54 protein-coding genes and 1 pseudogene (1 of these 55 running past the window's edge) are annotated in these 55,301 nt (G+C 62.9%); 28 read left to right on the plus strand and 27 right to left on the minus strand.

From position 1 onward, the window contains the following. Positions 1-216: 216 nt before the first annotated feature. Both pbpG and N5D53_RS10310 read right to left on the minus strand, forming a co-directional pair. On the minus strand, positions 217-1,143 hold the full coding sequence (gene pbpG / locus N5D53_RS10305; protein WP_104961394.1) for a D-alanyl-D-alanine endopeptidase: 927 nt from the start codon (positions 1,141-1,143) through the stop codon (positions 217-219). Between the two features lie 193 nt (positions 1,144-1,336). Continuing rightward, positions 1,337-1,669: a tyrosine-type recombinase/integrase gene (locus tag N5D53_RS10310; RefSeq protein ID WP_081273289.1), complete on the minus strand. Its 333-nt coding sequence runs from the start codon at positions 1,667-1,669 to the stop codon at positions 1,337-1,339. 20 nt (positions 1,670-1,689) lie between these two features. Between N5D53_RS10310 and N5D53_RS10315 the strand changes: the two are divergent. Continuing rightward, a pseudogene (locus N5D53_RS10315) lies at positions 1,690-1,824 on the plus strand (DNA polymerase V subunit UmuC); the annotation flags it as partial. Between the two features lie 159 nt (positions 1,825-1,983). Here N5D53_RS10315 and N5D53_RS10320 read toward each other — a convergent pair. Both N5D53_RS10320 and N5D53_RS10325 read right to left on the minus strand, forming a co-directional pair. Next, complete coding sequence (locus N5D53_RS10320) at positions 1,984-2,457, minus strand: isoprenylcysteine carboxylmethyltransferase family protein (protein WP_129933642.1); 474 nt, start codon at positions 2,455-2,457, stop codon at positions 1,984-1,986. A gap of 21 nt (positions 2,458-2,478) precedes the next feature. Next, positions 2,479-3,372: an NAD(P)/FAD-dependent oxidoreductase gene (locus N5D53_RS10325; RefSeq protein ID WP_129933641.1), complete on the minus strand. Its 894-nt coding sequence runs from the start codon at positions 3,370-3,372 to the stop codon at positions 2,479-2,481. A gap of 111 nt (positions 3,373-3,483) precedes the next feature. On the opposite strand from N5D53_RS10325, the gene N5D53_RS10330 reads away from it, so the two are divergent. Then, positions 3,484-4,134 carry a TetR/AcrR family transcriptional regulator gene (locus N5D53_RS10330; RefSeq protein ID WP_129933640.1) on the plus strand — a complete coding sequence of 217 codons (651 nt, stop codon included), beginning with the start codon at positions 3,484-3,486 and terminating at the stop codon, positions 4,132-4,134. Between the two features lie 993 nt (positions 4,135-5,127). Here N5D53_RS10330 and N5D53_RS10335 read toward each other — a convergent pair. Then, positions 5,128-5,802: a polysaccharide lyase family 7 protein gene (locus N5D53_RS10335; protein WP_010954604.1), complete on the minus strand. Its 675-nt coding sequence runs from the start codon at positions 5,800-5,802 to the stop codon at positions 5,128-5,130. 234 nt (positions 5,803-6,036) lie between these two features. On the opposite strand from N5D53_RS10335, the gene N5D53_RS10340 reads away from it, so the two are divergent. Continuing rightward, positions 6,037-6,360: a DUF1654 domain-containing protein gene (locus N5D53_RS10340; protein WP_049586565.1), complete on the plus strand. Its 324-nt coding sequence runs from the start codon at positions 6,037-6,039 to the stop codon at positions 6,358-6,360. Between the two features lie 38 nt (positions 6,361-6,398). Here N5D53_RS10340 and N5D53_RS10345 read toward each other — a convergent pair whose 3' ends face one another. Next, positions 6,399-7,223: a S24 family peptidase gene (locus N5D53_RS10345; RefSeq protein WP_104961397.1), complete on the minus strand. Its 825-nt coding sequence runs from the start codon at positions 7,221-7,223 to the stop codon at positions 6,399-6,401. Between the two features lie 164 nt (positions 7,224-7,387). Between N5D53_RS10345 and N5D53_RS10350 the strand changes: the two genes are divergently transcribed. Then, positions 7,388-7,702, plus strand: coding sequence for a hypothetical protein (locus N5D53_RS10350; protein WP_014590512.1), 315 nt, complete (start codon positions 7,388-7,390; stop codon positions 7,700-7,702). A gap of 90 nt (positions 7,703-7,792) precedes the next feature. On the opposite strand, the gene N5D53_RS10355 is transcribed toward N5D53_RS10350, so the two are convergent. Next, entirely contained in the window at positions 7,793-7,975 is a 183-nt protein-coding gene (locus N5D53_RS10355; protein WP_010954600.1) for a hypothetical protein, read from the minus strand. A 94-nt stretch (positions 7,976-8,069) separates the two neighbouring features. Next, on the minus strand, positions 8,070-8,423 hold the full coding sequence (locus N5D53_RS10360; RefSeq protein WP_003256193.1) for a hypothetical protein: 354 nt from the start codon (positions 8,421-8,423) through the stop codon (positions 8,070-8,072). A gap of 161 nt (positions 8,424-8,584) precedes the next feature. Here N5D53_RS10360 and N5D53_RS10365 point away from each other — a divergent pair, with 161 nt between their 5' ends. Further along, a complete protein-coding gene (locus N5D53_RS10365) occupies positions 8,585-9,406 on the plus strand; it encodes a shikimate 5-dehydrogenase (protein WP_064493030.1) in 822 nt (273 codons plus the stop codon). Between the two features lie 62 nt (positions 9,407-9,468). Here N5D53_RS10365 and N5D53_RS10370 read toward each other — a convergent pair whose 3' ends face one another. The 3 genes from N5D53_RS10370 to N5D53_RS10380 all read right to left on the minus strand — a co-directional run bounded on the left by N5D53_RS10370 (position 9,469) and on the right by N5D53_RS10380 (position 10,920). Next, a complete protein-coding gene (locus N5D53_RS10370; protein WP_003256190.1) occupies positions 9,469-9,711 on the minus strand; it encodes a hypothetical protein in 243 nt (80 codons plus the stop codon). A gap of 97 nt (positions 9,712-9,808) precedes the next feature. Then, on the minus strand, positions 9,809-10,336 hold the full coding sequence (gene gloA / locus N5D53_RS10375) for a lactoylglutathione lyase (RefSeq protein ID WP_129933636.1): 528 nt from the start codon (positions 10,334-10,336) through the stop codon (positions 9,809-9,811). A gap of 224 nt (positions 10,337-10,560) precedes the next feature. Further along, on the minus strand, positions 10,561-10,920 hold the full coding sequence (locus N5D53_RS10380; protein WP_010954596.1) for a histone-like nucleoid-structuring protein, MvaT/MvaU family: 360 nt from the start codon (positions 10,918-10,920) through the stop codon (positions 10,561-10,563). 360 nt (positions 10,921-11,280) lie between these two features. Between N5D53_RS10380 and N5D53_RS10385 the strand changes: the two genes are divergently transcribed. Together N5D53_RS10385 and cobF are read left to right on the plus strand one after the other, a co-directional pair. Beyond that, entirely contained in the window at positions 11,281-12,570 is a 1,290-nt protein-coding gene (locus tag N5D53_RS10385; protein ID WP_190869471.1) for an OprD family porin, read from the plus strand. Between the two features lie 67 nt (positions 12,571-12,637). After that, on the plus strand, positions 12,638-13,387 hold the full coding sequence (gene cobF / locus N5D53_RS10390; protein ID WP_190869470.1) for a precorrin-6A synthase (deacetylating): 750 nt from the start codon (positions 12,638-12,640) through the stop codon (positions 13,385-13,387). A 69-nt stretch (positions 13,388-13,456) separates the two neighbouring features. Here cobF and N5D53_RS10395 read toward each other — a convergent pair whose 3' ends face one another. Then, the gene (locus N5D53_RS10395; protein ID WP_010954593.1) at positions 13,457-13,807 is read right to left on the minus strand and encodes a response regulator; all 351 of its coding nucleotides are present in this window, start codon (positions 13,805-13,807) and stop codon (positions 13,457-13,459) included. Positions 13,808-14,054: 247 nt separating this feature from the next. Between N5D53_RS10395 and N5D53_RS10400 the strand changes: the two genes are divergently transcribed. The 5 genes from N5D53_RS10400 to N5D53_RS10420 are packed head-to-tail and all read left to right on the plus strand — an operon-like array spanning position 14,055 to position 20,554. Next, positions 14,055-17,522 (plus strand): response regulator, encoded by a 3,468-nt coding sequence (locus tag N5D53_RS10400; RefSeq protein ID WP_190869469.1) that lies wholly within the window; start codon positions 14,055-14,057, stop codon positions 17,520-17,522. Continuing rightward, a complete protein-coding gene (locus tag N5D53_RS10405; RefSeq protein ID WP_010954591.1) occupies positions 17,519-18,340 on the plus strand; it encodes a protein-glutamate O-methyltransferase CheR in 822 nt (273 codons plus the stop codon). Before N5D53_RS10400 ends, N5D53_RS10405 begins: the two co-directional genes overlap by 4 nt. Continuing rightward, on the plus strand, positions 18,337-18,912 hold the full coding sequence (locus N5D53_RS10410; protein WP_019751057.1) for a chemotaxis protein CheB: 576 nt from the start codon (positions 18,337-18,339) through the stop codon (positions 18,910-18,912). Before N5D53_RS10405 ends, N5D53_RS10410 begins: the two co-directional genes overlap by 4 nt. Then, entirely contained in the window at positions 18,906-20,132 is a 1,227-nt protein-coding gene (locus N5D53_RS10415) for a hybrid sensor histidine kinase/response regulator (protein ID WP_190869468.1), read from the plus strand. Before N5D53_RS10410 ends, N5D53_RS10415 begins: the two co-directional genes overlap by 7 nt. 44 nt (positions 20,133-20,176) lie before the next feature. Then, on the plus strand, positions 20,177-20,554 hold the full coding sequence (locus tag N5D53_RS10420; RefSeq protein ID WP_003256176.1) for a response regulator: 378 nt from the start codon (positions 20,177-20,179) through the stop codon (positions 20,552-20,554). Between the two features lie 48 nt (positions 20,555-20,602). Here the strand turns inward: N5D53_RS10420 and N5D53_RS10425 are convergent, their stop codons facing one another. The 3 genes from N5D53_RS10425 to N5D53_RS10435 are packed head-to-tail and all read right to left on the minus strand — an operon-like array spanning position 20,603 to position 23,243. After that, complete coding sequence (locus N5D53_RS10425; RefSeq protein ID WP_010954588.1) at positions 20,603-21,184, minus strand: TetR/AcrR family transcriptional regulator; 582 nt, start codon at positions 21,182-21,184, stop codon at positions 20,603-20,605. A gap of 12 nt (positions 21,185-21,196) precedes the next feature. After that, positions 21,197-22,045 carry a 3-hydroxybutyryl-CoA dehydrogenase gene (locus tag N5D53_RS10430; protein ID WP_104886205.1) on the minus strand — a complete coding sequence of 283 codons (849 nt, stop codon included), beginning with the start codon at positions 22,043-22,045 and terminating at the stop codon, positions 21,197-21,199. A gap of 13 nt (positions 22,046-22,058) precedes the next feature. Next, positions 22,059-23,243, minus strand: coding sequence for an acetyl-CoA C-acyltransferase family protein (locus N5D53_RS10435; protein WP_003256172.1), 1,185 nt, complete (start codon positions 23,241-23,243; stop codon positions 22,059-22,061). A 168-nt stretch (positions 23,244-23,411) separates the two neighbouring features. Here N5D53_RS10435 and N5D53_RS10440 point away from each other — a divergent pair, with 168 nt between their 5' ends. Next, entirely contained in the window at positions 23,412-24,500 is a 1,089-nt protein-coding gene (locus N5D53_RS10440) for an AraC family transcriptional regulator (RefSeq protein WP_279840260.1), read from the plus strand. Positions 24,501-24,876: 376 nt separating this feature from the next. Here the strand turns inward: N5D53_RS10440 and N5D53_RS10445 are convergent, their stop codons facing one another. Beyond that, complete coding sequence (locus N5D53_RS10445) at positions 24,877-25,314, minus strand: carboxymuconolactone decarboxylase family protein (RefSeq protein WP_064493037.1); 438 nt, start codon at positions 25,312-25,314, stop codon at positions 24,877-24,879. A gap of 200 nt (positions 25,315-25,514) precedes the next feature. On the opposite strand from N5D53_RS10445, the gene N5D53_RS10450 reads away from it, so the two are divergent. Next, positions 25,515-26,711 carry a CynX/NimT family MFS transporter gene (locus N5D53_RS10450; protein ID WP_104961411.1) on the plus strand — a complete coding sequence of 399 codons (1,197 nt, stop codon included), beginning with the start codon at positions 25,515-25,517 and terminating at the stop codon, positions 26,709-26,711. On the opposite strand, the gene N5D53_RS10455 is transcribed toward N5D53_RS10450, so the two are convergent. The 6 genes from N5D53_RS10455 to glcD form a co-directional block, all read right to left on the minus strand. Further along, the gene (locus N5D53_RS10455) at positions 26,704-28,137 is read right to left on the minus strand and encodes a PLP-dependent aminotransferase family protein (RefSeq protein WP_104961412.1); all 1,434 of its coding nucleotides are present in this window, start codon (positions 28,135-28,137) and stop codon (positions 26,704-26,706) included. The genes N5D53_RS10450 and N5D53_RS10455 overlap by 8 nt on opposite strands. 91 nt (positions 28,138-28,228) lie before the next feature. Then, a complete protein-coding gene (locus N5D53_RS10460; RefSeq protein ID WP_012051955.1) occupies positions 28,229-28,567 on the minus strand; it encodes a hypothetical protein in 339 nt (112 codons plus the stop codon). Between the two features lie 139 nt (positions 28,568-28,706). Continuing rightward, positions 28,707-29,105 carry a heme-binding protein gene (locus N5D53_RS10465; protein ID WP_003256164.1) on the minus strand — a complete coding sequence of 133 codons (399 nt, stop codon included), beginning with the start codon at positions 29,103-29,105 and terminating at the stop codon, positions 28,707-28,709. Next, a complete protein-coding gene (gene glcF, locus N5D53_RS10470) occupies positions 29,098-30,333 on the minus strand; it encodes a glycolate oxidase subunit GlcF (protein ID WP_279840261.1) in 1,236 nt (411 codons plus the stop codon). The genes N5D53_RS10465 and glcF overlap by 8 nt, the downstream gene beginning before the upstream one ends. Positions 30,334-30,342: 9 nt before the next feature. Continuing rightward, positions 30,343-31,395 carry a glycolate oxidase subunit GlcE gene (gene glcE / locus N5D53_RS10475; protein ID WP_279840262.1) on the minus strand — a complete coding sequence of 351 codons (1,053 nt, stop codon included), beginning with the start codon at positions 31,393-31,395 and terminating at the stop codon, positions 30,343-30,345. Next, entirely contained in the window at positions 31,395-32,894 is a 1,500-nt protein-coding gene (glcD, locus tag N5D53_RS10480; RefSeq protein ID WP_279840263.1) for a glycolate oxidase subunit GlcD, read from the minus strand. The genes glcE and glcD overlap by 1 nt, the downstream gene beginning before the upstream one ends. Positions 32,895-33,088: 194 nt before the next feature. On the opposite strand from glcD, the gene glcC reads away from it, so the two are divergent. Continuing rightward, on the plus strand, positions 33,089-33,853 hold the full coding sequence (gene glcC, locus N5D53_RS10485; RefSeq protein ID WP_020192876.1) for a transcriptional regulator GlcC: 765 nt from the start codon (positions 33,089-33,091) through the stop codon (positions 33,851-33,853). Between the two features lie 60 nt (positions 33,854-33,913). Here the strand turns inward: glcC and N5D53_RS10490 are convergent, their stop codons facing one another. Further along, positions 33,914-34,231: a DUF2388 domain-containing protein gene (locus N5D53_RS10490; RefSeq protein WP_003256154.1), complete on the minus strand. Its 318-nt coding sequence runs from the start codon at positions 34,229-34,231 to the stop codon at positions 33,914-33,916. A 281-nt stretch (positions 34,232-34,512) separates the two neighbouring features. Between N5D53_RS10490 and N5D53_RS10495 the strand changes: the two genes are divergently transcribed. Beyond that, positions 34,513-35,139: a glutathione S-transferase gene (locus N5D53_RS10495; RefSeq protein ID WP_104961417.1), complete on the plus strand. Its 627-nt coding sequence runs from the start codon at positions 34,513-34,515 to the stop codon at positions 35,137-35,139. 42 nt (positions 35,140-35,181) lie between these two features. Here N5D53_RS10495 and mrdA read toward each other — a convergent pair whose 3' ends face one another. After that, positions 35,182-37,077 (minus strand): penicillin-binding protein 2, encoded by a 1,896-nt coding sequence (gene mrdA / locus N5D53_RS10500; RefSeq protein ID WP_064493046.1) that lies wholly within the window; start codon positions 37,075-37,077, stop codon positions 35,182-35,184. 560 nt (positions 37,078-37,637) lie between these two features. On the opposite strand from mrdA, the gene N5D53_RS10505 reads away from it, so the two are divergent. The 3 genes from N5D53_RS10505 to N5D53_RS10515 all read left to right on the plus strand — a co-directional run bounded on the left by N5D53_RS10505 (position 37,638) and on the right by N5D53_RS10515 (position 41,465). Beyond that, the gene (locus N5D53_RS10505) at positions 37,638-38,978 is read left to right on the plus strand and encodes an MFS transporter (RefSeq protein WP_104961418.1); all 1,341 of its coding nucleotides are present in this window, start codon (positions 37,638-37,640) and stop codon (positions 38,976-38,978) included. Positions 38,979-39,080: 102 nt separating this feature from the next. After that, complete coding sequence (locus N5D53_RS10510) at positions 39,081-40,334, plus strand: OprD family porin (protein ID WP_104961419.1); 1,254 nt, start codon at positions 39,081-39,083, stop codon at positions 40,332-40,334. Positions 40,335-40,751: 417 nt separating this feature from the next. Then, positions 40,752-41,465: a GntR family transcriptional regulator gene (locus tag N5D53_RS10515; protein ID WP_003256147.1), complete on the plus strand. Its 714-nt coding sequence runs from the start codon at positions 40,752-40,754 to the stop codon at positions 41,463-41,465. 6 nt (positions 41,466-41,471) lie between these two features. On the opposite strand, the gene N5D53_RS10520 is transcribed toward N5D53_RS10515, so the two are convergent. Beyond that, complete coding sequence (locus N5D53_RS10520; RefSeq protein WP_020192346.1) at positions 41,472-42,422, minus strand: PDR/VanB family oxidoreductase; 951 nt, start codon at positions 42,420-42,422, stop codon at positions 41,472-41,474. Between the two features lie 12 nt (positions 42,423-42,434). Further along, positions 42,435-43,502, minus strand: coding sequence for an aromatic ring-hydroxylating dioxygenase subunit alpha (locus tag N5D53_RS10525; RefSeq protein WP_266023826.1), 1,068 nt, complete (start codon positions 43,500-43,502; stop codon positions 42,435-42,437). 281 nt (positions 43,503-43,783) lie between these two features. On the opposite strand from N5D53_RS10525, the gene N5D53_RS10530 reads away from it, so the two are divergent. The 3 genes from N5D53_RS10530 to N5D53_RS10540 are packed head-to-tail and all read left to right on the plus strand — an operon-like array spanning position 43,784 to position 47,956. Further along, a complete protein-coding gene (locus N5D53_RS10530; protein WP_010954570.1) occupies positions 43,784-44,449 on the plus strand; it encodes an ABC transporter ATP-binding protein in 666 nt (221 codons plus the stop codon). Then, complete coding sequence (locus N5D53_RS10535; protein ID WP_266023829.1) at positions 44,449-46,908, plus strand: ABC transporter permease; 2,460 nt, start codon at positions 44,449-44,451, stop codon at positions 46,906-46,908. The genes N5D53_RS10530 and N5D53_RS10535 overlap by 1 nt, the downstream gene beginning before the upstream one ends. Further along, a complete protein-coding gene (locus tag N5D53_RS10540; RefSeq protein WP_266023831.1) occupies positions 46,898-47,956 on the plus strand; it encodes a lipocalin-like domain-containing protein in 1,059 nt (352 codons plus the stop codon). The genes N5D53_RS10535 and N5D53_RS10540 overlap by 11 nt, the downstream gene beginning before the upstream one ends. 53 nt (positions 47,957-48,009) lie before the next feature. Here N5D53_RS10540 and N5D53_RS10545 read toward each other — a convergent pair whose 3' ends face one another. After that, a complete protein-coding gene (locus tag N5D53_RS10545; RefSeq protein WP_129932067.1) occupies positions 48,010-48,756 on the minus strand; it encodes an enoyl-CoA hydratase-related protein in 747 nt (248 codons plus the stop codon). 115 nt (positions 48,757-48,871) lie between these two features. On the opposite strand from N5D53_RS10545, the gene N5D53_RS10550 reads away from it, so the two are divergent. From N5D53_RS10550 to N5D53_RS10575, 6 genes are all read left to right on the plus strand, one after another. After that, positions 48,872-49,516: a TetR family transcriptional regulator C-terminal domain-containing protein gene (locus tag N5D53_RS10550; RefSeq protein WP_010954566.1), complete on the plus strand. Its 645-nt coding sequence runs from the start codon at positions 48,872-48,874 to the stop codon at positions 49,514-49,516. Between the two features lie 73 nt (positions 49,517-49,589). Next, complete coding sequence (locus N5D53_RS10555; protein WP_010954565.1) at positions 49,590-50,306, plus strand: response regulator; 717 nt, start codon at positions 49,590-49,592, stop codon at positions 50,304-50,306. Continuing rightward, a complete protein-coding gene (locus N5D53_RS10560) occupies positions 50,303-51,085 on the plus strand; it encodes a transporter substrate-binding domain-containing protein (RefSeq protein WP_070095782.1) in 783 nt (260 codons plus the stop codon). The genes N5D53_RS10555 and N5D53_RS10560 overlap by 4 nt, the downstream gene beginning before the upstream one ends. After that, positions 51,082-53,334: an ATP-binding protein gene (locus tag N5D53_RS10565; protein ID WP_190869462.1), complete on the plus strand. Its 2,253-nt coding sequence runs from the start codon at positions 51,082-51,084 to the stop codon at positions 53,332-53,334. Before N5D53_RS10560 ends, N5D53_RS10565 begins: the two co-directional genes overlap by 4 nt. A 196-nt stretch (positions 53,335-53,530) precedes the next feature. Continuing rightward, positions 53,531-54,937, plus strand: coding sequence for an amino acid permease (locus N5D53_RS10570; RefSeq protein ID WP_003256132.1), 1,407 nt, complete (start codon positions 53,531-53,533; stop codon positions 54,935-54,937). A 239-nt stretch (positions 54,938-55,176) separates the two neighbouring features. Next, positions 55,177-55,301, plus strand: the beginning of a protein-coding gene (locus tag N5D53_RS10575) for an enoyl-CoA hydratase-related protein (RefSeq protein ID WP_104961424.1). The gene runs 670 nt beyond the window's last position; the window shows 125 of its 795 coding nt (coding positions 1-125); the start codon lies at positions 55,177-55,179; its stop codon lies beyond the right edge, outside the window.

Genomic DNA, 55,301 nt, shown 5'->3' on the forward strand with positions numbered 1-55,301 from the left:
GCCCTGCTGGCCAATTTCCCCCCGCCGTTCACCGTTGCCGCCGCGACCGTATTCGCGGGTAAACCCGCTCCTACACCTGATTGGGGGTGGATACACATTGGTGATTGGGCGCAGGCCGTCGTAGGCGCGGGTTTCCTCGCGAACACGGGCGAAGCCCGTGCTATCCACCGCGTTGTCTGTTTCGCCAACAAGCCCGCACGTTTCAGGATATGGCGGTCATTCGGCCGCCAACCGCCCCTTGTTCTGCCGGTCGGCCTTGTATTGCATGGCCACCGCCGGTGCCGGCTTGGCGCTACCGGTTTCCAGCCATTGACGCATGCGGCTGGCATCGGCGAAGTGGGTGTACTTGCCAAAGGCATCGAGAATGACCATGGCCACCGGGCGGTTGTCCATGCGGGTCAGCAGTACCAGGCAGTGCCCGGCCTCGTTGGTAAAGCCGGTCTTGGTCAGCTTGATATCCCAGTTGCTTTTGTTCACCAGGTGGTCGGTGTTACGGAAGCCCAGGGTGTAGTTGGGCTTGCGGAAGGCGACGGTCTTTTCGCGGGTGGTCGACAGCTCGCTCAGCATGGGGTACTTGCGCGAGGCCATCAGCAGCTTGGCCAGGTCGCGGGCAGTGGATACGTTCTGCGTCGACAGGCCGGTCGGCTCAACATAGCGGGTATGGGCCATTCCCAGGCTGCGGGCTTTGGCATTCATTGCCTTGATGAACGCCGGATAGCCGCCGGGGTAGGCGTTGGCCAGGCTGTTGGCCGCACGGTTTTCCGACGACATCAGGGTAATCAGCAGGGTTTCGCGGCGGTCTAGTTGGCTGCCCAGGCGCACGCGCGAGTACACGCCTTTCATTTCCGGGTTGTTGGCAATGGTCATGGTGAGCATTTCATCCATGGGCAGCTTGGCATCCAGCACCACCATCGCCGTCATCAGTTTGGTCACCGAAGCAATCGGCACCACGCGGTCGGCATGGCTTGAATACAGCTCCTTGTTGCTGTTCAGGTCGATCAGCAGAGCGCTGCCTGAAGCCAGATGCAGTTTGGATGGGTCACGTTGAACCTGGGCCGGGGGTTGTGCAGCAGCAGTCGACGGAAGGGTCGCGGTACCTGTGAGCAACAGCAGCAGGCTGAGGATAGACAGGGAAGTTTTCACGTTGAGGCTCACTAAAAGTTGGTATGTCGTTGGCTGTGCAAGGGTTTTCCCCCTAAAACCGTTGCATTTTGGAGTATGGCTGAATTGCTGTCGAATGCCTTATGACTAAAGGGCGCAAGGTGAACGATATTTAATCCTGTACCCATTACGTTCTTTTCCAGCTTCGCCAGTTCCGTCCAATCGTTGGCAGAATTCAACCACTTGGCGTAGGTCGAGAGAAGCACCTGCACCGAGCGCCCAAGCTGCCCAGCAATGAACGCTGGATTCGTGGTGACGAGCCAGAAGGTTGGAAGATGAATGGCGACTCCGTCGAGACGCGGCGCTTCTGCTTCGAGCGGTATTGCGCGATCTCTCTGGCCCTTGCCAGTGCGCCAAGAGCCCGGCTGTTCAACATTACGGTGCGGGTGTATTTCGTCTTGGTCCGCTCGACTGCCTGCTTTTCAACCACGATCCGGCAGATGTGAGCCGTCTTTTTCTCGACGTCGACCTCATCCCAGCGCAGCGACATAATCTCGCCTGTGCGCATACCCACCCTGCGACACGCTGCTGATGACCCGATTTGCCTCAGAGGCGGTCGACCGTATCTTCAGGCCCGGTTTTCGGTACAGCAAGGCAGAGGTGCTGCTGATGGACTTGCGGCAACCCGGTGAGTTGGCAGAGGACTTGTTTGCGCTCAAGCAATGAGTGGCTGCATTCGACCTACATCTGCCTTTAAAAAAGGACAGCTAACGGCCAAAAGTGGCCCTTGATTATCTACGAAATCAGGGCCCATTCAGTAGCCGTGGAAAGAAAGTCGGTGTTGGTTATCAGAAAATCCCGCAGGCAGCAGTTGCGGAATAGTCAGAGCCAGCGGCGAACCTCGGCCTTGTAGCGGCGGTAGTCGTCGCCGAACTTGGATTCGAGATAGCGCTCCTCGCGGGCGATTACCTGTTTCTGGATCACAATCAGCACCAATGGAAGCAAAGCCAAGGCGATTGCTCCGTCGAAGCCGACCGCAATGCCGGCATAGACAAGCGCCATGCCGAGATACATGGGATTGCGGGTCCACCGATAAGGGCCGGTCGTTGCGATGAGGGTCGTTGGTCGCGACGGCGGAATGTTGGTGCCCAGACGCCGGAACAGCCCCGCCGCCGCAAGCATCATCACCGCGCCGGCAGCGAACAGCAGCGCGCCCGTCGCGACCAGCAACCACCGGTCGATGCCGAAGTAGCTCAGGGCGACGAGCCGATCCGCCGCCAGCCCCAACAGCAACGCTCCTAGATAGATGAAGGGCGGAGGTAAGCGCACCCCCGCGCTGTCCGGTTCGACGGCCATGTTCATTTCCTCTCTAAGCGCTCAAGCCAGCATCGACTGCTGGGCAAAAATACCCGCCATCGCGCCCTGCGATGATGCCTGGGTGACCGAGGGCAATATGGGCGTGGTGAGATCGCCGGCGGCGTAGATGCCGGGTGTGCTGGTTTGGCGGCGTTCGTCGACCTTGAGGACGACGCCGGTTGGCGTATCCATCGTGGCGAGGCCCAGCGATTCATGCAGGTTTGCGGATGGCTTGTTGCGCGGATGAGCAAACAGGATGTCGACCGCAACAGTGGAGCCAGTGTCGAGATTGACAGTAGCGATATGCCCTTGGTGATGGGCGATCTCGACGATCCGCCCGTCGATGACAGATATGTTGCGGTGAGCCAGATCGGCCTGGATATCAGGCGCAATGTCGTGACCATCGGCAAAGACAGTCAACCTGTCGGTCCAATCGAGGAACAGCCTGACCTGGTTGTGAGATTGCGGGCCGGACCACACGAGGCCCCAATGTTGCCCGGCGACTTCAAAGCCGTCGCAATAGGGGCAGGGGACGATGGACGTGCCCCAGCTCTCGGCAAAGCCTGGAACATCAGGCATCTGATCTGCGACGCCATAGCTTAGGATTACGCGGCGGGCCTTGAGGCTTTCGTGATCGTCAGTGACAACGCAGAAATCGTCGATTACGCCAGAAATTTTCTCCGCCCGGGCATTGACCAGCCTGACCGTTGGATAGCGCGCTAACTGCTGCCGCGCCGCGGCCAAGATTTCCAGCGGCGGTGTGTGATCGTGACCAAGCAGACCATGTGAATGGCCGGCAAAACGGTTACGCGGGCAGCCGGTATCGAGAACCATGACCTTGCGACGGGCACGGCCGAGCTGTAAAGCGGCGGCGAGACCGGCAAAACTTCCGCCGATGATGATGACGTCATTCATGGTGATGGGCTCCGCTGGAGGGCAGGTTGAAACCTAGCCTTTGAATTGCAAATTTAAGATACCGAATGGTATCGTATACCTTAAATAAAGATACTGCAAAGTACTAATATCATGTCTGAGACCATACAGGGCCGGCGCGGCCGGCCCACCAACGAGGCGCTTGCCCAAACGATACTCAACGCCGCGAGCGAACTTTTTGTGGAATTGGGTTTTCAAGCGACGACGTTGGACAAGGTCGCCCAGCGGGCGAAGATATCCAAGCTCAGCATCTATAGGCGCTTCGAGAACAAGGAGGCGCTGTTCAGCGCAGCCATCACGGCTGGTTGCCAGCAGTCGTTTGCACCACAGGCCCTGCTTGAAGGTGCCGAAGGTTCCGTCGAAGACCAGCTTATGACGGTGGGAACATCACTGCTGCGCACGCTGTTGAGACCAGACGTCAGAAGTATCGAAGCCATGGTCATGGCCGATAAAACGAGTCAAAGCGCCTTGAGCAAGCGTCACTACGAAGCCGGCGCCGCTCATGTCATCGCCGACATCGAGACCCTTTTGCGCCAACTTCACGCGAAGGCGCTTCTCAACGTGCCCGATCCTCTCCAAGCCGCCCGCTTGTTTGCCGCGCTCTTCAAAGGGTCCGATCTACTGATGATCGCCCGCTTCGATCAGGCGAGAGCAGAGGACGAAAACGAAATTGAATCCTACTGCCGGTCGGCCGTCGCCATGTTCATAGCCGCGCACGGTCGCAGCGACCGCGCAAGTGGATAAGCATTTAATTGCCCCAGGGCAGCTTGGCCTTGGCTTGGTTTTGCGCTTCAGGGTTCGCAGCGGAATCACAGGCTGCGTCCGATAACTACGCAGTACTGACGCAAGTGCTCAGCATCGCAGCCTGAATCGACCATAGACTCGGAGACTCCTTCAAGCTGCTGGCTGCTATTGACCGTTTGCTGTCCTTAGCGAGAGACCGCTTTGGGTCGACAGCGGACTGTGGGAGGTGGCTGTAGCTGACGACCCAGGATGGATCTTGGTTGGCTGAGCGCCTGGATGGGGGAATAAAGCTGTCTAAAACCGCCCGAAAGCGTCTCGGTTTTATTGGGCCAAAGTCGCTGAAACTGGCTGAACCCTATTAGACAGGCCAGATGCTCAGGCCGCTTGCGGTGCGGTCTGAGGCTAGATTCCCACGCTACTGCTGCATTGCCGGGATGTGCTGGATGGACGTACAGCCGGCGCGTACCAATTTTTGTACCAATGGCTATGTCTTTGAGTGGGATGCAGTTCAGCGAAAGGTCTCGGTATTGAGGTTCTCGCCCGTGTCCGGTGATCTGATATAAAACCTTTCTGGACAGGGTAAGCGCACACTTGATGTAGCTCAGAGCTTCTGAGCATTGAGAGGTGCGTATGACCATAGATAGGGATGGAATGGATTGTGATCAGCAGGCTATCAGGCCGGCTGAAAACAATGGTCCGCCAGGCAGTCAAGACTCGGAAGGTAAAAGGGAGCAGCCCGGGGATCGCGACGATTCCGCACATAATCGGCCCTTTCGAGGCAGGCAGAGACCAGGCCCGCCGGACCCATCGCGGGCATCCAATGCCGAGCGTTATAGTTATCACAAGCGCCCACTGGAGTAACTGCCAGTACAGTGTGTAAAGGCTGGCGGAAGTACTGTTCAGCCCAGCTGATAGAAGCCCAGCCCCGCGCTGGGCTTTTTGCATTCATGAGACGCCATGAGGGCTTGTGATAGCAGGGCTGGGCATCGACGTTCAGCGATGGATGAGCGAGAGCTCGCTGATGATGCAGATCGAGCCGTCCTCGGCGGGCGTTGCGTCGGTGTAGTCGACCTGGTTGTAGACCCCGCCGTGGAACTCGAACAGGCGTGAAGCCCAGGTACTGTCGAGCTGCAAATCGCCCGACGAAGCGGATACCCCGTTGCATTCGGCCGTCACGGTTACCACGCCTTCAGACGTGGTGTGAATGCTGATGTTGAACGTCGCACCCAGTGGCACCCCCTTCAGGACTGTGGAATTCACCGGGTCGGTCTGGTTGAAGGTGCGCCGAAACCCCAGGGTAATGTTGCCCTTGTTCCAGAACACCTTTACCGGCGGGCCGTCGTCCCCGCGTACGTGCATCTGGGCGATGACTACCTTCTGCGCCGAGTTGACCTTGGTCAGCGTCATTGTCTGGCGATTCCAGTGATCCTGGGCGCTGGCCAGCGTCCAGTCTTGCGTTTCCGTCCATTCGCAGCGTGTCCTGTGGGTGCTTTTGCTCGAAGCCCCTTTGGTTGGGGCTGAGAACTGGATCGAGCCATCGCTGAGCACCGTCACGATGCTGGGAAAGCGGGCAATCGCTTCAGCACCGTTCAGCTCCAGAGCAACGGGGTTGGTTGAGGAGACGGCTACCGGCGTGGCGATGGTGAGGTGGCTGATATCTACGGCCATGGGGAACTCCTGGCGAAAAGGTTTGAGTGGCATAGCCGCCGTACAAGCGACGGCTGAACACAAAATTAGCCTCAAGCTAAATCATGGTCAATAGCTTGTGGCTAAATTAATTTCGCTTCACGGGAAATTACCTACTGGCGAAATTTTCCTCAGTGGGGGGCTTTACGCAGGATTTGGCGGTGAGATAAGCTTTTGCTGAGCACTGTACGAATATACAGCTATCAGGATGAGAATATGGCAAGCCACATGAAGTCGGAACCCCATCAGCGCCAGGAAATGACCGGAATAGAGCGGCTTAGCCTGCGGGTATCGTCAATGATCAACCACCCGCTCGCACAGACGCAGCGCTGGGTAGTGGTGCACCGTCTGGATAGCGACGGTGAAGCGGAATGGGAGGAGGTGATGGGCCAGCTGCTGGAAATGCCCGAGTTGCAGCTGACGTTCAATGATGACGCTAGCGTGACGGTGCGATGGGCGCGCAGTAGCGTGGAAGAGCGTGATGATTTTATCGTCGAGCGCGACTGCGAGGCTCAGGTCGAGGAGGCTGCACCGTTCTGAGCTTCAGCAAAAGCCCGCTGGTAAGGGCGGGCTTCGGTTTATACAAGGTGGGCATTCCACACCAGCAGGACCCTGGCCTGTATGTAGGTCTCTTCCCGACGAATCATGCGGTCTTTGTGCCGCGAGTTGTCGGAGATCATCTCGAAGTGGTCCTCGTCCGCGATCTGTAGCCGCTTGATGTAGATGTGGTCGCCCCAGGAAAAGAAGTAGATACCATCGCCGACGAATTCGCGGATGCTGACGTCGACGATCAGCGGGTCGCGGTGCCTGATGGTCGGCTCCATCGACTGGCCCCAGCCGGTCACCATCTTCAGGTGATGGTGCTCGCTGAACGTTACGCCCAGTTCGCGCAGGTGGCTGGGGCTGACGCGAACGTCCTTGAACATCTCGGGGTAGTCGTGGGGGATCTGGCCGCCGCCCATGGCTGCCCGCACGTCATAGTGGGCGATCCACACTTCGTCACCGACCAGGCCGGGGCGAAGCGGCTCGGCTTCCAGCAGCGTGGCATCTGCAGGCTCTTGCGCCGCTGCCAGCAGCCTTTGCCGGGTTTCTTCGGAGATACCTTTGCCGCTTCGGGCAAGCATCTGTTTGACCAGGTCGGCTGCAGAGAGCTTGTTGTCACCTGGCTCGACAGCCGCTTGCATGTTTTCGCCTGGCGACAGCGCGTCGAACCAGCCCCGTGGCAAGCCTTCGATGCCCTCGATGCGACGGGCCACGTCATCGCCCAGGTTTTTCACGGTCTTGTCGGAAAGGATCTGGCTCAGGTGGGCAGGCGCCATCCCCCAGCGCTCTGCGCAGGTCCCCTTTCTCTGGCTGCCGATCAGTTTCACCAGGTTGTGCTTGCGAATTTGGTAGATGTCCATGGGGTGAAGCATGCCAGTGTTTAGCTTGCTGCTAAATGTGCGCATGGCTAAATCTGCTCTTGTCGTGTTGTTAGCTGTAGGCTAAATTAAGCGCGCAAACAAGGAAAGCCGACGAGACATTTTTCTTCAGGGCTGATCACATCATCATCTGTAATGAGGTTCACATGGATCCGACCGACCTCGGCCCGGGTACCGTCACTTGGCTGGGCGGTACGGGGACTGTATTGCTGGGTGCGTTTCTGTGGCTGCGTAAATGGTTGTCGAGGGATGCAGTCGACCGTGCGATGGACACCGCAGAAATTGCCGTCATCCGCCACCTGACAGAGCTGCTGGACATCGAACGGGATGCTCGAAGGGAGGCGCAGGCAAAAGCTGATCTGCTCACCAAGGAGCGAAACGAGCTGGTGATGACCGTAGGCCGGCTGCAAGGCAAGGTCATGGTGCTGACCAGTAAGCTGGGCAGTAGCGGGCAAACATGAGGTGGCAGCCCGGGCAATCCGTGAAGAAAAAAAAGCCCGCCAAATTGGCGGGCAACAAGGGCGTAGGGAGCAACGCACAACAAATTCGGTTCAGGCAACCAAAGTGCCTGGTTGCAACTGTTCGGCCAGTGCCTGGGCTGAGGCGCGGGTCGGCATCGGGCCGCTCACGGCTTCGCCGTTGCGAACCAGGTACCAGCACGCCAGCAGGCCCTGCTCACGCAGTGAGGCGGGAACGGCGCTACCGACAACGGACATGATCTGGATAGTGGCCATGGGGACCTCCTTTAAAACATGGCTCTACCATACGCAGCAGCCGGATCTGTTTGAAATCAACTTCCTCGATAGTGATCATTGGTCCTGTCAACCTTTACCAGCGCGGTGGCCCGTAATACACCGGTGGCGGCCCATAATAGGTGCGGTAGCCCGGTGGCGGCGGGGGAGGCGCGTAGTAGGGCTGGTAGTACACCGGCTGTGGAGGCGGTTGTACGTACACCGGCGGCGGCGCGTAATAGACCGGCTGGCGCTCGACATACACCGTACGGTCATGGCCGCCATAAACCGTCGCCCCCACCACGGCGCCGACCACTGCCGCACCCAGCAGGGGCCCCGGCCCATACCAACCACCGTGCCCATGGCCGCCATAGCCGCCGTGAGCTGCTGCAGGCCCGCTGATGGCCAGGGCACCGACCAGCAGGACGATTCCGGGAATGAGACGGTTCATAAAACAACCTCGCAGGAAAACCCCACGTCCGGGGCCCTGTTACTATGACTCCGGTCTCTGTCAGCTGAGCACAGGGGAACGGTAAAGGTTGTGTAAGGGACGACCAGTGGCTGACTCTGTTACGCTGAATAAACGTTTCAGTCATGACCAAGGAGCCTGTTATGCCGACAACTCCCAGCCGGGACACCGTGCTTTGCATCTCTCTGGCCGGTCGCCCCGGCACGTTCGGCGTGCGCTTTCACAACCACCTGTACCAGCAGTTGGGCCTGGACTTCTACTACAAGGCCATGCGCACCGATGACCTGCCGGCGGCGGTGGCAGGGATCCGCGCCTTGGGTATTCGCGGCTGCGGGGTGTCGATGCCGTACAAGGAAGCCTGCATGGCCTTGGTCGACGAAATCGATCCCTCGGCGGCGGCCATCGAGTCGGTCAATACCCTTGTCAATTGCAATGGCCACCTCAAGGCTTACAACACCGATTACCTTGCCGTGCGCCAATTGCTGGCTCAGCATCAGGTCGATCCGGGCACGGCCTTTGCCCTGCGAGGCAGCGGGGGCATGGCCAAGGCCGTGGCCAGCGCCTTGCGCGATGCCGGGTTTGCCGAAGGCATCATCGTTGCACGCAACGAGCAGGCCGGGCGTCAGTTGGCGGATGTCTGTGGTTATCGCTGGGTGCCTGAGACAGGTGACATCTGCCCCCCCATGCTGGTGAACGTCACGCCGATCGGTATGGCAGGCGGGCTGGAGGCAGAAGAGCTGGCGTTTCCCGAGCACGCCATCGCGGCGGCGGAACGGGTGTTCGATGTGGTGGCGATGCCGGTGCAGACGCCGTTGATTCGCCGGGCTCAGGCGTTGGGCAAGCCAGTGATCACTGGGCTGGAGGTCATTGCGCTGCAGGCGCTGGAACAGTTCGTGTTGTACACCGGGGTAAGGCCGACGCAGGAGCAGGTGGATGCGGCGGTGGCATACGCGCGAGCTACCTAGTTAATACTACCCCCCTTCGCAGCTCCGGCGGCGAAGGGGGGTACAGGCGAAAACCGGATTGATCAGAACACCTCGTGCCCGTTATCCAGCTGTTTGTCGACCAGTGCGCGGCCATGGGCCAGCGACACACGCTGCGCATTTTCAAGGTCGGAGAAGAATTGCATGGGCATCGACATACGCTTGCTGGTGTGCCCGTCAGGTGCCGTGATCAGGCAGCCGGCGGCATAGGGCAGGGGTGAGTCGGGATGGGGCATCACGCTGGCAGTGATGGTGTGCTCGCGGTATTCACAGTGAAGAGATTGCATCGTCCTTACCTCGCTGTGGTATGTGAAGCAGTTACCTTCATATACCACAGCAAGAGGCCGGGAGTTCCCGGCCTGACGAGCGCGCCGCGACGAACGCTTAGCCTTCGAGCTCGGTTGGCTGGATCACTTCGATCCAATAACCGTCCGGGTCCTTGACGAAGGCCAGATGGTTCATGCGGCCGTCCTGCAGGCGTTTCTGGAACGGCACTTCCAGTTCCTCGAAGCGCGCGCAAGCGGCGCGGACGTCGGGTACCGAAATGCAGATGTGGCCAAAGCCGCGTGGGTCGGTGTTGCCATTGTGGTAGGCGAAATCGGCATCGTTTTCGGTGCCATGGTTGTGGGTCAGCTCCAGCACGCCAGGGATCGACTTCATCCACTGGTGGCGGGCGTTGTCATCAGCGGGGATCTGGGCAGGGTCGACCAGGGCCAGGAAGTACAGGCTGAAAGCGGCTTCAGGGAAGTCACGCTTGTCCACCAGGCGGAAGCCCAGCACGCGGGTGTAGAAGTCCAGCGACTTCTCGATGTCCTTGACCCGCAGCATGGTGTGGTTGAAGACGAACTGGGCGGTGGCGGCGTCAGGTTGCGCGGTGACGCCAGGCAGGGTTTGCAGATCGTGCAGGCTCATGGGAACTCCTGAGACGGGGCCGGGCGCAGGGCGCCGGCAAAACAGACAGGCTGGCCATGATACGGCAGTGCGCCGATTGCGCAAATGAAAGCGCCCTGCAAAGGCAGGGCGCTGAAATTAGAGGCCCGCATGTGCGGGCGCGTGATGGGGTCGCTAGTCCTTTAGCTGTTTCGATACTGAGCCAGTCCTTGTGAAAAAAGTGTGAAGCCTATGTGGGCATTTCATCAGCGTACCCAGCTTTCTACCGTGGCGGCCCCATACTGTTCTTTCCAGGCCTTGAGGCCACGGTGGTTGCCGCCTTTGGTCTCGATGCGTTCGCCGGTGTGCGGGTTCTGATAGACCTTGACCACCCGCGGGCGGCGTTGTTGCTTGGGGGGTGTGCTGGACGCGCGGGCCACAGCCTTCGGGTCGAGGATGGCGATGATATCGCGCAGGCTCTTGTCATAGCTTTTCATCAGGCCGACTAGTTTCTGCTCGAATTCGATTTCGCGTTTGAGGCCGGCATCCTTTTTCAACGCTTCCAGTTGTGCCATCTGTTCCTGGAGCGCTTTTTCGGCAGCACGAAACTCTGCAAGTCTGGACACTGTAATCACTCCTGTACGTCGGTCGTGGCAGGTCGTGACGAACATTGAAGACGCGTAAAAACGCCGGCCACGCAGTTGGGTTTCACTGTTCGCTGATATCGAGTGTAGTCATTCATGGCTACTGGGTAAACTGCTAACTTTTTGCAAGTAAGGCGGGAACTTTCCTAGTTTTGCGCACGGTATTTTGCGTTTTTCTGCGGTTGCACGACAGGGGGCCTAGACCATGGTCCAATGGCCCGCGCCAGAGACTTTGCGCGATCATTTCAGATGATGGCCGACTCATGTTCGGACCTGCCGCAGTACCCTGGCCAACACGTGCCACAGGTTGTTAACTCGTCTTCATTCTGGATGTTTCCTCGCATGTTTTCCCCTTTTCCCCTCGCCCCTGGGCGCCGTGTTACCGGCCTGTTTCTATTGTGTGCCGGTGTCAACGCCCAGGCTGCCGGGTTTCTTGAAGACGCCAGTGCCAAGATCGAAGCACGCAATGTCTATTTCAACCGCGACTTCCGGGACGGTTACAGCAGTTCCAGCCAGGGCGCATCCAAGCGCGAAGAGTGGGCACAAGGCTTTATCCTCAATGTGCAATCGGGTTATACGCAAGGCCCGGTAGGTGTTGGTGTGGATGCCCTGGGCATGTTCGGCTTCAAACTGGATTCCAGCCCGGCTGACAGCAACAGTGGATTGCTGCCCTCGTCTGGCCACGACCCCCGGCACTCGGCCGACCAGTATGCGAAGATGGGCCTGGCGGCCAAGGTCAAGGTGTCCAATACCGTGCTCAAGTACGGTTCGATGATGCCGGATGTGCCGTTGCTCAAGTACAACGATGGCCGTCTGCTGCCGACTCTGTTCCATGGGGCCATGCTCACCTCTGAAGAACTGCACGACCTGAAGTTCACCCTGGCTCGCCTGGACAAATACACCGCTCGGGATTCCACCGACCGCCAGGACATCCGCGTGCACTGCAAGAACAAGCGTTATGCCTGCGATACAGAAGCCGACCACTTCGACCTGGCCGGTGTCGACTACCGTTTCAACGAGCGTTTCAGCGCGCAGTACCAAGTGGCCAAGCTGGAGAATATCTACCGCCAGCACTTCCTCGGCCTGATGGCCAGTCAGCCGCTGTCGGTGGGCAGCCTGTCGGCTGACATGCGCCTGATCAAGAGTGATGACATCGGCAATGCCCGTGCGGGCGATATCGACCATCGCGCCTTCAGCGGCATGCTTGGCTACAGCCTCGGTGGCCACAAGCTCAGCGCCGGCTGGCAGCGCATGTATGGCAACAGTACCATGCCGTACCTGGATGGCAGCAACCCGTACTTGGTCAACTACGCCCAGGTCAATGATTTTGCCGCTGCACAGGAGCGCTCATGGCAAGTGCGCTATGACTACGACTTCAAGGCGCTGGGTGTACCCGGCCTGACCTTCTTCACCCGTTATATCAACGGCGACAATATCAAGGTGCCGGGTAGCAGTGTCGAAGGCAAGGAGTGGGAACGCGACACCGAGTTTAAATACCAGGTGCAAAGTGGCACCTTCAAGGATGTCAGCGTACGCCTGCGTAATTCCACTTACCGCAGCAACTATGAACGGTGGGCGCGTGACATGGATGAGACGCGGGTCATTGTCAGCTACAACTTCTCGATCTTCTAAGCAGCTGCTTTGCCAAATACCGGTAACCGCCTGACAATGGTGGCGGGTTCCCGCAAAGGGCAGGGCAATGAAAGACCTGTTGTTGATCGGTATCGGCGCGGGTGACCCGCGCCAGGTCACCTATGAAGCGGTCGATGCGCTGCGCAGTGCCAGCGTGTTCTTCGTGCTCGACAAGGGCGACGACAAAGATGAACTGGTGCGCCTGCGCAAGGCCATTCTGCAGCGCTATCGCCCCGAAGGTGGTTATCGCCTGGTGCCGGTGGTCGACCCGTTGCGCGATGCGCAGGCGCAAGACTACCTGGGCGCGGTGCAGAACTGGCACCGGCAGCGTGCTGCGCTGTATGCGCGCCTGATCGAGGAGGAAATTGGCGACGGTGAAACAGGTGCCTTCCTGCTGTGGGGCGAGCCCACCCTCTACGACAGCACCCTGCGCATACTTGACCTGGTCCGCGAACAAGGTGTGAGGCTGCGCTTGCAGGTCATCCCTGGCATCAGCAGTGTGCAGGCGCTGGCGGCGCGGCACCAGGTGCCGCTCAACCGCATCGGCGAGCCCCTGACCGTGCTGCCGGGGCGACGCCTGGCCGAGCAGGGGGCTGTCGACAATGTGGTGGTGATGCTCGACGGGCAGTGCGCCTTTGCCGGGCTCGATGACCCGGCGTTGACCATCTACTGGGGCGCGTACCTGGGGACCGAGGATGAAGTGCTGATTGCCGGGCCGTTGCAGGCGGTGAAGGCGCAGATACTGGAAGTGCGCGAGCGGGAGCGGGCGCGCAAGGGGTGGATCATGGATACCTATCTGCTGCGCAGAGAGCTGTGAGGCGGGTTGCCTGTGTCGGCCTCTTCGCGGGCAAGCCCGCGCCTACGAGCGAAACAGGCGCCGCCGTGCTCAAGGGGTACCCAGAATACCCACCACCGTGTCCCGCAACTGGTCGATGCTGAACGGCTTGCCGATCAGGTGCATGCCCTCCGGCACATTGAAACTGTCGGCGTAGCCGCTGGCGAACAGCACCGGTAACAGTGGCCGCAGTTCGCGCGCTTTTCCCGCCAGCTCCTCACCTCGCATGTCCGGTAGGCCCACGTCGGTCATCATCAGTGCCAGTGCCTGGCTGGGGTCTTCAAGTACACGCAGGGCGGCTGTGGCGTCTTCTGCCTCGATGACCTTGTAGCCCAAGTCGTCGAGCACTTCGACCATCAGCATGCGTACGATGTCGTCGTCTTCGACTACCAGAAGGTGCATGGTTCAAATCCTGTACAAATGAGTGTCTTTAATCTGTGTACCGCGCGGCATCAGAAGTTCCCGAGGATACCGCTCCATGCAAATAGATGGAACGATTGCCGAACGCTACCTTCAAATACTGGCTCAATGCCCTGCCAGACCCGTCAAAGCTGGTTAGACTCGCATATCAGGACAGGCAGTGGCAGATAACAACAACGACGGATCGGCCACTCTTTTCAATGGACTTTTCTAGCTCGGGCGTTTTCTCATGATTCAAGCAGCCTCGATGGACCAGCGAAGCTTTCGCAAGCTGTTGAGCCGCAACATCGGCCTCCCCCTGGGGGTTGGCCTGCTGGGGGCCGTGGCCTTCGTTGCGGTGATCAATTACCTGCTTTCGGCCATGCAGTGGGTCGAGCACACCGATCGGGTGATCGGCAATGCCAACGAAGCGGTCAAGCTGTCGATCGACATGGAAACGGGCATGCGCGGCTTCCTGATCACGGGCGACGAGCGCTTCCTCGACCCCTACGAGGTGGCCAAGCCACGTATTCTCGGCAGCCTGCAAAGCCTGCGCAGCATGGTCGAGGACAACCCGCAGCAGGTTGACCGTATTGACCGGCTGATGGCCTTGCAGCAGGCCTGGAACGACTTCGGTAACGAGATGATCAGCCTGCGCCGCAGCCAGGGCGATTACCAGGCCTCGATCGGCAATGGCCGGGGCAAGCGCATCACCGATGAAATCCGCAAGGAGTTCGATGACCTGATCATTACCGAACAACAATTGCGCATGGCCCGTAACGAAAAAGTCAGTACCGTCACCGTGACGGCGATTTCGGCGTTCGTGCTGTTCATTGTCGGCCTCAGTGCATTGCTGGCCTACCTGGGCCGTCGTGACCTGCTGGCACTTTCGGCCAACTACGCTGAAAACCTGCAAGCCCAGCAACGCTCGGCACAGCGCCTGGAGCACCAGGCCTGGCTACGCAACGGCCAGACCCAGCTGGCGCAGCAGGTGCTCGGGCAGCTGACCTTGCCCATGCTTGGCGAGAACATCCTGCGCTTCTTTGCCTCTTATCTGGGCAGCGTGGTGGGCGCCGTGTACGTGCGCGACGAGCATGGCCGGCTGGTGCGCGTGGCCTGTTATGGCCTGAGTACCGAAGAGCAGGCCCGCGAGCAGATCGAGTCGGACCACCATGGCCTGTTGGCCCAGGCGGTCCGCGAAGGCCGCTTGCTGCGCCTGGAGGAACTGCCCGAAGATTTCTATCGCCTCAGTTCCGGCCTGGGCAGCGGCTTGCCGCGCAGCGCACTGCTGATGCCGGCGACTGAAGACGGGCAGATCAACGGGGTGATCGAGCTGGGTTTCCTGCGCCCCTTGCAAGAACGGGATGAAGAGCTGCTGGAGCGGGTCGGCGGCAACCTGGGTATGTCCATCGAGAGTGCACGTTATCGTCAGCGCCTGCAGGAAGTGCTGGCCGAAACCCAGCAACTCAATGAAGAGCTGCAGGTGCAGCAGGAAGAGCTCAAGACTGCCAACGAAGAGCTCGAAGAGCAGTCACGGGTGCTCAAGGAGTCTCAGGCCCATCTGGAAACCCAGCAGGCCGAACTCGAGCAGACCAATGAGCAGTTGTCGGAACGCACCGAAGCGCTGGACCGCAAGAACGATGAGCTGAGCCAGGCGCAGCTGGAGCTGCAGGCCCGTGCCGACGACCTGCAGCGATCGAGCAAGTACAAGTCCGAATTCCTCGCCAACATGTCCCATGAGCTGCGCACGCCGCTCAACAGCTCGCTGATTCTGGCCAAGCTGTTGGCAGAAAACGCTGAAGGCAACCTCAGCGAGGAGCAGGTCAAGTTCGCCGAATCCATCTACTCGGCCGGCAACGATCTGCTCAACCTGATCAACGACATTCTCGATATCGCCAAGGTCGAGGCCGGCAAGCTTGAAGTACGGCCCGAAACCACCCAGGTCGAGCGCCTGGTCGAAGGCTTGCGCGGCATGTTCCAGCCGCTTGCCGGTCACAAGGGGCTGGCCTTCGAGGTCAAGGTCGAGCCGCAGGTACCGGTCACGCTGTTCACCGACCGTCAGCGCCTGGAGCAGATCCTCAAGAACCTGTTGTCCAACGCCATCAAGTTCACCGAGCGTGGCCAGGTCAGCATGAACGTCAGCTTCCAGGCTGACAGCGGTATCGTGTTCGCAGTCGGTGACACCGGCATCGGCATTGCGGCCGATCAGCAGCAGGCGATCTTCGGCGCCTTCCACCAGGTCGATGGCACCAGCAATCGCCGTTATGGTGGCACTGGCCTGGGTCTGTCGATCTCCCGTGACCTGGCGCATTTGCTCGGAGGCCAGATCAATGTCGACAGCAGCCCCGGGCAAGGCAGCGTGTTCAGCCTGATTCTGCCGGAGCGCTATGCCGCCGAGGCCGAAGACGTCGAACCGCAAAGCCTGCGCCCGGCCGTCGATGCGTTGCCGCCTGCACCGCAAGCGCCGCTGGCCGCCGCTGTCACGCGCCCGGCGCCGGCCTTTGCCGACGACCGCGAGCGGGCCCCTTTCGATACCCGCTGCATTCTGGTGATCGAAGACGAGCCCAACTTTGCCCGCATCCTCTTCGACCTGGCCCATGAGCTGGGCTATAGCTGCCTGGTGGCCCATGGCGCCGACGAAGGCTTCGAGCTGGCAGCCCAGTACATTCCGGATGCGATCCTGCTGGACATGCGCCTGCCCGACCACTCGGGCCTGACCGTCCTGCAGCGCCTCAAGGAGCAGGCCAGCACCCGCCATATCCCGGTGCACATCATTTCGGTGGAAGACCGCGTCGAGGCGGCCATGCACATGGGGGCGGTGGGGTATGCGGTCAAACCCACCAGCCGCGAGGAGCTCAAGGAGGTGTTCGCTCGCCTGGAAGCCAAGCTCACGCAAAAGCTCAAGCACATCCTGCTGGTGGAAGACGACGACCTGCAGCGCGAGAGCATCGCCCGGCTGATCGGCGACGACGATGTCGAGATCACGGCCGTCGCCATGGCCCAGGATGCACTGGCGCTGTTGCGCCAGAACATCTACGACTGCATGATCATCGACCTCAAGCTGCCAGACATGCTCGGCAACGAGCTGCTCAAGCGCATGACCGCCGAGGATATCCGCGCCTTCCCGCCGGTGATCGTGTATACCGGCCGCAACCTCACCCGCGAGGAAGAAGCTGACCTGCTCAAGTACTCACGCTCGATCATCATCAAGGGCGCACGATCGCCGGAGCGCCTGCTGGACGAAGTGACGCTGTTCCTGCACAAGGTCGAATCGCAGCTGTCCAACGAGCGTCAGCGCATGCTCAAGACCGCGCGCAGCCGCGACAAGGTGTTCGAGGGCCGCAAGGTGCTGCTGGTGGACGACGATGTGCGTAATATCTTCGCCCTGACCAGCGCCCTGGAGCACAAGGGCGCCATTGTCGAAATCGGCCGCAACGGGCGCGAAGCCATCGAGCGCCTGGAGCAGCACGACGACATCGACCTGGTGCTGATGGACGTGATGATGCCGGAGATGGACGGCTTCGAGGCCACCCGCCTGATCCGCCAGCAACCGCGCTGGCGCAAACTGCCGATCATCGCCGTGACCGCCAAGGCCATGAAGGATGACCAGCAGCGTTGCCTGCAAGCCGGTGCCAATGATTACCTGGCCAAGCCGATCGACCTGGACCGCCTGTTCTCGTTGATCCGTGTCTGGCTGCCGCAACTGGAGCGAATTTGACTAGCGAACGCAACACCGACATCGAGATCCGACTGCTGATCGAGGCGATCTACCTCAAGTACAGCTACGATTTCCGCAATTATTCCGGCGCTTCGATCAAGCGCCGGATTCTCCACGCGCTGCGTCAGTTCGATTGCCTGACGGTGTCTGCGTTGCAGGAGCGCGTCCTGCACGACCCGGGCATGTTCATGCAGTTGCTGCAGTACCTGACGATCCCGGTCAGCGAGATGTTCCGTGACCCTGACCACTTCCTTGCCGTGCGCAACGAAGTGGTGCCGCTGCTGCGTACCTGGCCCTCGATCAAGGTCTGGATCGCTGGCTGCAGCACGGGGGAAGAGGTGTATTCCATGGCCATCCTGTTGCGTGAGGAAGGGCTGCTTGAACGCACCATCATCTACGCCACCGACATCAACCCGCATTCGCTGGACAGGGCCAAGCAGGGTATCTACTCGATGCAGAGCATGCGCGAATACGAGGAAAACTACCGCCTGGCCGGTGGCCGCCGTGACTTCGCCGAGTACTACACCGCCGCCTATGGCAACGCCATCATGGACAGCAGCCTGCGCGACAATGTCACCTTCGCCGACCACAGCCTGGCCACCGACAGCGTGTTCTCCGAGACCCAGTTGGTGTCGTGCCGCAATGTGCTGATCTACTTCAACAAGGACCTGCAGGATCGGGCGCTGGGCCTGTTCCATGAGTCGCTCTGCCACCGCGGTTTCCTGGTGCTGGGTAGCAAGGAGTCGGTGGATTTTTCGGCCTACAGCGATCGTTTCGAGCCGCTGGTCAAGCCCCAACGGATCTTCCGTAAATCATGAGCGGCGTACGCGCAGTGGTGATCGGCGCCTCGGCCGGTGGCGTGGCGGCATTGTTCCAGGTGCTCGGCACGTTGCCATCGGCGTTCGCCATACCGGTGCTCTGCGTGCTGCACCTGCCGGACGACCGCCACAGCCAACTGGCTGGCGTGCTGCAGCGGCGGCTGCATCGGCCGGTGTGCGAGGCACGTGACAAGGAGAGGATCAGCGGCGGGCAGATCTATGTGGCAGGGCCGGGTTACCACTTGTCGGTGGAGCGCGACCTGACGCTGTCGCTGAGCCAGGAAGAACCGGTGCATTTCTCGCGCCCAGCGATCGACTTCCTGTTCATCTCGGCGGCCGATGCCTATGGCGACAGCCTGCTGGGTGTGCTGCTTACCGGCGCCAACGAAGACGGCGCCAGGGGCCTTGCCTACATCAAGAACAATGGGGGGCGCACGATTGTCCAGGACCCTCGTGACGCACAGGTTGCCCTGATGCCGGAGGCCGCCCTGGCCCTGCACCAGCCCGACCATATTCTTACTCTGAGCGGTATCGGGCAGTTGCTCGCGACCCTGGAATACAGCGCATGCTAAGCCACACCATCGCCAAACTGCTGATTGTCGACGACTTGCCGGAAAACCTGCTGGCGCTCGATGCCCTGATCCAGGGCGAGGACCGCGAGGTGCACCAGGCACAGTCTGCCGAGGCTGCCTTGTCGTTGCTGCTCGAGCACGAGTTCGCACTGGCCATTCTCGATGTGCAGATGCCGGGCATGAACGGTTTTGAACTGGCCGAGCTGATGCGCGGTACCGACAAGACCAAGCACATCCCGATCGTCTTCGTCAGCGCGGCGGGTCGCGAGATGAATTATGCCTTCAAGGGCTACGAGAGCGGGGCCGTGGACTTTCTGCACAAGCCGCTCGACACCCTGGCGGTGAAAAGCAAGGTCTCGGTGTTCGTCGACCTGTTCCGCCAGCGCAAGGTGCTTGGCCGGCAGCTGGAAGCCCTGGAGCAGAGCCGCCAGGAACAGGAGCTGTTGCTCAGCCAGCTGCAGGTGGCACGGTGTGAGCTGGAGCACGCCGTGCGCATGCGGGACGACTTCATGTCGATCGTCTCCCACGAGGTGCGTACGCCGCTCAATGGCCTGATCCTGGAAACCCAGTTGCGCAAGATGCACCTGGCTCGGGGCAACCTGGACGCGTTCAGTGTCGACAAGCTGCAGGCCATGGTCGAGCGCGACGAACGGCAGATCAACAGCCTGATCCGGTTGGTCGAGGACATGCTCGATGTTTCGCGCATCCGGACCGGTAAACTGTCGCTGCGGCCCAAACTGTTTGACCTGGGCCAACTGGTGCGTGGGCTGGTGGAAAACTTCACGGCGCAGGCCATGGCCCTGGAAACACACATCGAATTGCAGCGTTGCGAAGCGCTGGAGGGGGAGTGGGACGAATTCCGGATTGAACAAGTAGTGGCCAACCTGTTGTCCAATGCAATGCGTTACGGCGAGCGCAATCCGGTGCAGGTGCGGGTGTTCGAGCAGGGCGGCATGGCCTGGGTGCAGGTGCAGGATCACGGTATCGGTATCAGCGCCGCCAACCAGCAGCGGATCTTCCAGCAGTTCGAGCGGGTCGCTGCCCAGCAGGCCAGCGGAGGTCTGGGCTTGGGGCTGTACATCTCCGAGCAGATCGTCCAGGCGCACGGTGGCCGGATACAGGTTGAAAGCGAGGAGGGCAAGGGTGCCACATTCACCCTGCAATTGCCGCTGGCAACATTCAAAGAACAAAACGACCAGGCGCGGGCAACCTCTGTGTAAGCCTGGGGTCTGATGGCCAACTGTAAGTATTTCAAGGCGTTAACATGAGTGAAGATGCACAAGATGTGGTTCTGGTCGTCGAGGATGAACCGGCGATTCGCATGATTTTGCGCGATTACCTGGCGGGTGAGGGGTACCACGTCCTGGTGGCTGAGGATGGCGAGCAGGCGTTTGCCATCCTGGCCAGCAAACCGCACCTGGACCTGATGGTGACGGACTTCCGTTTGCCGGGGGGGATCTCGGGGGTGGATATTGCCGAGCCCGCGGTGAAGCTGCGGCCCGACCTGAAGGTGATTTTCATCAGCGGTTACCCGGCGGAGATTCTCGAATCTGGCAGCCCGATCACCCGCAAGGCCCCTATCCTGGCCAAGCCGTTTGACCTGGATACCTTGCACGAGCAGATCCAGTCGCTGTTGCGCTGAGGCATCCGGCCTCTTCGCGGGGCAAGCCCGCGCAGAGGCCCTGGCAGGCTAGCGCAGCGTCCGCTCAATGCCCCCGACCAGCAAGTTTTCCATCAGCTCCAAGCCCTGCTCTTCAGGCATTGCTTTGAGCAACCCCGGCAGTTGGTTGAGAAGCGTTGCCAGTACATGCGCTGTGGCGTCCAACGCTTGCCCCGGCAGTTTCGCTTGCGGTGCGATCAGGCGCAGCAAACCTGCCTCATAGCGCTTGCGCAACGAGGCCAGGTGCGCCTGTTGCGCCTCACTCAAACAACACAAATCCCGTTCGGCCAGCCGGAACTGCAGCGGCCGCTCGGCATGCAGCTGCCAGTGCGCAGCAATCAGGCAGCTCAACGCCGATGCCCCACGGGCCATGGCCCGGCGGGCCTGGTCCAAGGTGGCCTGCAGCTCTTCGTACAACTCTTCGATCAAGTCGTACAGCAGGTCCTGCTTGCTGGGAAAGTGATGGTACAGCGAGCCGGCGGTCAGCCCCACATGGGCCGCCAGCTCGCGCATGCTGACCTGGCCAAAGCCCTTTTCGGCAAACAATGCCATGGCCCGGTCACGTCGCTCCTCAAAGTTGGCACAGCGCATTGCGGCATTGACCGGGGGCATGGCGCTTGGTCCTCAGTAGGTGAAGAAACCGCGACCGCTCTTGCGCCCCAGCCAGCCGGCCGCGACCATTTCCTTGAGCAGTGGAGCAGGGCGGTACTTGCTGTCGTTGAAGCCTTCATGGAAGGCCTCCATGATCGCCAGCAGGGTGTCCAGACCGATCAGGTCAGCCAAGGCCAGCGGGCCGATCGGCTGGTTGCAGCCCAGGCGCATGCCGGTGTCGATATCCTCGGCACTGGCCAGGCCTTCCTGGCGCACGAAGATCGCCTCGTTGATCATTGGCACCAGGATGCGGTTGACCACGAAGCCCGGGCGGTTGCCGGCGGTGATCGGGGTCTTGCCGACTTTTTCGGTCACCACCAGCGCCTGGGCGTAGGTGTGGTCGCTGGTCTGCAGGCCACGAATGATCTCCACCAGCGCCATCATCGGTACCGGGTTGAAGAAGTGCACACCAATGAAGCGCTCGGGGTGCTCGATGCTGGCGGCCAGTTGGGTCACCGACAGCGACGAAGTGTTGGTGGCGATCAGGCAGTCGGCGGCGACGTTGGCTGCCACCTGCTGCAGGATGCGCTGCTTGAGCTGCAGGTTCTCGGTAGCCGCTTCGATCACCAGCTGTGCAGCGCTGAGCTGGGCGTAGTCGGTGCTGGTGCGGATGCGGGCTTTGGCGGCTGCGGCTTTGTCAGCGTCGAGGGTGCCCTTGCTGACCTGGCGCTCGAGGTTCTTGCTCAAGGTGGCCACACCGCGCTCAAGCGCTGCGTCGGAAACATCCACCAGCAGCACCTGGTAGCCGGCAATGGCGCACACCTGGGCAATGCCGTTGCCCATGGTGCCCGCGCCGATCACGGCGATCTGTTCAATGCTCATGTGTCAGCCTCCCTCAGACGCGCTCGAACACGACGGCGATGCCTTGGCCACCGCCGATACACATCGTAGCCAGCGCGTAGCGGCCCTGGATGCGCTGCAGTTCATGAATGGCCTTGGTGGCGATGATCGCGCCGGTGGCACCCACCGGGTGGCCTAGGGAAATGCCCGAACCGTTGGGGTTGACCTTTTCCGGGTCGAAGCCCAGCTCGCGGGCAACGGCGCAGGCCTGGGCAGCGAAGGCTTCGTTGGACTCGATCACATCCAGGTCTTGCAGGTTCAGGCCGGTTTTTTCCAGCACTTTGCGGGTGGCCGGGATCGGCCCAAGGCCCATCAGCTCAGGTTCCACCCCGGCGTGGGCATAGCCCACCAGGCGTGCCAGTGGCTTCAGGCCCAGGCGGCGCACCGCGTCACCGGTGGCCAACACCAGGCCGGCGGCGCCATCGTTGATACCGCTGGCGTTGCCGGCGGTGACGGTGCCGTCTTTCTTGAACACCGGCTTCATGCCGGCCAGTTGTTCGGCGGTCACATCAGCACGCACATGCTCGTCGACACTGAACTGCACGCTGCCCTTGCGGGTTTTCAGCTCCAGCGCAACGATCTGGCTGGCGAAGCGGCCCTCGGCAATCGCACGAGCGGCGCGGCGCTGGCTGGTCAGGGCCAGTTCGTCCTGCATTTCGCGGGTAATGCCGTGCTTGGCCGAAACGTTCTCGGCAGTGATGCCCATGTGGAAATGCTGGAACGGGTCCTGCAGCACGCCGACGGTATAGTCGATGCCTTGCAGGTCACCCATGCGTGCACCCCAGCGCGCTTGTGGCAGCAGGTAAGGGCCACGGCTCATGGACTCGGCGCCGGCCGCGACGGCCACATCGGTGTCGCCCAGCAACAGGCCCTGGGCCGCAGAGACAATAGCCTGCAGGCCAGATCCGCACAGGCGGTTGACGTTGAATGCCGGCGTTTCCTTGGGGATGCCAGCGTTCATTGCCGCTACCCGTGCCAGGTAGGCGTCACGCGGTTCGGTGGGGATTACCGTGCCCATCACCAGGTGGCCGACTTGCTCGGCTGCCAGGCCCGAACGCTCGATGGCGGCGCGGGTCACGGCGCTGGCCAGGTCGGCCAGTGGCAGGTCCTTGAGGGAACCGCCAAAACCACCAATGGCTGAACGGACGGCACTGACGACGTAGATTTCTGCGCTGCTCATAAGGGCTCCGATTGTGAAGGCGTGGCGGGACCGGGCCAGGCTCTGCGAGAATGGTTGGCGGCCCCGAAGTGGGATCGAGTCTAGGCAAAGGCTCTGTTGCAGCCTATGCCGAATCTGTTCAAACAACCTGGCACTTTTTGCCACTCAGCATAGACAGCGAAAACCGCCATGCGCGAAAGCGATTCAGTCGCCGTGTACTTCCTCAACGCCATGCTCCACGCCCTGCGCGACACACCCGCCGAGCGTGATGCCCAGCTGCGTGCGGTGGGCATCGCCCCGCAGCTGCTCGATCAGCCTCTGGCGCGGGTGCCGGCCAAGGCGTTCGCCCAGCTGTGGCTGGCGTTGATCCAGCGCCTGGACGATGAGTTCTTTGGCCTCGACAGCCATGGCATGCCGCTGGGCAGTTTTGCCCTGATCTGCCGGGGGTTGATCCTCGAGCCGAACCTGGAAAAGGCCTTGCGCCAGTGCATCGGGGGCTTCGGCCTGTTCCTGCGTGACCTGCGTGGCAGCCTGACGGTACGTGGCGGGCGGGCGGTGATCAGCGTGCAGTCGAACATTGCCGACCCCTTGACCCGGGTCTATGCCGAGGAAACCTACCTGGTGCTGATGATCGGCATGCTGTGCTGGCTGGCCGGGCGGCGGATTGCCATCGACCGCACGGAGCTCGCGGTGTCGCGCCCGGCCCAGGAGGACGACTTGCTGCTGTGGGGCCCGGACCTGCGCCTGGGCAGCGGACGCACCGAGGTGGAGTTCGACAGCGCTTACCTGCGCCTGCCTGTTGTGCAGGACCGGGCAGCCCTGAAGACCTTTCTGCGCAGTGCACCTCAGGGGCTGGTGATCCGCTTTCGCAATCAGAACGGGCTGGTGGCTGAGGTGTATCGGCACCTGCGGGCATTGCGCTATGGACAGTGGCCGACATTGGCCGCACTGGCGCAGCAACAAGGGATCAGTGCCAGTACCTTTCGCCGGCAGTTGGAGCGGGAGGGGCGTTCGTACCAGCAGATCAAGGATGAAGTGCGCCGGGCCATGGCCTTCGAGCGGCTGCGCGAAGGCGCGTTGAGCATTGCCGAAATTGCCGAGCAGGCGGGGTTTCAGGAACCGAGTGCGTTCCACCGGGCGTTCAAGAAGTGGACCGGGCAGAGCCCAGGGAGCTACCGGGCGCGGCTGGCCGGCCTGCGTTCTACCTGTGGAAGCGGGCTTGCCCGCGAAGAAACCACCGCGGTGGATGGCACCGGCTCTGCCGGTGTTCGCGGGTAAACCCGCTCCTACAGGGCACGCACAGAATTGTAGGAGCGGGCTTGCCCGCGAAGAAACCAATGCGGTGGATGACTCCGGCTCTGCCGGTGTTCGCGGGTAAACCCGCTCCTACAGGGCGCGCACAGAATTGTGGGAGCGGGCATGCCCGCGAAGAAACCAATGCGGTGGATGGCACCGGCTCTGCCGGTGTTCGCGGGTAAACCCGCTCCTACAGGGCACGCACAGAACTGTAGGAGCGGGCATGCCCGCGAAGAAAACAATGCGGTGGATGGCACCGGCTCTGCCGGTGTTCGCGGGTAAACCCGCTCCTACAGGGCACAGAATTTGTGGGAGCGGGCTTGCCCGCGAATAGGCCAGCACAGGCCACCCGAAAGGATCAGGCCGGCACCATGGCAAAGCCGACGCCGAACCGGTTCCAGGCATTGATGGTGGCAATTGCCAAGGTCAGGTTGGCCACCTCGCCCGGCTCGAAGTGTTCCTGCAGGGCTTCATATTGCTCTTGCGGCGCACCCCGTTCAGGCAAGCGGGTCAGGCTCTCGACCCAGGCCAGGGCAGCACGTTCACGCGGCGTGAAATAGCTGGTGTCCTGCCACACGCACAAGGTCTGCAGGCGTGCTTCGGTCTCACCCGCCTTGCGCGCATCGTTGGCGTGAAGGTTGACGCAGTAGGCGCAGCCGTTGATCTGCGAAGCGCGCAGGCGTATCAGCTCCAGCAGCGAGTGTTCAAGGCCGCTGTTGGCCAGCGCCTGCTCCAGGCCGACCATGGCTTTGTAGGCTTGCGGCGCGTGTTTGGCCCATTCGATACGGTTGTGCATGGCAGTCTCCAGAAGTGTGGGGTGGACATGGCGCTACTGTAGCGCCGCTCATTGGCCACCCCGATAGCCAATTTTGCGCATAAGCGGGAGGCCAATCGTCCATTCAGGTGGCCACTGACCTGCATCCAATCTCTTCATTTCTGCCAGGCCAGCCGAGCCGGGATAATGGCCAGTTCCTGTTACAAGAGAACCGACTCACAATGAGCGCTGTACTGAACCTGTTGCTGGTGATCCTGCTGGCGTTGAACCTGCGGCCGATCCTGACCAGTATCGGCCCGTTACTCGAACCCATGCGCGCCAGCACCGGCCTGGGTTACCAGCAGGCGGCCTTGCTGACGGCGCTACCGGTGCTGTGCATGGGCCTGGTGCCCCTGTTGCAACCGTGGCTGCGACGCTGGGTCAGCGAGCATGGCGGCATGCTGGGGGGCCTGGCCGCGATTGCCCTGGCCTGCCTGTGGCGCCTGCAGCTGGACAGTGCCTGGGCGCTAATCGCCAGTGCGCTGGTCGCCGGCCTGGGCGTGGCGGTGGTGCAGGGCATGATGCCGGGGCTGGTCAACCGCTGGTTCCCCGGGCGTCTGGCCGGGGCGATGGGGCTGTACTCGGCAGCGCTGATGAGCGGCGGCGGCCTGGCTGCAGTACTCGGGCCACACATCAGCGGCCATTTCGGCTACTGGCAGGCGGGCCTGGGCGTATGGGCGGTCCCGGCCGTGCTGGCGGTGCTGGCCTGGGCCGTGCTGCGGCCAAGGCAGGAGGCGCCGAAGCTGGGAACGGTCACGGGCGGGCACTGGTTCGGCAGCCGCCGGGCGTGGTTGCTGGCCCTGTACTTCGGCCTGATCAACGGCGGCTACACCAGCATGGTGGCCTGGTTGCCGGCTTACCACATCGAGCATGGCGGCAGCGCTCAGGGCGGTGCCGACCTGGTGGGCCTGATGACCGTCTTCCAGGTGCTCGGTGCGCTCGGCCTGCCGCTGCTGCTGCGACGTTGGGCAGACAGGCGCCCGGGTTTGTGGCTGGCGCTGGCGATCCAGCTGGCGGGCTTCCTGGGGCTTTTGCTGGCACCTGCGGCGGCTTCCGGGCTTTGGGTCGCCATGATCGGCTTTGGCTTGGGTGCCTGCTTCAGCCAGTGCCTGACGTTGACCCTGGAACACCTGAAAACGCCTGCCGAAGCCGGCAGCCTGGCGGCGTTCGTACAGGGTATCGGCTTCATCATCACCGGCATCGTGCCGTATATCACGGGTTGGCTGCGGGATGTCAGTGGCGACTTCCAGGCTTCGTGGACGCTGTTGACCGTGACCGTGATGGCAATGCTGCTGGTGACCGCGTGCTTCAACCCGCGCGGCTATGCGGCGGCTATCGCCCGGCCGGCCGCAACCGGCAAGGCCGCACCGGTCAACTGAGGCGTTGCAAGGTATCGCGTACCCGGTCCAGCGCCGGGTCGATATCCAGCAGTTCGATGGCGCCGAAGCCCAACAATAGCCCCGGGCGTACCGGCGCCTCGCTGAAGAAGGGTGCCAGTGAATACAGGCCGACCTCTACCTTGCGCGCGAGGTTGGCCAACAACTCCACATCCACCCCGGGTTTGGCCAAGGCACTGAGGTGGAAGCCTGCGCTGGCGGGGATGGCGCTGAACCACGGTGACAGATCGCCGCCCAGGCGCGCCAGGATGCGCTCGCGGCGTGCGCTGTAGACCTCGTGGCAGCGGCGGATGTGCTTGTTCAGGTGGCCTTCGCCAAGGAAGCGCGCCAGCGCCCACTGCAGCAGGGTAGGGCTGTGCCAGTCGCTGAGGTGCTTGGCCACGCAAGCGGCCTGCAGTACGGCAGGCGGTAATACGGCATAGCCCAGGCGCAGCTCGGGCAGCAAGGTCTTGGAGAAGGTCCCGACGTAGGCGACCAGCCCATGCCGGTCCAGACGCTGCAGCGCGTCCGAGGCTGGCCCGTGGTAGCGGAACTCACAGTCGTAGTCGTCTTCGATGATCAGTGCACCCAGCTCGGCGGCCCGCGCAAGCAGGGCATGCCGGCGTGGCTCGCTCATCGGCATGCCCAGCGGGAACTGGTGCGAGGGTGTTACGTAGATCAGCCGGGTGCCGTCGGCGATCTGTTCCACGCACAGGCCCTCATCATCCACCGGCACCGATTGCAGGCGTGCACCCAGGGCCAGGAACAATTGCCGTGCCGGTGGGTAGCCAGGATCTTCCATGGCCACCTGGCAGCCCGGCTCGACCAGTACCCGGGCAATCAGGTCCAGCGCCTGCTGGGCGCCGTTGCACACCAGCAGGTCGGCTGCGCTGCAGTGCACCCCGCGCGAGTAGGCGATGTGGTGGGCAATGGCTTCGCGCAGTTCCGGCAAGCCCTGGGCCGGGAATTGGCGCTCGGGGTGGCGCTGGCTACGGCGCAGGGCGTAGTTCAGGCAACTGCGCCACTGGTCGAACGGGAACTGTGCCTTGCTCGAAGCACCCCCGACGAAGTCATAGCGCGATGGCGCCTGCAACTGGCGTTGGCTGAGCACGGTGGCGCGCTGCTGCCAGCGCTCGAGGGAGGCGGCGCCGGCCAGGGGGAGGGTGGCTGATTCGCTACTGCGCAGCGGATGGCGCGGGGTGACGAATGTGCCACGGCCGACCACGCCGCTTAGCAGGTTATCGTAGGTCAGCCGCGAATAGGCCTCGGCCACGGTCTTGCGCGATACGCCCAGTTGTTCAGCCAGCAGACGGGTAGGCGGCAGTTGGGAGCCGGCGGCCAGGTGGCCGCTGTCGATACCATCGCGCAATTGCTGGTAAAGCTGATCGGCCAGGCCTTTGCGGCCCTCCAGGCGAATGTGCAGTTCCATGGGCGGGTCCGGAGCGGAGGATTGCTCAGGATAGCGGATTGGCTGCGACTCAGGTGCTTGTCACAGGCGACGAAGAAGCCGAGCCAACCGCTCAGAGCCGAGCGGTGCTGACGGTGATATAGCCTTTTTCTGCCAGGGCAATGCGTATCACGGTTTCGTCTTCCGGCGCGTTGCGGTTGCGCTTGATGCGCACGCCTTCAACCGTCGAAGCTTTCATATGCTCTGAAATGGCCCGCCCGTTCGCGTCGAAGAACACCTCGCTGGCCAGCAACTCGATGCGTTCGATCAATTGCCGGGAATGTTCATCGGTGGCGCAGAAGAACATGACCCCCGACAAGTGCGGGTCGTTGTCGGGGTTGGTCATGTCATGGGCCAGCATTTCGCGCAGGCTGCTGCGCAGTTCGGCGATGGGGCGGGCGTACGGGTGCATTCGGAGCCTCCTCTGGATCGCGACCTTGCGTCCTCCAGTGCCGATCATGTTTTCTGTGGGCAGAGGCAGCAAGTAGGGCGCTTCTGAGGGCGGCGTAGGAAACGTCTTAAGATGCTGGGCGGTGGTCGAACCTCAGGGTCTACAAGGCAGCAGCCCCCGCCTTGGCCACCTGGGCATCCTGTTCGGATTTGACGCCGGATACACCAATGGCGCCCACCACCTGGCCTTCCACCCGCAGCGGCACGCCACCTTCAAGGCTGGTCAGCAGGGGGGCGGTCACGAATGCAGTACGGCCACCATTGACCATGTCTTCATAATCCCGCGTCTCTTTGCGCCCCAGTGCGGCGGTGCGGGCCTTTTCCATCGCGATGTAGGCACTGGCCGGTGCGCAACCGTCCAGGCGTTCCAGGGCCAGTGGGTGGCCGCCGTCGTCGACCACGACGATGGTCACGCTCCATTGTCGGGCCTGGGCTTCCTGGCGGGCGGCGGTCAGTACGCGGGCGATTTCGGTCTGGCCGATAACGAACTTGCTAAGCATGGGCGGGCTCCGGGTTCAAGGCTGCTTCGACGATTTCGACCCAGTGGCGCACGGGCGTGCGTCCAGCTCCGTCGAGGTGGGCCTGGCAGCCTATGTTGGCTGTGGCAATGAGGTGCGGTTTACCGCTTTCCAGCGCATTCAGACGATTGTCGCGAAGTTGCAGTGACAGTTCTGGCTGGGTCAGCGAATAGGTCCCCGCCGAGCCGCAGCACAGGTGGCCATCGGGCACCGAGGTAAGGGTAAAGCCAAGCCGCGTCAGCAACGCTTCCACCGCGCCGCCCAGTTTCAGGGCGTGCTGCAGGGTGCATGGGCAGTGGAAGGCCAGGCGCTGTTCGGCGCACAAGGCCAATTGTTCGATCGGCTCATCGCGCAGGATTTCCACCAGATCGCGGGACAGGGCGCTGACCCGGGCGGCCTTGGCAGCGTAATGGGGGTCTTTTTCCAGCAGGTGGCCATAGTCGCGGACAAACGCACCGCAGCCGCTGGCGGTCTGCACGATAGCCTCGGCACCCGCTTCGATGGCGGGCCACCAGGCGTCGATATTGCGCCGCGCCCGCTGCAGGCCTTGCTCCTGGGCATTCAGGTGATAGTCCACCGCGCCACAGCATCCGGCCTGCCGGACCGGTTGCACACTGATGCCCAGGCGGTCGAGCAGCCGCGCAGCAGCGGCATTGGTATTGGGTGACAGGGCCGGCTGCACGCAACCTTCCAGCATCAGTACCCGGCGCGCATGGCGCACTGCCGGACGCTGGCCGGGTGTGGTTACCTGCGCCGGCAACTTGCGTTTGAGTGAGGCTGGTAGCAGCGGGCGCAGCGCCTGGCCGCTGCGGGTCAGGGCCTTGAACAGTGCCGGGCGCGGCACCACCGCACGCAGGCCCAGGCGCAACAGGCGCTGGCCGAGCGGGCGTGGCACCTGCTGCTCGACCACTGCGCGGCCAATGTCCAGCAGATCGTGGTACTTCACCCCGGATGGGCAGGTGGTTTCGCAGTTGCGGCAGGTCAGGCAGCGGTCCAGGTGCAATTGGGTGCTGGCGGTGACCGGCTCGCCTTCGAGCATCTGCTTGATCAGGTAGATGCGCCCGCGCGGGCCGTCCAGTTCGTCGCCCAGCAACTGGTAAGTGGGGCAGGTGGCGGTGCAGAAACCGCAATGTACACAGGTGCGCAGGATGCGCTCGGCTTCGTCGGCGCGGGCCAGGCGGCGCGATGTTTCGCTAAGGTTGGTTTGCATGGGCTGGCCTCACAGGTCCGGGTACAGGCGACCAGGGTTGAACACCCCCTGGGGATCGAGCTGCTGCTTGAGGGCGCGGTGGTAGCGCATCAGTGCAACCGGCAGCGGCGGGCTGCTGGCTGCACCGGGGGCGTAGCAGGTGGCGTGGCCGCCCACCCTGGCCACCTGATCGCGAATGGCCTGCGCCGGTGCGCAGGTCTTGAGCCAGCGCTGGGCACCACCCCAGTCGATCAGTTGCTGGCCGGGCAGGTCCAGCTCGCCGGTGACGGTGGGTACGGACAGGCGCCACAGGGGGGCGGCGTCGGCAAAGAACGCCAGGCGCTGTTCGCGCAGGTCGCTCCAGAAGCGGTTATCGAGCGTGTCGCCCCCCAGCCGCTGGCGTGCCGACTGCACCGACCCTTCGCCGCCTTCCAGGCGCAGGTACAGCGTTTCGCCTTCATGGCAGGCGGCGCTGATCGGCAGCGGTTGCTGGCACCATTCGACCAGCTCGGCCAGCGCCTCATTGCGGCCCATCGCCAGGCGCAGGCTCAGGCATAGGCGAGGCCGTGGCAGCACTTTCAGCGAAACCTCGGTCAGCAGCCCCAGGCATCCGAAGCTGCCCGCCATCAGGCGTGACACATCGTAGCCGGCGACGTTCTTCATCACCTCGCCACCAAAGCGCAGCAGCTTGCCGTGGCCGGTGATCACCCGTGTACCCAGTACAAAGTCGCGCACCGACCCGGCCCACGGCCGTCGCGGGCCAGACAACCCGGCCGCAACCATGCCGCCCAAGGTGGCCTCGGGGCCCAGGTGGGGAGGTTCGCAGGGCAGCATCTGGCCGGCCTCGTGCAGGGCTGCCTCGATCTCGCGCAGGGGGGTACCGCCGCGGGCCGTGAGTACCAGCTCGGTGGGGTCGTAGCTGACGATGCCGCGGTGGTTGCGGGTGTCGAGTACTTCGCCCGCCACCGGGTTGCCGAGCATCGCTTTGCTGTTGCTGCCCTGGATGCGCAGCGGCGTACCTTCGTTCAGCGCCTGGTTGACCTGCTCCAACAGCGTCTGGCTCATGTCGCGGTCCATGCTCATCAGAAGCGCTCCAGCTCGGGGAAGGGCAGTTGCCCCTGGTGCACGTGCAGGGCGCCGAATTCGGCGCAGCGGTGCAGGGTGGGAATGTTCTTGCCGGGGTTGAGCAGGCCTTGGGGGTCGAAGGCGGCCTTCACCGCGTGGAACAGGGTAATTTCGTCGCTGTTGAACTGCGCGCACATCTGGTTGATCTTCTCGCGCCCCACGCCGTGTTCACCGGTGATGCTGCCGCCCACTTTCACACACAGCTCCAGAATCTTGCCGCCGATCGCTTCGGCACGCTCCAGCTCGCCGGGCAGGTTGGCATCGAACAGGATCAACGGGTGCATGTTGCCGTCGCCGGCATGGAACACGTTGGCCACCCGCAGGCCGTACTCCGCGGACAGGTCGCTGATGCCCTTGAGCACCCGTGGTAACTCGCGGCGCGGGATGGTGCCGTCCATGCAGTAGTAGTCCGGGGAGATGCGCCCCACGGCCGGGAAGGCGTTCTTGCGCCCGGCCCAGAAGCGAACGCGCTCGGCTTCGTCGCAGGCCAGGCGCACCTCGCGGGCCCCGGCTTGCGTCAGCACGGCGGCGACGCGCTCGCAGTCGTCGTGAACATCGGCTTCCACGCCATCCAGTTCGCACAGCAGGATCGCCGCCGCGTCCACTGGGTAGCCGGCATGGATGAAGTCTTCAGCGGCGCGGATCGCCAGGTTGTCCATCATCTCCAGGCCGCCGGGAATGATGCCGGCAGCGATGATGTCGGCGACTGCCCGGCCGGCGTCCTCGACGCTGTCGAAACTGGCCAGTATCACCCGCGCCACCTGGGGCTTGGGCAGCAGCTTGACGGTGACTTCGGTGACGATACCGAGCATGCCTTCGGAGCCGGTGAACAATGCCAGCAGGTCGAAGCCGGGGCTGTCCAACGCATCGCTGCCCAGGCTCAGGCGTTCGCCCTCGACCGTAAGGATGTCCACCTTGAGCACATTGTGTACGGTCAGGCCGTACTTGAGGCAGTGCACGCCACCGGCGTTTTCGGCGACGTTGCCCCCGATTGAGCAGGCAATTTGCGAGGAAGGGTCTGGTGCGTAGTACATGCCATGGGGTGCGGCGGCCTGGGAAATGGCCAGGTTGCGTACGCCCGGCTGCACGCGGGCGTAGCGCCCCTGCGGGTTGACCTCGAGGATACGGTTGAAGCGCGCCATCACCAGCAGGATGCCCTTGGCCAGCGGCAGGGCACCACCGGACAGGCCGGTACCGGCGCCACGCGCAACCACCGGTACGCCGCGCTGGTGGCAAAGCTTCAACAGCGTCTGCACCTGTTCCAGGCGCTCGGGTAGTACCACCAGCAGTGGCACGGTGCGGTAGGCCGACAGGCCGTCGCATTCGTACGGTTTGAGGTCTTCATCGCGGTGCAGGATTTCAAGGTCCGGCAGTGCATCGCGCAGCGCCTGCAACAGGGCGGCCAGGTCCACGTTTGGCAGCGCGCCATCGACGCGTTCGTCGTACAGGATATTCATTGGCTCACTCGCAACGGTTTTTGTTGTTGTTGGCGAAGCGGTCACCGATGCAGCGTGCGCGTGCTAGCGTTCGGGGTCGAGTGAGATGTTGACTGGTCCTACCAGTTTCTTCGGGCAGTACTGTCTATTCACGGTTCTGTCTGGCTAGATTGGCGCTATAAGTCAAAGTGGTCCTACCAGCAGGAGTGTGCGCAGTGGGTACTGAAGGCAAGGCCAAGGTCGCCGACCAGGTGGCCGAACGGGTCGAGCGGCTTATCGTCGAAGGCGTGCTCAAGGTGGGCCAGGCACTGCCGTCGGAGCGGCGGCTGGTGGAAAAGCTTGGCTGTTCACGTTCGGCCTTGCGCGAGGGCCTGCGCGTTCTGCGTGGGCGCGGCATCATCGACACCGAACAGGGGCGGGGTTCGTTCGTCGCCGATCTCACCGGGCAGGCGGGTGCTACGCCTTTGATGCACCTGTTCAGTTCGCAACCGCGCACGCTGTTCGACCTGCTGGAGGTCCGGGCGTTGCTGGAGGCTGAGTCGGCGCGGCTGGCGGCGTTGCGGGCTACCGACGTCGACCGCCTGCTGATCCGCCGGCGCTACGAAGAAATGCTGGCTGCGCACGAGGCTGCGCAGGCGCTCGATGCCCGTGAGCATGCCCGCCGTGACCATGCCTTTCACCGGGCGATCAGTGAGGCCTCGCATAACCCGGTGCTGGTGCATACCCTGCAATCGCTCAGTGACCTGACCTTGAGCACGGTGTTCGCTTCGGTCAACAACCTGTATTGCCGGCCAACGCAGAAACGCCAGATTGATCGGCAGCATGCGCGCTTGTATCGCGCGGTCATGGAGCAACTGCCCGAGCAGGCGCAGCGGGCCGCGCGCGAGCATATCAATGGCATACGCGACAGTTTGCGGGAGATCGAGCAGGAAGAGCAGCGCCTGGTCAGGGCGACCATGCGTATGGATGGCTGGGGTTGAAACGGCCCTGTAGCGGCCCTCTCGCGTCTGGGCGCCGCGAGAGGGCCGGTAAAGGTCTACTCAATGGTCAGCCACAGGGTCATCTTGCGACAGGATGGCCCGGGCCAGCTCTTCATCATTGGCCTGCAGCCCTGGATGGTCCTTGCGGGCCTGTTCAAGCGCCGACTCCACATAGGCGCCGCGGATGGCACCGCCGCTGGCGACGAACGCTGAAAGTTCGTCACGGGCCGGGATGATCCGTTTGTCATCCTTGAAGGTTGAATACAGCGAAGCGGAAATACCGGCCGAGGTGGCGACGTCGCCCGCATCGACGCGGGCCAGGGCAGCACCGGCAGGCATCAGGAGCAGCAGCGCAGGGGCGAGGAGTAGGTGGCGCATGTCGTGTTCTCCAGTAACGTGAAGCACAGGGAAATAAACCACTCAGTGTCTAAGACGGCGGAGGCGTTGGGGTAGTTCCCTTATCCTGGCTGGAGGGAGTCGGGGACAAGGTGCACCTGTCGCTGACGAGGTGGCTGAACTCGCGTTTTGCAAGGTGGCGACGGAGCGCGTCTTGGATTGACCGCGTCGGGACGCGCGTGATTTGCTTGGGGGGATGGTGCTTCGCGGGCAAATCCGCAGAGGGCCCTGCCGATCATTCAAAGGAAACTGAAGGTTCGCCCATGTCCGACTACAAGCTGCACTGCTTCGCCGAATCCGGTAACGCCTACAAGGCTGCGCTCATGCTTGAACTCACCGGCCAGAACTGGCAGCCGGTGTTCGTCGACTTCTTCCATGGCCAGACGCGTGAGCAAACCTGGCGCGATGAGGTGAACGAGCAGGGCGAGGTGCCGGTGATGGAACACGCTGGCAAGCGCATCACCCAGTCTGCGCTGATCCTCGAATACCTTGCCCAACAGACCGGCCAGTTCGGGCCTCGCGATGAAGATGAAAAGCGTGAAATTTGGCGCTGGATGCTGTTCGACAATCATAAGTTCACCAGCTATTACGCTGCGCTGCGCTTTCTGTTCTGCCTGAAGAACACCGGCGAAACCGATGTGACGCGGTTCCTGCGCGAGCGTGCCACGGCGGCTTACCGTATTGTCGACGCGCACCTGGCGAAGACGCCATTCATGGTCGGTGGCCGGTTGACCATCGCCGACCTGTCGTTGGCGGGGTATGTGTTCATGCCGGAAGACACCGGTATCCCGTTGGCAGCGTTCACGCACATCGAGGCGTGGAAAGCCCGTATCCAGGCGCTGCCGGGGTGGAAACACCCGTATGAGCTGATGCCGCGCACGGCATCCTGACCCATTCGCGGCTAAAACCGCCACCACGGCGGCCCGGCGAAATCATGTGTGTGGCACACCCCGAGTGGGTGCGCCGCCCGCATACTCCGGCTTCAGGTGCCCTTGCTCGTCCAGCAGATAAGCATCCATCACCTCCCGCACCACCGGCCCTGCGACCCGGCCTCCAGCCTCACCGTTCTCGATCATTACTGCCACCACCACACTGGGGTGCTCAGCCGGAGCAAAGCCGACAAACAGGGCGTTGTCGCGATGGCGCTCAAGGGTCTTGTTGCGGTTGTAACGCTCACCCTGCTTGATCGCCACCACCTGCGCGGTACCGCTTTTGCCGGCAATTCGGTACTGGGCACCGGCGGCCGCGGCGCGGGCAATGCCGCGCGGGTCGTGCATGACCATCTGCATGCCCTGGCTGACCTGGTCCCAGGCATGCTTGTCGTGCAGCACGATGTCGGGCATGGGGTTTGGGTCGATCGGCGTATCGCCGCCCACGGTCATGGCCAGGTGCGGGCGGTGCCACACGCCCTTGCTTGCCAGCAGGCTGGTGGCCTGGGCCAGCTGCAGGGGGGTGACCTGCATGTAACCCTGGCCAATGCCAAGGATCAGCGTCTCGCCCGGGAACCAGGCCTGGCGTCGCGTGGCGCGCTTCCACTCGGCCGAGGGCATCAGCCCGGAGGCTTCCTCGAACATGTCCAGCGACACCTTCTGGCCCAGGCCGAACTCGGCCATGTAGTCGTGCAGCCGGTCGATGCCCAACTTGTGCGCCAGGTCGTAGAAGTAGGTGTCGTTGGAACGCATGATGGCGGTGTACATGTCCACCCAGCCGTCGCCGCTGCGGTTCCAGTTGCGGTACTTGTGGTCATAGTTGGGCAGTTCGTAGTAGCCCGGGTCGAACACCCGGCTGGCAGGGGTGATCACCCCGCTGTCGAGGCCAGCGATGGCCACTTCAGGCTTCACGGTCGAGCCGGGCGCATACAGGCCGCGCAGGACGCGGTTGAACAGTGGGCGGTCGATGGAGTCGCGCAGCGCGGCATACTGCTTGAAGCTGATGCCCTTGACGAACAGGTTGGGGTCGAAGCTGGGGTTGCTGACCATCGCCAGTACGTCACCATTGGCCGGGTCCAATACCACCACCGAGCCACGGCGGTCACCCAGCGCTTTTTCTGCGGCTATCTGCAAATGGGCGTCCAGGGTGAGGACTATATCCTGCCCAGGGGTCGGGTCCTTGTGGTTGAGCACGCGCATCACCCGCCCCTGAGCGTTGGTCTCGACCTCTTCGTAGCCCACGTGGCCATGCAGTTGGCTTTCGTAGAAGCGCTCGATGCCGGTCTTGCCAATCGATTGGGTGCCGCGGTACTCAGTGCTGTCGAGCGTCTTGGCTTCTTTCTCGTTGATGCGCCCCACATAGCCCACTGAATGCGCGAAATGCCCGGCCAGTGGGTACTCGCGGATGAACTGCGGCTCCACCTCCAGGCCCGGCAGGCGGAACTGGTTCACCGCTACCAGGGCGATCTGCTCCTCGCTCAGGCCCACCATAAGGGTCACGGGCTCGAACGGTTTGCGGCCACGGCGCAGGTCCTTGTCGAACTGCTTACGGTCGTCTTCGGTCAGGCCCAGCACCTGCGTCAGGGTGTCGAGCACCTTGGCCGAGTCGCCGCCGGCCCGCTCCCGGGTCATGGTCAGGTCGAAGCTGGGCTTGTTGTCGGCCAGTACCACGCCGTTGCGGTCGTAGATCAGCCCGCGTTCGGGGGCGATGGGCAGCACGTGCACGCGGTTGTTTTCCGACACGGCCGTTTGTTGGTCGTGCTGCAGCACTTGCAGTACATAGAGCCGGCCCACCAGGACGGCACACAGGCTGAACACCATGGCAGCGCAGGCCAGAAGCCGACGGTTGACCAGGTGCTTTTCCTTTTCGTGGTCCTTTAGCGGGATAGGTTGCGGCATCAGTGAATCGATCCTGAGGGGTAGCAGTACGCGCGCGATCGGGCCGCGGATGCTACGCAACCCGTACTGCCCCCTCAAGACGAGCCCCGGCTGCCCGCTGGCTGGCATCGGCTGTGTGCCCCATGATCAGGGCGCTGAGGGGGAATATGAAGATTTGTTCATTGCGGAGTCATGATGGCGAGTCAGGGGTGGTTTTTGATGATTTGTGGATCCACAGATCGATTCTGTTCGGTAACCGAACATCAAGTTTCGTTGGTTGTAAATTTCTAAACTATTGAATTTATTTATAAAAAATATGATTTTTCCTAGCAATGAACTGAAATTGGTTGCGCCTGATTGTTAGGCAGTGCTTTCGTCACGTTGTCTGTGGATCCATTATCTGGTTGATTAGCGCCTGACAACGGCCGGAGCCCTCCTGCCGTATGCGATAACAATTACAAAAAGGGTCCAGTCATGAATGGCTATCCAGCGGCACTGAACCGTCAGGGTTCCTCCCGTTGCGCCTGCGTGTGCGCATCGTTCTTCTCGCCTGTGGCCAAGCCTGGCCGGCAGGTGACCCCATGAATACCGATCTCAAGCAACGTCTGGACAACGACCCGATGGGTCGCTTTCAGTGCCTGGCCATTGGTATTTGCATCATCCTCAACATGATCGATGGCTTCGACGTGCTGGTCATGGCCTTCACCGCTGCCTCGGTGTCTGCCGAGTGGAACCTGAACGGGGCGCAGGTAGGGCTTCTGCTCAGTGCCGGCTTGTTCGGCATGGCGGCCGGGTCACTGTTTATCGCGCCGTGGGCTGACCGCTTTGGCCGACGCCCGCTGATCCTGCTGTGCCTGGCGCTGTCCGGTATCGGCATGCTGCTCTCGGCACTTAGCCAGAGCCCGCTGCAACTGGCGCTGCTGCGTGGTCTGACTGGGCTGGGCATTGGTGGCATCCTGGCCAGCAGCAATGTGATTGCCAGTGAATATGCCAGCAAACGCTGGCGCGGCTTGGCGGTGAGCCTGCAGTCCACTGGCTATGCGCTGGGTGCGACCCTGGGCGGTTTGCTGGCGGTATGGCTGCTGGGGCATTGGGGCTGGCGCTCGGTATTTCTGTTTGGCGGCATCGTCACCGTACTGGTGATCCCGCTGGTACTGCTGTGGTTGCCAGAGTCGCTGGACTTTCTGCTGGCACGCCGGCCGGCCAATGCTCTGGCCCGGGTCAACCGTCTGGCCGTGCGCCTCGGCCAGCCGGTATTGGCGCAACTGCCGGCTGTTGCCGCAAGGGCAGAGGGTGCCAAAACCGGGTTCAGGCAGCTGCTGGCGCCGGCCATGCGCCGCACCACGCTGGTGATCTGGTTGCTGTTCTTCCTGGTCATGTTCGGCTTCTACTTCGTCATGAGCTGGACGCCGAAACTGTTGGTGGCCGCCGGCTTGTCGGCCCAGCAAGGCATCACCGGCGGCGTGCTGTTGAGCGTGGGCGGCATCGTTGGCGCGGCGCTGATCGGCGGCCTGGCTTCGCGCTGGCCACTGACTCGCGTGCTGGCGTTGTTCATGCTCATCACCGCCGCGCTGCTGGTGCTGTTCGTGGCCAATGGTGCCTCGGTCACTGCGGCGCTGGCGTTGGGCCTGCTGATCGGGCTGTTTTCCAACGGCTGCGTGGCTGGGCTGTATGCCTTGTCGCCGGTGGTCTATGACGCATCGGTACGCGCCACCGGTGTGGGTTGGGGGATCGGCATCGGCCGCATGGGCGCGATCCTGTCGCCGACCGTGGCTGGCGTGCTGCTCGATGGTGGCTGGCAACCCCTGCATCTGTATGGCGTGTTCGCCAGCGTGTTCGTGCTTGCCGCCGGTTGCCTGCTGCTGCTGCGCCCAACGGCCAAGCCTGCGTCTGCCTTGCCTGCTGATGCACTGAGCCACTGAGTGCAACCCGGCCTGGCCGGGTATCTGAATGCAACTTACTGCTCCGGGTCATGCTGGCCTGGGGCGGTCTGCTGCGCCTATTGAACGTGGAGAACAATAATAATGATGGACACAACTTGCACGGTGGCCCGTTCGGTCCTGGCTGTTTCGCTGGCGTTTGGCCTTGGTTTGCCGGCCTGGGCGCAAGAGGGGGGCTTCTTTGAAGATGCCAAGGGTGGGCTGACATTGCGCAACTACTACTTCAACCGCGATTTCCGCGACCCGGGGGCCGCCAAGGGCAAGGTTGAAGAATGGGCCCAGGGTTTCATCTTCAAGTTCAGCTCTGGCTACACCCCGGGGCTGATCGGTTTTGGCCTGGACGGTATCGCCCTGTTCGGCGTGAAGCTGGACAGCGGCGGCGGTACCAGCGGCTCAGAACTGTTGCCGGTGCACGATGACGGGCGAGCGGCCGACGACTACGGTCGGGCCGGGCTGGCGGCGAAGCTGCGTATGTCCGCGACCGAGCTGAAGGTGGGGGAGTTGTTGCCGGATATTCCGCTGTTGCGTTACGACGATGGCCGTCTGCTGCCGCAGACCTTCCGTGGTGCCATGCTCGACTCGCGGGAAATCGAAGGCCTGAGCCTGCAGGCCGGCCAGTACCGCGAGGTGAGCCTGCGCCACTCTTCGGACATGCAGGACCTATCTGCCTGGGCCGCGCCCGGGGTCACCTCGGACGGCTTCAACTACGCCGGCGCCGAGTACCGCTTCAACCAGCAGCGAACACTGATCGGCGCCTGGCACTCGCAGTTGGAGGACATCTACCAGCAAAGCTACTTCAACCTGCTGCACAGTCAGCGGGTAGGGGAGTGGACGTTGGGGGCCAACCTTGGCTACTTCATCGACCGGGATGACGGACAGGCGCGCATCGGCGACATCCAGAGCCGCACCGGTTACGCCTTGCTGTCAGCTTCGCACAGTGGCCACACGCTGTACCTGGGGTTGCAGAAGGTCAGTGGCGACAGTCAGTGGATGTCGGTGTACGGCAGCAGTGGGCGAACCCTGGGCAACGACATGTTCAACGGTAACTTCAGTAATGCTGACGAGCGTTCGTGGCAAGTGCGTTATGACTACAACTTCGCCGCGCTCGGTGTGCCAGGGCTGCTGGCCATGGTGCGGTACGGGCATGGCGAGAACGCCACCACGGCGGCGGGCAGCAATGGCAAGGAGTGGGAGCGCGATGCCGAGGTGAACTACACCTTCCAGAGCGGGGCTTTGAAGAACCTCAACATCCGGCTGAACAACGCGACCAACCGGCGCAGCTTCAACAGTGATCTCGACCAGACGCGCCTGATCGTCAGCTATCCGCTGACCTTGTAGGGGCGGGTTCACCCGCGAACACCGGCGCAGCCGGTGCCATGTTCCGCGTTGCCTGCTTCGCGGGTAAACCCGCTCCTACATTTACGGCGCGTGTCTTGAGACAGGTTGGTTTCTTGGCGCGCGCCTCCCCCCGTAGGAGCGGGTTCACCCGCGAACACCGGCAAAGCCGGTGCCATGTTCCGCGTCGCCTGCTTCGCGGGTAAACCCGCTCCTACATTTACGGCGCATGTCTTGAGACAGGTTGGTTTCTTGGCGCGCGCCTCCCCCCGTAGGAGCGGGTTCACCCGCGAACACCGGCAAAGCCGGTGCCATGCCCCGCGTTGCCTGCTTCGCGGGTAAACCCGCTCCTACAACAGGCCTGCAGCAACCCCTCGGCTTGCGCTAAGATGCCCGTTCACGTCTTTGGAAGTCGCCTGGATGAGCAAACCCGGTCAGATGGTGCTGGTTGCGTTGCGCAAGATGATCGCTTCGGGCGAGCTGGCGGCCGGCGAGCGCTTGATGGAAGTCCCAACCGCTGAACTGTTCGGCGTTTCACGCATGCCGGTGCGCATGGCATTTCGCACCCTCGAACAGGAAGGCCTGCTGGTGCGCTTTGGTGGCCGGGGGTTTCAGGTGCGTTCGGTCAGCGCCGATGACATCGCGGGTGCGGTCGAGGTGCGCGGTGTGCTGGAGGGGTTGGCGGCGCGTCAGGCTGCAGAACGTGGCTTGTCGGTGCAAGCACGCGCTGCGCTGCAACAATGCCTGGTGGACGGCGATCAGCTGTTCGACAAGGGCTTTGTGAGCGAAGACGACTTGCAGGTCTATCACGACCTGAACATGCGCTTTCATCAGGTGATCATCGACGCCAGCCACAACCCGGCCATTGCCGTTGCCCTGGCGCGCAACGACCACCTGCCATTCGCCTCGGTCACCGCACTGGCGGTGGACCGCCATGATCTGGCTCGCGAATACCGGCGCTTCAACTTCGCCCACATGCAGCACCACGCCGTGTTCGACGCCCTGGTCAACCGCCAGGGTGCCCGCGCCGAAGCGATCATGCGCGAGCACGCCAATGCCACCTTGCGCTATGCCGAAACCTTTGGTGGGGCAGCGGCGGACGCGGGCATGAAAGTCATCCTGCCCTCGTCGTAAGCCGGATCAGATATCCAGCACCAGCAGCGGCGTCTTCGAGCGCGAGCAGCAAGGCGTGAACTGATCGTTCAGGGCCTGTTCCTCTTCGGTGAGAAACAGATCGCGATGGTCCGGTGTGCCCTGCAGCACGCGTGTCAGGCAGGTGCCGCAAATACCCTGCTCGCACGACATGGCGATCTCGATACCGTTCTCTTCCAGCACCTGCACCACGGTCCGGTCGGCTGGCACCTCGAACACCTGTCCCGTGCTGCCCACCTGCACCGAGAAACTGCCATCGTTGCTGGCATCCACCGGTGCTGCGGCGAAGTACTCGCGGTGCAGGTTGGCCTCCTGCCAGCCCAAGCCCTTCGCGCTGTCCAGCACATGCTGCATGAACCCGCCAGGCCCGCATACATACAGGTGCACATCATCTTGCGGGTTGCCCAGCACCTGGGCGATGTCCAGCGCCGTTTCCGGCTGCTCGTCAAAATGCACGAACAGCCGATCAGCGAACGGCGCGCTGCGAATCCGCTCGACAAACGCCGCACGTTCGCTGGAGCGGGCACAGTAGTGCAGCTCGAAGGCCTGGCCGCTGTGGGACAGCTGCTCGGCCATGCACAGGATTGGGGTAATGCCGATGCCGCCAGCAAACAGCAAACTGCGCTGCGCACCCTCGGCCAGCGGGAACAGGTTGCGCGGCGCACTGATACGTAGCCGGGCACCGGCCTGCACCTGTTCGTGCAGGCTACGAGAGCCGCCCCGCGAAGCCGGGTCGTTGAGTACGCCAATCAGATAGCGATGGCGTTCTTCGGGGTGGTTGCACAGCGAGTACTGGCGCACCAGCCCGTCGGGCAGGTGCACGTCGATATGCGCGCCGGCGCTGAACGCCGGCAGCAAGCTGCCATCTGCCGCTGCCAGCTCGAAGCTGCAGATACCCTGGGCTTCATCGTTACGGGATACCACTACGGCATCGATCATGTCGGCTGTTCCTCAGGCAGGGGTGGCGCTGGTGGCGATCAGTTGCGGCTGCGGCGCACGCTCTTTGGCGATGATCCGCTCCAGCACCTTGCGTGACTGCACGCCGCCGGCATCGATGTTCAGCTTCAGCAAGTTGCGCTCGGGGTGGGCCAGCAGGTTCTGCTGCTGGCGTTCGAGCATTTCCAGGTCTTCGCTGAAAATCTTGCCCTGGCCCTCCCGGATGTTGTCGGTCAGGGTCTGGTCGTGCGCAGCGAAGTTGCGCGCCATGCCCCAGAAGTACCAGATAGAGGTATCGCTTTCCGGGGTGATGAAGTCGACCACGATGCTCGACGCCTTGTGCTGTGCATCGGCGTGGTAGCCACCCTTGCCGGCATGCGCCACGCCCACTTCGATCAGTACATGGCTGGGTGGGGTGAAACGGCAGATCTGCCAGCGGTCCACCGGTACATCATCGGCCAGGCCGTTGCCACGCAAGGCCATGCGCCAGAAGGGCGGTGCCATGATGTTTTCCATGTGCCGGGCGGTGACCACTTCGTCGCCGGTGACGGTGGTGACCGGCGGTGCTTCGTCGATCTCCTTCTGGCCGATGCTGGACGCGTGCACATAGGTTTCATGGGTGAGGTCCATGAGGTTGTCGATCATCAGGCGGTAGTCGCAACCGATGTGGAACAGCCCGCCGCCGTAGGCCCACTCATCATTCACCGCCCATTCCAGATGCGGAATCAGCGCCGAGTCGGCCTGCGCCTGGTCACCGGGCCAGACCCAGATGAAGCCATAGCGCTCGACGGCCGCAAAGGTCTTGTTGCAGGGGAAGCCACGCACCCGTTGGCCCGGCATCGACACGGTCTTGCCGTCGCAACCCATCACCAGGCCGTGGTAGCCGCACACCAGGTTGCCGTCCTCGACATAGCCCAACGACAACGGTGCGCCGCGGTGCGGGCAGAAGTCCTCGACGGCGGCTACTTGGTTCTCTCGGGCGCGGTAGAACACGATTTTTTCCCCGCAGATCTGCCGGCCCAGGGGTTTGGTGGCGATCTCATCGGGGGTGCAGGCGACGTACCAGGTGTTTTTGGGGTGCATGGGAGGCTCTCCGGGTTTTGTTTTTATTTAATGGATCCATTAAGGCTGCGGTCGGCGTGGTAGGTCAATGCATTTTGCTTGGTAAGTGCGGATTCTGTGCGATTATCGGTTTTTAGTGGATCCATTGATGGGGCGCCCTCTGCGATTCGAGGGGGCGGCTGCAGCGGCACGTCGTCTGAACAGGAAGGCACCGGCGAGATCGATCAATGTGGCCGGTGCGGGAGCAGGCCTGGCCGAACCTGCTATGCCTAAAGGGACACCCAACCCATCAAGGCCACTCGATGCTAGCCATCGAACAACTCTACAAATCATTCCCCACCCCCCAAGGCCCGCTCCCCATTTTGCAGGGGGTGGACATGCGCCTGGCGCGGGGCAGCAGCCTGGCGCTGATGGGCGAGTCGGGCAGCGGCAAGAGTACTTTGCTGCACCTGGTGGCTGGCCTGGACCGAGCGGACAGTGGCCGTATTCTGATCGACGACGTTCCGCTCGATGGCCGTTCGGAAGCGTCGCTGGCGCAGTGGCGACGGGAGGGGATCGGCCTGGTGTTTCAGCAGTACAACCTGATCAGCAGCCTGGACGTGGGCCTGAACCTTACCTTCCAGGCCCGTCTCGCCGGGCGGCATGACCCGCATTGGGCGGCTTACCTGGCGCAGCGCCTGGGCCTGGCGGACCTGCTCGGGCGTTACCCGGAACAACTGTCTGGCGGCCAGCAGCAGCGCGTCGCGATCGGCCGTGCGCTTGCCGGGCGCCCGGCCTGGCTGTTGGCTGACGAACCGACCGGCAGCCTCGATGAAGCCAGCAGTGACGAGGTGCTGAGTTTGTTGCTGCAGTTGGTCGCCGAAGCCGGCAGCGGGGTACTGATGGTGACCCACAGCCCGCGGCTGGCGGCGCGTTTGCAGCACCGTTGCTACCTGCAGGCCGGCCGTGTGCGGCCCGAGCAGGGCTGATGAAGCTTTTGTCGCTGGCCCTGTTGGCGCTGCTCAGCCACTGGCGGCGCCATCGTGTGCAGTGCTTCAGCATCTTCACTGGCCTGTGGCTGGCCACGGCGTTGTGGACCGGCGTGCAGGCGTTGAACAGCCAGGCACGCAGCGACTATGCCCGGGCCAGCGCGGTATTGACCGGGCCATTGCAGGCGCAACTGATCGCGCGCAATGGCGAGCGCTTCGATCAGGCGTTGTACGTGCAACTGCGCAGGTTGGGCTGGGCTGTTTCGCCGGTGCTGGAAGGGCGCTTGCGCTTGCCGGGCGAGCCCGCACGCAGTGTGCGACTGATCGGCATCGAGCCGTTGAGCCTGCCGCCTGCCAGCAGCGTTGCCGGGGTGCAGGTGCAGGCATTCGACCTGCAAGCGTTCGTCGGCTCGCCCGGGCAAGCCTGGGTTGGGCCAGACACCTTGCGTCAACTGAACACAAGCCCCGGGTCGCCGACCCGCGACAGTGAAGGGCAGTTGCTGCCGCCTATGGTTTTGCAGCCTGCGTTGGCACCCGGGGTCATCGTGGTGGACATCGGCCACGCGCAGACGTTGCTGAACGCACCGGGGCAGTTGTCTCGTCTGCTGCTGGCCGATACGCCCGGGCCGTTGCCTGCAGATATCGCCCGCTACCTTGAACTGCAGCCGCGGCAGGACGATGGTGGCTTGCAGCGCCTGACCGACAGTTTCCACCTCAACCTGACCGCGCTCGGCCTGCTGGCGTTCGTCGTCGGCTTGTTCATTGCCCACGCCGCAATCGGTCTGGCGCTGGAGCAGCGCCGTGGGCTGATCCGCAACCTGCGCGCGTGCGGCGTCAGCCTGAAGACCCTGCTGGGTGCCCTGGTGCTGGAGCTGGGCCTGTTCGCGGCACTGGGTGGGCTGGCCGGGGTGGCCAGTGGTTACGCATTGGCCGCGTGGCTGTTGCCCGACGTGGCCGCCAGCCTGCGTGGTCTGTATGGCGCCCAGGTCGCCGGCACGTTGAGCCTGCCGGCGGGCTGGTGGCTGCTGGGTGTGCTGGTGAGTGTCCTCGGGGCATTGCTGGCCGGCCTGCAGAGTGTAATGCGCGCTGCCCGGTTGCCTTTGCTGGCGCTGGCGCAACCCCAGGCCTGGCGACTGGCGCAGGGGCCATGGTTGCAACGGCAGGCTTTGCTAGCGGGCCTGCTGCTGTTGCTGGCCTTGGGCTGTGGCGTGTTCGGGGCCGGCCTGCTCAGTGCGTTCGGCATGCTGGCAGGGTTGCTGCTGGCGGCGGCACTGCTGTTGCCGGCGTTGCTCGATCGGGTACTGGCCTGGCTGGCGCGTCGTTGCCACCGGCCATTGGCGCAATGGTTCGTGGCTGACAGCCGCCAGCAGTTGCCAGCGCTGAGCCTGGCGTTGGTCGCCCTTTTGCTGGCCCTGGCTGCCAGTGTTGGCGTGGGCAGCATGACCGAGGGTTTTCGCAAGACGTTTGTCGGTTGGCTTGACCTGCGCCTCTCCGCCGACCTGTATGTCACCCCGCGGGACACGGCCCAAGGCTTGCAGATTGTCGAGTGGCTCACGCAGCAGCCCGGGGCCAGCATGGTCCTGCCCGGCTGGCGCGCAGACATGCAGCTGCAAGGTTGGCCGGTGCAAGTGCAGGGCATTGTCGATCACCCTGCCTATCTTACGCGCTGGCCATTGCTGGAACAGCATTCGCGTGCTTGGCAGCAACTGGCCAGCGGACAAGGCTTGATGCTCAGTGAGCAGTTGGCCAGGCGATTGAACCTGCAACTGGGAGACAGCCTGATGCTGCCCGCAGACACGCCAGCCATGCCCGTGGTGGGGATCTATGCCGATTACGGCAACCCCAAGGGGCATGTGCTGGTCAATGCCGACTGGTTGCGCGCCCACTGGCCACAGGCAACCCTGGCCGGCTTGAGTGTCGACCTGAGCGCTGAAGGGGGGGCATCGCTCAAGGACGCGCTGCAACGGCACTTTGCCCTGGATGACAGCCGGGTGGTCGAGCAGGCGCGCCTGAAACGCTGGTCGACCGACGTCTTCAACCGCACCTTTGCCGCCACCGCAGCTCTCAACAGCCTTACCCTTGGCGTGGCCGGTGTGGCGTTGTTCATCAACCTGCTGACCCTGGGCCAGGCGCGGCTGGGCCAGTTGGCACCGCTGTGGGCGCTGGGGGTGCGGCGCATGCAACTGGTCTGGCTGAGCCTGGGGCAGACACTCATGCTCAGCAGCTTCACCGTGCTGCTGGCAATTCCGCTTGGGCTGTTGCTGGCCTGGTGCCTGGTCGCGGTGGTGAACGTGCAGGCCTTCGGCTGGCGGTTACCGCTCTATGTGTTCCCCATGCAACTGCTGCAGTTGACCGTGCTGGGCATGCTCACCAGCCTGTTGGCCTGCGCCTGGCCGCTGTGGCAGCTGGCGCGCCGCCAGCCGCGCGAACTGTTGAGGCCATTGGCCGATGAAGCTTAATGCGTGGCTGTTGCTGACCGGGTTGTTGTTGTGCGGCTGTGATCAGTCTGCACCACAAAGCTATGCCGGGCTCGGGCAGCAGGCTGGCGAGTTCAGCCAGGTAACCCGCGATCATCGTCTGGTCTTCCCGCATGACCACGGCCCCCACGACGGCTTTCGTATCGAGTGGTGGTATGTCACCGCCAACCTCAAGGACGCCCAGGGCCGTGACTGGGGCGCCCAGTGGACACTGTTCCGCTCGGCCTTGCGCACCGGCCCGGAGACCAGCGGCTGGAACAGCCCGAACCTGTGGATGGGGCATGCAGCACTGACCGGGCCGGGTGGTCATCAGGCTGCTGAAACCCTGGCGCGGGGGGGGATCGGCCAGGCCGGCGTGCAGGCCCAGCCGTTTCGCGCATGGATCAATGACTGGGTGTTACAAGGCCAGGGCGGTATTGAACAGCTGCAGATGGCCGCAAGTGGCGACGGTTTTCGCTATGACTTGCAGTTGCACAGCGATCTTCCCTTGGTGCTGCATGGAGAGCAGGGCTACAGCGAAAAATCAGGCAAGGGCCAGGCTTCGTACTATTACAGCCAGCCGTTCTACCAGGTCCAGGGGCAGGTCCAGCGTGGCAGCCTGTGCATCGCGGTTACCGGGCAGGCCTGGCTGGACCGGGAATGGAGCAGCCAGCCGTTGGCCCCCGGGCAGACCGGCTGGGACTGGTTTTCCCTGCACCTGGACAGTGGCGCCAAGCTGATGCTGTTCCAGGTGCGGGAGGCCCACGGGGAACCGTATCGCGCCGGAACCTGGGTAGGGCCACAAGGGGACGTGGTGGCACTGGACGCCGCACAGATCAAGCTGCAGGCGCTGGCCTGGTCTGCGCAGAAAAACGGCAAGCAGGTGCCGACGCGCTGGCGGGTGCAAGTGCCGGAGCATGGGGTGGATGTGCAGGTCGATGCCGTTGAGCCGCAGGCGTGGATGCAGACACGGTTCCCGTATTGGGAAGGGCCGGTACGCTTGAACGGGAGTGCGGGCGGGCGCGGGTATCTGGAGATGACCGGGTACTAGTGCAACAACGTTTGAGCAAGACAGTTGTTCCCATAAAGGTCGCGCCAGACCCTTCAATCCTTGATCAGCCCTCGCAGCACTGCGCGCGCTTCTTCAGTGCGCAAGCATTCGATGAAAAACTGGCTTTCCCGCGCCACCGTGGCCTCCAGCTCTGCCCGCTGGCTGTCCTTGAGCAGCCGCTTGCTGATCCGCAGTGCCGCCTGCGGGTAGCCTTGCAGCTGCCGCGCCAGCGTGCGGGCAGCGTCCAGGCATTGTTCGCCGTTTTCATGCAGCTCATTGGCCAGCCCCCAGGCCAGCATCTGTTCGCCATCCAGCAACGCATTGGTCAGCAGCAAGCGTGCCGCCCGGGCCTGGCCAAGCACACGCGGCAGCAGCAGGCTGGAACCAAACTCCGGGCACACACCCAGCGGCGCGAAAGGCATGCGCAGCTTGGTCGAGCGGCTGACCAGCACCTGGTCGCAGTGCAGCAACAGAGTGGCCCCGATGCCGATTGCCGCACCACTGACCGCTGCGATCAGCGGCTTGTCCAGGCCCATGACCACCCGCATCAAGCGGAACACCGGGCTGTCCAGGTCGCTGGGCGGGTTGTCGAGGAAGTCGCGAAGGTCGTTGCCAGCGCTGAAGCAGTGCGGCCCACCGGTGATGATGATGGCATCGACAGCGGGGTCTTCACCTGCCGCCAGCAGTAGGTCGCCCAGCAGCTGGTACATGGCAGTGTTCAGGGCATTGAGCTTGTCGGGGCGGTTGAAGGCCAGGGTCAACAGGCCTTGGTCCAGCTCGCGTGTGATCAGGTCGTTCATGGCAGCCGCTTTTGTTGTTGTGAGGGGCCCTGCCGGGCAGTGGCGCTTAGGGTTTATCACGCAGTCCGGCTTGTTGTACAGTCGTTCAGTCCAGCCCTTAACCAGAGACCCACCGATGACTCAGGAAGCCCGCTACCACCGCATGCTGCCGGAATTGCGCAAAGCCAACCTGGTCGAGGCGACCCTGGTGTGCCTCAAACGCCATGGTTTCCAAGGGGCTTCGATCCGCAAGATTTCGGCCGAGGCCGGGGTCTCGGTCGGGCTGATCAGCCACCATTACGCGGGCAAGGACGAACTGGTGGCAGAGGCTTACATGGCCGTCACCGGTCGGGTGATGGGCCTGTTGCGCGAGGCCATGGCCCAGGCCGCGCCCAATGCCCGCGAGCGGTTGTCGGCGTTTTTCCGTGCCTCGTTCTGCGCCGAGCTGCTCGACCCGCAACTGCTCGATGCCTGGCTGGCTTTCTGGGGGGCGGTGAAGACCGCCGACGCGATCAACCAGGTGCACGACCACTCCTACGGCGAGTACCGCAACGAACTTGGCCAGCTACTGGCCAGGCTGGCCGAGGAGGAGGGCTGGCAGGGCTTCGATGCCGACCTGGCGGCCATCAGCCTGAGCGCCTTGCTTGATGGCCTGTGGCTGGAGTCGGGCCTGAACCCCGGCACCTTCACCCCCGAGCAGGGCGTGATCATCTGCGAGGCCTGGGTCGACGGCCTGCAGGCCGGTGGCCGCAGGCGCTTCAGCCTGTCCGAGGGCTGTTGATCGCCTGTTCAGTAACGAGTACGCTGCTGTCGCGAGTGTGTAGAACAACACCAATAAAAAGAGACAACACGCAATGACGCCTCGGGTATTGATCGTCGATGACGATCCGCTTGTTCGTGACTTGCTGCAGGCCTACCTGTCCCGGGAAGGCTACGACGTACACTGCGCCGACACCGCCGAAAGGGCCGAAGCCCTGCTTGGCAGCCAGGACGTCGACCTCGTGCTGCTGGACATCCGCCTGCCCGGCAAGGACGGCCTCACCCTGACCCGCGAACTGCGGGTGCGCTCGGAGGTTGGCATCATCCTCATCACCGGGCGCAATGACGATATCGACCGCATCGTTGGCCTGGAATGCGGCGCAGATGACTACGTGATCAAACCGCTCAACCCCCGCGAGCTGGTGTCCCGGGCGAAAAACCTGATCCGCCGCGTGCGCCATGCCCGCGAGGCGCACCCCGCCCCGGCCTGCGCGCAATCGCTGAAGCAGTTCGCCGACTGGGCACTGGATACCGACCGCCGGCGCCTGATCGACGCCTGTGGCGGGCAAACCCTGCTGACTCATGGCGAGTTCCAGTTGCTCAGCGTGTTCCTGCGCAACAGCGGCCACACCCTCAGCCGCGACCAGTTGATGGACCAGATTCGCAACCGCGAGTGGGTGCCCAACGACCGCTCCATCGACGTGCTGGTCGGCCGCCTGCGGCGCAAGCTGCATGACGACCCGGCCGAACCGCAGTTGATCATCACCATTCACGGCACCGGCTACCTGTTCACCGCCAGCGTGGCAGCATGATTCCTCGCGCCTGGCAGTTGGCGCTGGCCTTGACGTTGCCCACCCTGCACGCCAGTGCCAGTGAGCCGGTGCGCTACTGCGACTACCCGGTGTACCCGCCCATTTCCTGGAGCGACGGCCATCAGGTGCGCGGCCTGGCCCCCACCGTGGTGCGCGAACTGTTCGCGCGCATGGGCTACGAGGTGCAAACCGTGGTGCTGGGCAACTGGAAGCGCTGCCTGATGGACGCCGCCGCCGGGCGGGTGGACGTGGTCCTGGCCTACAACAGCGACCAACGTGACCAGCGCATGCGTTTTTCCACGGAGCCGGTGGTGCGCGAGGAAGTGGCCGTGTTCTACAACCGCAAGCGACCGGTGCAGTTCCAGCAGCTGGAGGACCTGGCGGGTTACCGCGGCGGCCTGCTGTACGGTGAAAGCTATGGCGCCGAGTTCGACCGCTTCGTCGCCCGCCACCAGAACATCGAGCGGGTATCGTCCAGCCAGCAGAATTTCGGCAAGCTGATCCGCGGGCGCATCGACTATGTGATTCAGGAGCGGCGCACCGGGCTGCTGTTCATCGAACACCTGCCCGGGGCGCAGGATATTCGCGCATTGCCCACGGCATTGAGCGTGGACTACCTGCGGGTGGCGGTATCGCGACAGTCACCCTTGAGCCAGCACATGGCTGAAATCGACGCGCAGTTGCAGCGGATGAACCAGGCGGGCGAGATCGCGCGTTGGCTTGAGCAAAGTGAGGTCACTTACCGCGACATGATCAACCTGCCGGCGGATGCACGATGATCCGCCTGCGCACCGATGGCCTGCTGCGCCGCCTGCTGCTGTTCATCCTGCTGTTCAGCTTGTGCTTCACGGTGCTGGCCAGCGGCGTGCAGCTGTACTTCGAGTACCGTCGCGAAATGCGGGATATTGAGGCACGCATGGCGTTGATCCGCGCCGGCTACCTGGCCAGCCTGGAGCGCAGCCTGTGGGACCTCGACGAGGCGCAGCTGGATGTTCAGTTGCGCGGCCTGGTGGACTTTTCCGATGTGGCGCGGGTGCGTCTGGTCAGTGATGATTTCACATTGTTACGCGGTGATGCCGACCCCCAAGGGCCGCTGCGCATAGAGCGCTTCCCCCTCGACTATCAGCCGCCCTCAGGGCCGGTCAGGCACCTGGGCGAACTGGAAGTCAGCATCGACCTTGGCGCGGTACACCGGCGGCTTTACGCCACGGGCCTTGCCAGCCTGTTGTGGATGGGCGTGTTTCTGTGCGGCCTGGCAGTGGCGCTGTCAGGGCTGTTCTACCGCCTGGTCACCCGCCACCTGCAAGTGATGGCCGAGTTCGCCCGCCGCATTGGCGCCGGCCAGTGGCAGGAGCCGTTGCGCCTTGGCCGCCGCCGATCATCGCGCCCCGACGAAATCGACACTGTGGCCAATGCCCTGGACGATATGCGTCGCGCCATCCTCAGCGATATCGAGCGCCGTGAGCGTGACCGCCTGGAACTGCAGGACAAACGCGACGAATTGCAGGCCATGGTCGAGCGGCGTACGGCCAGCCTGGCTCGGGCCAAGGACGAGGCCGAGGCTGCCAACCTGGCCAAGTCGCGCTTTTTGGCGACCATGAGCCATGAATTGCGCACGCCGCTCAACGGTATTCTGGGCATGGCCGAACTGCTGCGCGGCGGGCGCCTGGAGGTCGCCGACCGCCAGCGTGTCGAGGCCTTGTACAAGGCTGGCGAAGGGCTGTTGGCGATTCTCAACGAAGTGCTGTATTTCGCCCGGCTCGAAGAAGGTGAGAGCCGCGCCGAGCTGGTCGGCTTTTCGCTGCGCCAGTTGTGCCAGGAAGTGCTGGCGCTGCTCGCACCCATGGCCGCGGACAACGGCGACACACTGCATCTGGAGATTGATGAGCAATTAGCCGGTTACCAGCACGGCGCCGAGCAGTACCTGCGTCAGGTGCTCAGCAACCTGCTGGCCAATGCCATCAAATTCACCGAGCAGGGCCAGGTGCGGCTCAAGGTGCAGGTGCTGGTCAGCGATGCGACCACGCAGCGCCTGCGGCTGTCGGTCAGTGACAACGGCATCGGCATCGAGCCGGCCGTACAGGCAAAAATCTTCGACCGCTTCGTCCAGGCCAGCGAGGCCGTGGCACGCCGCTACGGCGGCACCGGTCTGGGACTGGCGATCTGCAAGCACCTGGTGGAAAAGCTGGGGGGCTGCATTGGCCTGGACAGTGTACAAGGGCAGGGCAGCTGCTTCTGGTTCGAACTCGACATCGCCCTTGGGCAGCCGGTTGCGGCTAATACCCCGGCCCAGTCGGTCAGCGCCAGCCTGGATATCCTGGTGGTCGAGGACGTCGCGCTGAACCGTGAGGTGGCGAGCGGCCTGCTGGTGCGCGATGGCCACCGGGTGAGCTTTGCCGAGGATGCCGGGCAGGCCCTGCAGTTGTGCGCACAGCGGCGCTTCGACCTGATCCTGCTGGACGTTCACCTGCCCGGCATGAGCGGGGTGGAACTGTGCCGGCAGCTTCGCGCCACCCCCGGGCCTAACCACCACAGCCGGATAGTGGCGCTGACCGCTGGCGTGCAACCGGGGCAACTGTCGGATTACCTGGAAGCCGGCATGCAAGGTGTGCTGGCCAAGCCCCTGCGGCTGGCCAACCTGCGCCAGACGCTGGCCGACGCAACGCCGACTGATGAGGCCGGTATTGACGCAAACATGGACTGGTCGCTGCTGGCCACCCACCGCTCGCTGCTGGGCGAGCAGAAGCTGCAGGGCCTGCTGAATGTGTTGCGCCAGTCACTGGAGCAGCACGCCAAGGCGTTGGCCGAGGCGCTGCCAGCCCAGGACTTTACCGAGGTGCTGCACCTGGCCCACCGCCTGGCCGGCAGTTGCGACTCCCTGGGTTTTTCTGGCCTGGCTGCGCTGTTGCGACGCCTGGAAGACGCCGCCCGCCAGCATGATGGGCAGGCGCTGAACGCACTTGCCGAGCCACTGGCAAGCCAGCTCGGCCAGGCCCGTGCGACCCTGGAACAGTTGATCCAGAGCTGACGTACAAAAAACTTACGACTTTTTACATCTTCGATCCGTTCGTATAACGGCGCCTTACATCCGTTTCCAATAATCCATGGCAACCGTGTTGCACACGGTCCATGAGGCTTATTGGAGACAAGAATAATGACATGCCGTAGCGCTCAGCCCCTCATTCGAACCCTCCCACGCACCGGCCGCAATGGCGAGGTGTGCCATGACTGACAACGTTGAAAAAATCCAGCTCACCCGCGCCCTGAAAAGCCGGCACATCTTCATGCTGTCGCTGGGTGGGGTTATTGGAACCGGCCTGTTCATGGGCTCGGGCGTAACCATCAATCAGGGCGGGCCGGTGGGCGCGATCCTGGCTTACCTGGTCGCGGGCTTGCTGATGTACCTGGTGATGGTCTGCCTCGGCGAGCTGTCGGTGCAGATGCCAGTGTCCGGTTCGTTCCAGGCCCACGCCACCAAATACATTGGCCCGGCCACCGGGTTCATGATCGGCTGGGTGTACTGGATGAGCTGGGCCACCACCGTAGGCCTGGAGTTCACCGCTGCCGGCATGTTGATGACCCGCTGGTTCCCGGAGGTGCCGATCTGGTACTGGTCGGCGCTGTTCGTGGTGGTGCTGTTCGGGCTCAACGCCCTGGCCACGCGTGCCTTTGGCGAGGCCGAGTACTGGTTCTCGGGCATCAAGGTGGCAACCATCCTCGGCTTCATCGTCATTGGCCTGCTGGTGATCTTCGGTGCCATCCCCCTGAGCAGCGGGGCACCCGCACCGATGCTGAACAACCTGGTGGGCGAGTCGCTGTTCCCTCACGGCCTGTCGGCAGTGTTCGCGGTGATGATGACTGTGGTCTACGCCTTCCAGGGCTGCGAAATCATGGGGGTGGCGGCTGGCGAGACCGAGCACCCGGAAAAGAGCATCCCGCGGGCGGTGCGCAATGTGGTGTTCCGCGTGCTGATCTTCTATGTGCTGGCGATTGCCGTGCTGTCTGCCATTGTGCCGCACGAGCAGGCCGGGCTGATGGAAAGCCCGTTCGTGCAGGTGTTCGACATGGTCGGCATCCCTTACGCCGCCGACTTGATGAACTTCGTCATCCTCACGGCCATCCTCTCGGTGGGCAACTCCGGGTTGTATGCCTCCACGCGCATCCTCTGGGCCATGTCCAAGACTGGCATGGCACCGAAAAGCCTGTCGCCGCTGAGCAAGCGTGGCGTGCCGCTGCGGGCGCTGAGCATCACCCTGTGCTTTGCGCTGATTTCGCTGATGACCAGCTTCGTCGCGGCTGACACGCTGTTCATGGTGCTGATGGCGGTGAGCGGTATGTCCGGCACCGTGACCTGGATCGTCATCGCCCTGGCGCAGTACCGTTTCCGCAAGGCATGGCTGCGTGACGGCGGGCAACTGCAGGACCTGAAGTACAAGGCGCCGCTGTACCCACTGGTGCCGCTGCTGTGCATCACCCTGTGCAGCTCGCTGTTCGTATTCCTGGCGCTGGATGAAACCCAACGGCCGTCACTGTACTGGGGCTTTGGCTTCATTGCCCTGTGCTATGCGGCGTACTTCTTCGTCAACCGCCGTCGGCAGGGGGCCTTCGCACCCAGCGCACCAGGGGTTTGACGCCGCAGCTTGTCGTCGGCTGGTGTTGGTCGCTGCATTTTCAGCGCCTGTGAGGTCGAGCGCCGCCCGTGCGGTGCGCGATCTCACAGGCCATAAAGCCGTCATGACGAACGCCCTTGTGTAACGCCAGATACCGAGTTGTGCGAAGTTGTAACAGCCCATCCCGCCTTGCTGAACACTCGTTTAGTATCTCCCTCATCAAGTCCTCCAACACCATCACAACAACACCGAGGCCCCCCATGACTACCCCGTCGTCGTCACTGTTGAGCAAGGTCGAAGCCGGCGTTGCCTGGATCACCCTCAACCGCCCCGAGCAGCGCAACGCGCTGGACATTCCCACCCTCAAGCAACTGCACGCCTTGCT

Source organism: Pseudomonas sp. GD03862 (assembly GCF_029840855.1).
Lineage (GTDB): Bacteria > Pseudomonadota > Gammaproteobacteria > Pseudomonadales > Pseudomonadaceae > Aquipseudomonas > Aquipseudomonas alloputida.

Coding starts and splice junctions, on each gene's coding strand:
- N5D53_RS10310 (WP_081273289.1), bottom strand. CDS start 1,669: ATGCGCACAGGCGAGATTATGTCGCTGCGCTGGGATGAGGTCGACGTC.
- N5D53_RS10320 (WP_129933642.1), bottom strand. CDS start 2,457: ATGGCCGTCGAACCGGACAGCGCGGGGGTGCGCTTACCTCCGCCCTTC.
- N5D53_RS10325 (WP_129933641.1), bottom strand. CDS start 3,372: ATGAATGACGTCATCATCATCGGCGGAAGTTTTGCCGGTCTCGCCGCC.
- N5D53_RS10330 (WP_129933640.1), top strand. CDS start 3,484: ATGTCTGAGACCATACAGGGCCGGCGCGGCCGGCCCACCAACGAGGCG.
- N5D53_RS10335 (WP_010954604.1), bottom strand. CDS start 5,802: ATGGCCGTAGATATCAGCCACCTCACCATCGCCACGCCGGTAGCCGTC.
- N5D53_RS10340 (WP_049586565.1), top strand. CDS start 6,037: ATGGCAAGCCACATGAAGTCGGAACCCCATCAGCGCCAGGAAATGACC.
- N5D53_RS10345 (WP_104961397.1), bottom strand. CDS start 7,223: ATGGACATCTACCAAATTCGCAAGCACAACCTGGTGAAACTGATCGGC.
- N5D53_RS10350 (WP_014590512.1), top strand. CDS start 7,388: ATGGATCCGACCGACCTCGGCCCGGGTACCGTCACTTGGCTGGGCGGT.
- N5D53_RS10355 (WP_010954600.1), bottom strand. CDS start 7,975: ATGGCCACTATCCAGATCATGTCCGTTGTCGGTAGCGCCGTTCCCGCC.
- N5D53_RS10360 (WP_003256193.1), bottom strand. CDS start 8,423: ATGAACCGTCTCATTCCCGGAATCGTCCTGCTGGTCGGTGCCCTGGCC.
- N5D53_RS10365 (WP_064493030.1), top strand. CDS start 8,585: ATGCCGACAACTCCCAGCCGGGACACCGTGCTTTGCATCTCTCTGGCC.
- N5D53_RS10370 (WP_003256190.1), bottom strand. CDS start 9,711: ATGCAATCTCTTCACTGTGAATACCGCGAGCACACCATCACTGCCAGC.
- gloA (WP_129933636.1), bottom strand. CDS start 10,336: ATGAGCCTGCACGATCTGCAAACCCTGCCTGGCGTCACCGCGCAACCT.
- N5D53_RS10385 (WP_190869471.1), top strand. CDS start 11,281: ATGTTTTCCCCTTTTCCCCTCGCCCCTGGGCGCCGTGTTACCGGCCTG.
- cobF (WP_190869470.1), top strand. CDS start 12,638: ATGAAAGACCTGTTGTTGATCGGTATCGGCGCGGGTGACCCGCGCCAG.
- N5D53_RS10395 (WP_010954593.1), bottom strand. CDS start 13,807: ATGCACCTTCTGGTAGTCGAAGACGACGACATCGTACGCATGCTGATG.
- N5D53_RS10400 (WP_190869469.1), top strand. CDS start 14,055: ATGATTCAAGCAGCCTCGATGGACCAGCGAAGCTTTCGCAAGCTGTTG.
- N5D53_RS10410 (WP_019751057.1), top strand. CDS start 18,337: ATGAGCGGCGTACGCGCAGTGGTGATCGGCGCCTCGGCCGGTGGCGTG.
- N5D53_RS10415 (WP_190869468.1), top strand. CDS start 18,906: ATGCTAAGCCACACCATCGCCAAACTGCTGATTGTCGACGACTTGCCG.
- N5D53_RS10420 (WP_003256176.1), top strand. CDS start 20,177: ATGAGTGAAGATGCACAAGATGTGGTTCTGGTCGTCGAGGATGAACCG.
- N5D53_RS10425 (WP_010954588.1), bottom strand. CDS start 21,184: ATGCCCCCGGTCAATGCCGCAATGCGCTGTGCCAACTTTGAGGAGCGA.
- N5D53_RS10430 (WP_104886205.1), bottom strand. CDS start 22,045: ATGAGCATTGAACAGATCGCCGTGATCGGCGCGGGCACCATGGGCAAC.
- N5D53_RS10435 (WP_003256172.1), bottom strand. CDS start 23,243: ATGAGCAGCGCAGAAATCTACGTCGTCAGTGCCGTCCGTTCAGCCATT.
- N5D53_RS10440 (WP_279840260.1), top strand. CDS start 23,412: ATGCGCGAAAGCGATTCAGTCGCCGTGTACTTCCTCAACGCCATGCTC.
- N5D53_RS10445 (WP_064493037.1), bottom strand. CDS start 25,314: ATGCACAACCGTATCGAATGGGCCAAACACGCGCCGCAAGCCTACAAA.
- N5D53_RS10450 (WP_104961411.1), top strand. CDS start 25,515: ATGAGCGCTGTACTGAACCTGTTGCTGGTGATCCTGCTGGCGTTGAAC.
- N5D53_RS10455 (WP_104961412.1), bottom strand. CDS start 28,137: ATGGAACTGCACATTCGCCTGGAGGGCCGCAAAGGCCTGGCCGATCAG.
- N5D53_RS10460 (WP_012051955.1), bottom strand. CDS start 28,567: ATGCACCCGTACGCCCGCCCCATCGCCGAACTGCGCAGCAGCCTGCGC.
- N5D53_RS10465 (WP_003256164.1), bottom strand. CDS start 29,105: ATGCTTAGCAAGTTCGTTATCGGCCAGACCGAAATCGCCCGCGTACTG.
- glcF (WP_279840261.1), bottom strand. CDS start 30,333: ATGCAAACCAACCTTAGCGAAACATCGCGCCGCCTGGCCCGCGCCGAC.
- glcE (WP_279840262.1), bottom strand. CDS start 31,395: ATGAGCATGGACCGCGACATGAGCCAGACGCTGTTGGAGCAGGTCAAC.
- glcD (WP_279840263.1), bottom strand. CDS start 32,894: ATGAATATCCTGTACGACGAACGCGTCGATGGCGCGCTGCCAAACGTG.
- N5D53_RS10490 (WP_003256154.1), bottom strand. CDS start 34,231: ATGCGCCACCTACTCCTCGCCCCTGCGCTGCTGCTCCTGATGCCTGCC.
- N5D53_RS10495 (WP_104961417.1), top strand. CDS start 34,513: ATGTCCGACTACAAGCTGCACTGCTTCGCCGAATCCGGTAACGCCTAC.
- mrdA (WP_064493046.1), bottom strand. CDS start 37,077: ATGCCGCAACCTATCCCGCTAAAGGACCACGAAAAGGAAAAGCACCTG.
- N5D53_RS10505 (WP_104961418.1), top strand. CDS start 37,638: ATGAATACCGATCTCAAGCAACGTCTGGACAACGACCCGATGGGTCGC.
- N5D53_RS10510 (WP_104961419.1), top strand. CDS start 39,081: ATGATGGACACAACTTGCACGGTGGCCCGTTCGGTCCTGGCTGTTTCG.
- N5D53_RS10515 (WP_003256147.1), top strand. CDS start 40,752: ATGAGCAAACCCGGTCAGATGGTGCTGGTTGCGTTGCGCAAGATGATC.
- N5D53_RS10520 (WP_020192346.1), bottom strand. CDS start 42,422: ATGATCGATGCCGTAGTGGTATCCCGTAACGATGAAGCCCAGGGTATC.
- N5D53_RS10525 (WP_266023826.1), bottom strand. CDS start 43,502: ATGCACCCCAAAAACACCTGGTACGTCGCCTGCACCCCCGATGAGATC.
- N5D53_RS10530 (WP_010954570.1), top strand. CDS start 43,784: ATGCTAGCCATCGAACAACTCTACAAATCATTCCCCACCCCCCAAGGC.
- N5D53_RS10535 (WP_266023829.1), top strand. CDS start 44,449: ATGAAGCTTTTGTCGCTGGCCCTGTTGGCGCTGCTCAGCCACTGGCGG.
- N5D53_RS10540 (WP_266023831.1), top strand. CDS start 46,898: ATGAAGCTTAATGCGTGGCTGTTGCTGACCGGGTTGTTGTTGTGCGGC.
- N5D53_RS10545 (WP_129932067.1), bottom strand. CDS start 48,756: ATGAACGACCTGATCACACGCGAGCTGGACCAAGGCCTGTTGACCCTG.
- N5D53_RS10550 (WP_010954566.1), top strand. CDS start 48,872: ATGACTCAGGAAGCCCGCTACCACCGCATGCTGCCGGAATTGCGCAAA.
- N5D53_RS10555 (WP_010954565.1), top strand. CDS start 49,590: ATGACGCCTCGGGTATTGATCGTCGATGACGATCCGCTTGTTCGTGAC.
- N5D53_RS10560 (WP_070095782.1), top strand. CDS start 50,303: ATGATTCCTCGCGCCTGGCAGTTGGCGCTGGCCTTGACGTTGCCCACC.
- N5D53_RS10565 (WP_190869462.1), top strand. CDS start 51,082: ATGATCCGCCTGCGCACCGATGGCCTGCTGCGCCGCCTGCTGCTGTTC.
- N5D53_RS10570 (WP_003256132.1), top strand. CDS start 53,531: ATGACTGACAACGTTGAAAAAATCCAGCTCACCCGCGCCCTGAAAAGC.